The sequence below is a fragment of the Symbiobacterium turbinis genome (assembly GCF_055383075.1).
On sequence record NZ_AP042433.1, the window covers coordinates 1 to 57,671 of the forward strand.

46 protein-coding genes, 3 rRNA genes and 1 pseudogene (1 of these 50 running past the window's edge) are annotated in these 57,671 nt (G+C 67.8%); 38 read left to right on the top strand and 12 right to left on the bottom strand.

The window, feature by feature from the left end:
* Positions 1-235: 235 nt before the first annotated feature.
* The 9 genes from ACZ45O_RS00005 to ACZ45O_RS00045 all read left to right on the top strand — a co-directional run bounded on the left by ACZ45O_RS00005 (position 236) and on the right by ACZ45O_RS00045 (position 15,163).
* Positions 236-1,799, top strand: a 16S ribosomal RNA gene (locus tag ACZ45O_RS00005).
* A 466-nt stretch (positions 1,800-2,265) separates the two neighbouring features.
* Positions 2,266-5,517 (top strand): 23S ribosomal RNA (locus ACZ45O_RS00010).
* Positions 5,518-5,641: 124 nt separating this feature from the next.
* A 5S ribosomal RNA gene (gene rrf / locus ACZ45O_RS00015) occupies positions 5,642-5,749 on the top strand.
* Together the 16S, 23S and 5S rRNA genes form the textbook arrangement of a ribosomal RNA operon.
* Positions 5,750-6,096: 347 nt before the next feature.
* On the top strand, positions 6,097-10,248 hold the full coding sequence (locus ACZ45O_RS00020) for a S8 family serine peptidase (RefSeq protein ID WP_464854927.1): 4,152 nt from the start codon (positions 6,097-6,099) through the stop codon (positions 10,246-10,248).
* A 13-nt stretch (positions 10,249-10,261) separates the two neighbouring features.
* Complete coding sequence (locus tag ACZ45O_RS00025; RefSeq protein ID WP_464854928.1) at positions 10,262-10,843, top strand: hypothetical protein; 582 nt, start codon at positions 10,262-10,264, stop codon at positions 10,841-10,843.
* A gap of 242 nt (positions 10,844-11,085) precedes the next feature.
* Positions 11,086-12,417 (top strand): MATE family efflux transporter, encoded by a 1,332-nt coding sequence (locus ACZ45O_RS00030; protein WP_464854929.1) that lies wholly within the window; start codon positions 11,086-11,088, stop codon positions 12,415-12,417.
* 160 nt (positions 12,418-12,577) lie between these two features.
* Positions 12,578-13,354, top strand: coding sequence for an ABC transporter permease (locus ACZ45O_RS00035; protein WP_464854930.1), 777 nt, complete (start codon positions 12,578-12,580; stop codon positions 13,352-13,354).
* A gap of 9 nt (positions 13,355-13,363) precedes the next feature.
* Positions 13,364-14,068, top strand: a complete 705-nt coding sequence (locus ACZ45O_RS00040) for an ABC transporter ATP-binding protein (RefSeq protein ID WP_464857594.1) — start codon at positions 13,364-13,366, stop codon at positions 14,066-14,068.
* Positions 14,069-14,080: 12 nt separating this feature from the next.
* Positions 14,081-15,163, top strand: a complete 1,083-nt coding sequence (locus tag ACZ45O_RS00045; protein ID WP_464854931.1) for an ABC transporter substrate-binding protein — start codon at positions 14,081-14,083, stop codon at positions 15,161-15,163.
* A gap of 1 nt (position 15,164) precedes the next feature.
* On the opposite strand, the gene pstB is transcribed toward ACZ45O_RS00045, so the two are convergent.
* The 5 genes from pstB to ACZ45O_RS00070 all read right to left on the bottom strand — a co-directional run bounded on the left by pstB (position 15,165) and on the right by ACZ45O_RS00070 (position 19,492).
* Positions 15,165-15,953, bottom strand: coding sequence for a phosphate ABC transporter ATP-binding protein PstB (gene pstB, locus ACZ45O_RS00050; RefSeq protein WP_464854932.1), 789 nt, complete (start codon positions 15,951-15,953; stop codon positions 15,165-15,167).
* 1 nt (position 15,954) lies between these two features.
* Entirely contained in the window at positions 15,955-16,845 is an 891-nt protein-coding gene (gene pstA, locus ACZ45O_RS00055) for a phosphate ABC transporter permease PstA (protein WP_464854933.1), read from the bottom strand.
* The gene (gene pstC / locus ACZ45O_RS00060; protein WP_464854934.1) at positions 16,842-17,795 is read right to left on the bottom strand and encodes a phosphate ABC transporter permease subunit PstC; all 954 of its coding nucleotides are present in this window, start codon (positions 17,793-17,795) and stop codon (positions 16,842-16,844) included. Before pstC ends, pstA begins: the two co-directional genes overlap by 4 nt.
* A gap of 106 nt (positions 17,796-17,901) precedes the next feature.
* Complete coding sequence (locus ACZ45O_RS00065) at positions 17,902-18,879, bottom strand: PstS family phosphate ABC transporter substrate-binding protein (RefSeq protein WP_464854935.1); 978 nt, start codon at positions 18,877-18,879, stop codon at positions 17,902-17,904.
* Between the two features lie 385 nt (positions 18,880-19,264).
* A complete protein-coding gene (locus ACZ45O_RS00070; protein ID WP_464854936.1) occupies positions 19,265-19,492 on the bottom strand; it encodes an SHOCT domain-containing protein in 228 nt (75 codons plus the stop codon).
* A gap of 183 nt (positions 19,493-19,675) precedes the next feature.
* Between ACZ45O_RS00070 and ACZ45O_RS00075 the strand changes: the two genes are divergently transcribed.
* The 9 genes from ACZ45O_RS00075 to rbsB all read left to right on the top strand — a co-directional run bounded on the left by ACZ45O_RS00075 (position 19,676) and on the right by rbsB (position 29,770).
* A complete protein-coding gene (locus ACZ45O_RS00075; protein ID WP_464854937.1) occupies positions 19,676-20,200 on the top strand; it encodes a transcriptional regulator in 525 nt (174 codons plus the stop codon).
* A 20-nt stretch (positions 20,201-20,220) separates the two neighbouring features.
* Positions 20,221-21,150, top strand: a complete 930-nt coding sequence (locus ACZ45O_RS00080; protein ID WP_464854938.1) for a quinate 5-dehydrogenase — start codon at positions 20,221-20,223, stop codon at positions 21,148-21,150.
* 34 nt (positions 21,151-21,184) lie between these two features.
* A complete protein-coding gene (locus ACZ45O_RS00085) occupies positions 21,185-23,821 on the top strand; it encodes an aminotransferase class III-fold pyridoxal phosphate-dependent enzyme (protein WP_464854939.1) in 2,637 nt (878 codons plus the stop codon).
* Between the two features lie 154 nt (positions 23,822-23,975).
* A complete protein-coding gene (locus tag ACZ45O_RS00090) occupies positions 23,976-24,992 on the top strand; it encodes a LacI family DNA-binding transcriptional regulator (protein ID WP_464854940.1) in 1,017 nt (338 codons plus the stop codon).
* On the top strand, positions 24,985-25,923 hold the full coding sequence (rbsK, locus tag ACZ45O_RS00095) for a ribokinase (RefSeq protein ID WP_464854941.1): 939 nt from the start codon (positions 24,985-24,987) through the stop codon (positions 25,921-25,923). The genes ACZ45O_RS00090 and rbsK overlap by 8 nt, the downstream gene beginning before the upstream one ends.
* Positions 25,920-26,315 carry a D-ribose pyranase gene (gene rbsD, locus ACZ45O_RS00100; protein WP_464854942.1) on the top strand — a complete coding sequence of 132 codons (396 nt, stop codon included), beginning with the start codon at positions 25,920-25,922 and terminating at the stop codon, positions 26,313-26,315. The genes rbsK and rbsD overlap by 4 nt, the downstream gene beginning before the upstream one ends.
* Positions 26,315-27,823, top strand: coding sequence for a sugar ABC transporter ATP-binding protein (locus ACZ45O_RS00105; RefSeq protein ID WP_464854943.1), 1,509 nt, complete (start codon positions 26,315-26,317; stop codon positions 27,821-27,823). Before rbsD ends, ACZ45O_RS00105 begins: the two co-directional genes overlap by 1 nt.
* Positions 27,813-28,745: an ABC transporter permease gene (locus ACZ45O_RS00110; protein ID WP_464854944.1), complete on the top strand. Its 933-nt coding sequence runs from the start codon at positions 27,813-27,815 to the stop codon at positions 28,743-28,745. The genes ACZ45O_RS00105 and ACZ45O_RS00110 overlap by 11 nt, the downstream gene beginning before the upstream one ends.
* A gap of 47 nt (positions 28,746-28,792) precedes the next feature.
* On the top strand, positions 28,793-29,770 hold the full coding sequence (gene rbsB, locus ACZ45O_RS00115) for a ribose ABC transporter substrate-binding protein RbsB (protein WP_464854945.1): 978 nt from the start codon (positions 28,793-28,795) through the stop codon (positions 29,768-29,770).
* Positions 29,771-29,951: 181 nt separating this feature from the next.
* Here the strand turns inward: rbsB and ACZ45O_RS00120 are convergent, their stop codons facing one another.
* On the bottom strand, positions 29,952-31,133 hold the full coding sequence (locus ACZ45O_RS00120) for a M24 family metallopeptidase (RefSeq protein ID WP_464854946.1): 1,182 nt from the start codon (positions 31,131-31,133) through the stop codon (positions 29,952-29,954).
* A gap of 128 nt (positions 31,134-31,261) precedes the next feature.
* On the opposite strand from ACZ45O_RS00120, the gene ACZ45O_RS00125 reads away from it, so the two are divergent.
* The 7 genes from ACZ45O_RS00125 to ACZ45O_RS00155 all read left to right on the top strand — a co-directional run bounded on the left by ACZ45O_RS00125 (position 31,262) and on the right by ACZ45O_RS00155 (position 39,865).
* The gene (locus tag ACZ45O_RS00125) at positions 31,262-31,699 is read left to right on the top strand and encodes a hypothetical protein (protein WP_464854947.1); all 438 of its coding nucleotides are present in this window, start codon (positions 31,262-31,264) and stop codon (positions 31,697-31,699) included.
* A 1,617-nt stretch (positions 31,700-33,316) separates the two neighbouring features.
* Positions 33,317-34,411 carry a glucose-1-phosphate thymidylyltransferase gene (locus ACZ45O_RS00130; RefSeq protein WP_464854948.1) on the top strand — a complete coding sequence of 365 codons (1,095 nt, stop codon included), beginning with the start codon at positions 33,317-33,319 and terminating at the stop codon, positions 34,409-34,411.
* The gene (locus ACZ45O_RS00135; protein WP_464854949.1) at positions 34,408-35,769 is read left to right on the top strand and encodes a CotS family spore coat protein; all 1,362 of its coding nucleotides are present in this window, start codon (positions 34,408-34,410) and stop codon (positions 35,767-35,769) included. Before ACZ45O_RS00130 ends, ACZ45O_RS00135 begins: the two co-directional genes overlap by 4 nt.
* 8 nt (positions 35,770-35,777) lie before the next feature.
* On the top strand, positions 35,778-36,923 hold the full coding sequence (locus tag ACZ45O_RS00140) for a glycosyltransferase family 4 protein (RefSeq protein ID WP_464854950.1): 1,146 nt from the start codon (positions 35,778-35,780) through the stop codon (positions 36,921-36,923).
* Positions 36,924-36,925: 2 nt separating this feature from the next.
* Positions 36,926-38,053, top strand: a complete 1,128-nt coding sequence (locus tag ACZ45O_RS00145; RefSeq protein WP_464854951.1) for a glycosyltransferase family 4 protein — start codon at positions 36,926-36,928, stop codon at positions 38,051-38,053.
* Between the two features lie 3 nt (positions 38,054-38,056).
* The gene (locus ACZ45O_RS00150; protein ID WP_464854952.1) at positions 38,057-38,935 is read left to right on the top strand and encodes an NAD-dependent epimerase/dehydratase family protein; all 879 of its coding nucleotides are present in this window, start codon (positions 38,057-38,059) and stop codon (positions 38,933-38,935) included.
* 84 nt (positions 38,936-39,019) lie between these two features.
* The gene (locus tag ACZ45O_RS00155) at positions 39,020-39,865 is read left to right on the top strand and encodes a hypothetical protein (RefSeq protein WP_464854953.1); all 846 of its coding nucleotides are present in this window, start codon (positions 39,020-39,022) and stop codon (positions 39,863-39,865) included.
* Between the two features lie 87 nt (positions 39,866-39,952).
* Here the strand turns inward: ACZ45O_RS00155 and ACZ45O_RS00160 are convergent, their stop codons facing one another.
* Positions 39,953-41,017, bottom strand: coding sequence for a CotH kinase family protein (locus ACZ45O_RS00160; RefSeq protein WP_464854954.1), 1,065 nt, complete (start codon positions 41,015-41,017; stop codon positions 39,953-39,955).
* A 114-nt stretch (positions 41,018-41,131) separates the two neighbouring features.
* Here ACZ45O_RS00160 and ACZ45O_RS00165 point away from each other — a divergent pair, with 114 nt between their 5' ends.
* The gene (locus tag ACZ45O_RS00165; protein WP_464854955.1) at positions 41,132-41,587 is read left to right on the top strand and encodes a hypothetical protein; all 456 of its coding nucleotides are present in this window, start codon (positions 41,132-41,134) and stop codon (positions 41,585-41,587) included.
* Between the two features lie 123 nt (positions 41,588-41,710).
* Here ACZ45O_RS00165 and ACZ45O_RS00170 read toward each other — a convergent pair whose 3' ends face one another.
* Positions 41,711-43,009 carry a UDP-glucose dehydrogenase family protein gene (locus ACZ45O_RS00170; RefSeq protein WP_464854956.1) on the bottom strand — a complete coding sequence of 433 codons (1,299 nt, stop codon included), beginning with the start codon at positions 43,007-43,009 and terminating at the stop codon, positions 41,711-41,713.
* Positions 43,010-43,119: 110 nt separating this feature from the next.
* On the opposite strand from ACZ45O_RS00170, the gene ACZ45O_RS00175 reads away from it, so the two are divergent.
* The gene (locus ACZ45O_RS00175; protein ID WP_464854957.1) at positions 43,120-43,893 is read left to right on the top strand and encodes an HAD-IIA family hydrolase; all 774 of its coding nucleotides are present in this window, start codon (positions 43,120-43,122) and stop codon (positions 43,891-43,893) included.
* Positions 43,894-43,965: 72 nt separating this feature from the next.
* Here ACZ45O_RS00175 and ACZ45O_RS00180 read toward each other — a convergent pair whose 3' ends face one another.
* Positions 43,966-44,529: a hypothetical protein gene (locus tag ACZ45O_RS00180; RefSeq protein WP_464854958.1), complete on the bottom strand. Its 564-nt coding sequence runs from the start codon at positions 44,527-44,529 to the stop codon at positions 43,966-43,968.
* Positions 44,530-44,758: 229 nt separating this feature from the next.
* Here ACZ45O_RS00180 and ACZ45O_RS00185 point away from each other — a divergent pair, with 229 nt between their 5' ends.
* From ACZ45O_RS00185 to ACZ45O_RS00225, 9 genes are all read left to right on the top strand, one after another.
* On the top strand, positions 44,759-46,654 hold the full coding sequence (locus ACZ45O_RS00185) for a PrkA family serine protein kinase (RefSeq protein WP_464854959.1): 1,896 nt from the start codon (positions 44,759-44,761) through the stop codon (positions 46,652-46,654).
* A gap of 133 nt (positions 46,655-46,787) precedes the next feature.
* A complete protein-coding gene (locus tag ACZ45O_RS00190) occupies positions 46,788-47,399 on the top strand; it encodes an FAD-dependent monooxygenase (RefSeq protein WP_464854960.1) in 612 nt (203 codons plus the stop codon).
* On the top strand, positions 47,333-47,776 hold the full coding sequence (locus ACZ45O_RS00195; protein WP_464854961.1) for a hypothetical protein: 444 nt from the start codon (positions 47,333-47,335) through the stop codon (positions 47,774-47,776). Before ACZ45O_RS00190 ends, ACZ45O_RS00195 begins: the two co-directional genes overlap by 67 nt.
* Positions 47,777-47,864: 88 nt before the next feature.
* A complete protein-coding gene (locus tag ACZ45O_RS00200) occupies positions 47,865-48,797 on the top strand; it encodes a lysostaphin resistance A-like protein (protein WP_464854962.1) in 933 nt (310 codons plus the stop codon).
* 273 nt (positions 48,798-49,070) lie between these two features.
* Entirely contained in the window at positions 49,071-49,835 is a 765-nt protein-coding gene (locus tag ACZ45O_RS00205) for a DeoR/GlpR family DNA-binding transcription regulator (RefSeq protein ID WP_464854963.1), read from the top strand.
* A 17-nt stretch (positions 49,836-49,852) separates the two neighbouring features.
* Positions 49,853-50,818, top strand: a complete 966-nt coding sequence (pfkB, locus tag ACZ45O_RS00210; RefSeq protein ID WP_464854964.1) for a 1-phosphofructokinase — start codon at positions 49,853-49,855, stop codon at positions 50,816-50,818.
* Complete coding sequence (locus ACZ45O_RS00215; RefSeq protein ID WP_464854965.1) at positions 50,815-51,258, top strand: PTS sugar transporter subunit IIA; 444 nt, start codon at positions 50,815-50,817, stop codon at positions 51,256-51,258. Before pfkB ends, ACZ45O_RS00215 begins: the two co-directional genes overlap by 4 nt.
* 57 nt (positions 51,259-51,315) lie before the next feature.
* Positions 51,316-52,671 (top strand): PTS fructose transporter subunit IIC, encoded by a 1,356-nt coding sequence (locus ACZ45O_RS00220; protein ID WP_464857596.1) that lies wholly within the window; start codon positions 51,316-51,318, stop codon positions 52,669-52,671.
* A gap of 278 nt (positions 52,672-52,949) precedes the next feature.
* On the top strand, positions 52,950-53,888 hold the full coding sequence (locus ACZ45O_RS00225) for a hypothetical protein (protein ID WP_464854966.1): 939 nt from the start codon (positions 52,950-52,952) through the stop codon (positions 53,886-53,888).
* Positions 53,889-53,943: 55 nt separating this feature from the next.
* Here ACZ45O_RS00225 and ACZ45O_RS00230 read toward each other — a convergent pair whose 3' ends face one another.
* The 3 genes from ACZ45O_RS00230 to ACZ45O_RS00240 are packed head-to-tail and all read right to left on the bottom strand — an operon-like array spanning position 53,944 to position 56,558.
* On the bottom strand, positions 53,944-54,696 hold the full coding sequence (locus tag ACZ45O_RS00230) for a phosphorylase family protein (RefSeq protein ID WP_464854967.1): 753 nt from the start codon (positions 54,694-54,696) through the stop codon (positions 53,944-53,946).
* Entirely contained in the window at positions 54,689-55,507 is an 819-nt protein-coding gene (locus ACZ45O_RS00235) for an MTAP family purine nucleoside phosphorylase (protein WP_464854968.1), read from the bottom strand. The genes ACZ45O_RS00230 and ACZ45O_RS00235 overlap by 8 nt, the downstream gene beginning before the upstream one ends.
* A 1-nt stretch (position 55,508) precedes the next feature.
* The gene (locus ACZ45O_RS00240) at positions 55,509-56,558 is read right to left on the bottom strand and encodes a s-methyl-5-thioribose-1-phosphate isomerase (RefSeq protein WP_464854969.1); all 1,050 of its coding nucleotides are present in this window, start codon (positions 56,556-56,558) and stop codon (positions 55,509-55,511) included.
* A 281-nt stretch (positions 56,559-56,839) separates the two neighbouring features.
* Between ACZ45O_RS00240 and ACZ45O_RS00245 the strand changes: the two are divergent.
* A pseudogene (locus tag ACZ45O_RS00245) lies at positions 56,840-57,118 on the top strand (radical SAM protein); the annotation flags it as partial.
* Positions 57,119-57,236: 118 nt separating this feature from the next.
* A protein-coding gene (locus ACZ45O_RS00250; RefSeq protein WP_464854970.1) for a hypothetical protein crosses the window boundary here: on the top strand, positions 57,237-57,671 show its 5' portion. 321 nt of this gene lie beyond the right edge of the window; 435 of the gene's 756 nt are visible here — the first part of the coding sequence; it begins with the start codon at positions 57,237-57,239; its stop codon lies off the right edge, out of view.

The following is a 57,671-nucleotide window of genomic DNA, read 5'->3' on the forward strand; positions in this document are numbered from 1 at the left end:
AGAATGACTTCTTGCCGCCGGTTGGCGGCGGGCTCGGCCGGAGCGGCCGGGCCGGAAGCTTCCGGTGGAAACGAACGGCTGGAACGAACTGGCCGGTTGACACGAAGCCGAGAGCTTGCTAAACTGATAAAGCTGTCGCCTGACGGCAGCGGCGGTCTCGAACCTTGAAAACTAGACAGTGCAGAAGAGGAAAAGCCAAGCGAGCCGAGTACTTCAATCGAGCCAATCGAACTTTTCCACGGAGAGTTTGATCCTGGCTCAGGACGAACGCTGGCGGCGTGCCTAAGACATGCAAGTCGAGCGGGGCTTTGAGGCTTCGGCCTCAAAGCCTAGCGGCGGACGGGTGAGTAACACGTGGATAACCTGCCCTTTGCTCTGGGATAACAGGCCGAAAGGCCTGCTAATACCGGATAAGCTCACGGCCTCGCATGGGGCTGGGAGAAAAGGCGCTAGAGCGATTGGCGCTGGCAGAGGAGGGGTCCGCGGCCCATTAGCTAGTTGGTGAGGTAACGGCTCACCAAGGCGACGATGGGTAGCCGGCCTGAGAGGGCGACCGGCCACACTGGGACTGAGACACGGCCCAGACTCCTACGGGAGGCAGCAGTCGGGAATTTTGCACAATGGCCGAAAGGCTGATGCAGCAACGCCGCGTGAGCGAGGAAGGCCTTCGGGTTGTAAAGCTCTGTTGCCTGCGAAGAAGGGCCCTGTCAGGAAATGGGCAGGGTTTGACGGTAGCAGGCGAGGAAGCCCCGGCTAACTACGTGCCAGCAGCCGCGGTAATACGTAGGGGGCGAGCGTTGTCCGGAATTACTGGGCGTAAAGGGCGTGTAGGCGGCCTGTTAAGTCAGGGGTGAAACTCCGGGGCTCAACCCCGGGCGTGCCTCTGAAACTGATGGGCTTGAGTGCTCTAGAGGGCAGTGGAATTCCCGGTGTAGCAGTGAAATGCGTAGAGATCGGGAGGAACACCAGTGGCGAAGGCGGCTGCCTGGGGAGTAACTGACGCTGAGGCGCGAAAGCTAGGGGAGCAAACAGGATTAGATACCCTGGTAGTCCTAGCCGTAAACGATGAGTGCTATGTGTGAGGGGTATCGACCCCCCTCGTGCAGTAGTTAACGCAATAAGCACTCCGCCTGGGGAGTACGGCCGCAAGGCTGAAACTCAAAGGAATTGACGGGGGCCCGCACAAGCAGCGGAGCATGTGGTTTAATTCGAAGCAACGCGTAGAACCTTACCAGGGCTTGACATCCGCCGAATCCTGCAGAAATGCGGGAGTGCTCCTTCGGGAGAACGGCGAGACAGGTGGTGCATGGTTGTCGTCAGCTCGTGTCGTGAGATGTTGGGTTAAGTCCCGCAACGAGCGCAACCCCTGTCGCATGTTGCCAGCACGTAAAGGTGGGGACTCATGCGAGACTGCCGGTGACAAACCGGAGGAAGGTGGGGATGACGTCAAATCATCATGCCCCTTATGTCCTGGGCTACACACGTGCTACAATGGCCGTCACAGAGCGCCCCGAACCCGCGAGGGGGAGGCAATCGCTGAAAGGCGGTCTCAGTTCGGATCGCAGGCTGCAACTCGCCTGCGTGAAGTCGGAGTTGCTAGTAATCGCGGATCAGCATGCCGCGGTGAATGCGTTCCCGGGCCTTGTACACACCGCCCGTCACACCATGGGAGCTGGCAACACCCGAAGTCGGTGAGCTAACCCCGCAAGGGGAGGCAGCCGCCGAAGGTGGGGCTGGTGACTGGGGTGAAGTCGTAACAAGGTAGCCGTATCGGAAGGTGCGGCTGGATCACCTCCTTTCTAAGGAGCTTTCCCCCTGAGCAGGGGGAAGACTCCCAGGTCGATACTCAGCCCATCAAAACGGGATGAGGGGAACTGACGGCCGTTTGGCGGGCCGATTCTGCACTGTTTAGTTTTGAGGGTTCGAGAAGATGAGCGGTGGGCTGTGAGCTGTGGGCAGTGAGAGCTGCAGCAGATCAGGCTCGCTGATCGGTAAGCTGCTCGTTGAGCGGTGAGCAGTGGGCTGCTGGCTGAATGGCTGTGGCCCACGATTTGCAGACTCAACGGCGGCTACTTCTATGAACGCCTCAATTTCCAGGACTTGTGGGTTGTGGGTGAGCGGCGGAGCCGTTATACTCATAACTCCGGGTCTGCTGGGCAGCGAGCGGTGAGGGGTGGGCAGTGAGCAGTCACGGCCCGGCTCGGGCTCATGCTGTAGCAGCGTCGTACCTTGAAAACTGCACAGTGAACATGCGATTCTTAGCGAAATCAAGCTAGGAAGGGCACACGGTGGATGCCTTGGCGCCAGGTGCCGACGAAGGACGCGGAAAGCTGCGATAAGCCTCGGGGAGCCGCAAGCAGGCGTAGATCCGGGGATCTCCGAATGGGGCAACCCGGCTGGCGTAATGGCCAGTCACCCACAGCTGAATCCATAGGCTGTGCGGAGGGCACCGTCCGAACTGAAACATCTCAGTAGGACGAGGAAAAGAAATCAACCGAGATTCCCTCAGTAGCGGCGAGCGAACGGGGAGGAGCCTAAACCAGTGCCGAGCAATCGGCGCTGGGGTTGCGGGACGCCGAGAATGCGATGCCCGGAGTCTAGCCGAACCGGTCTGGAAAGGCCGGCCACAGAAGGTAAAAGCCCTGTAGGCGAAAGGCGAGGGGCCACAAGGCGGATCCCAAGTACCACGGGACACGAGGAATCCCGTGGGAATCCGGGGGGACCACCCTCCAAGGCTAAATACGCCTGGCGACCGATAGTGAACCAGTACCGTGAGGGAAAGGTGAAAAGCACCGCGGGAGCGGAGTGAAAGAGACCCTGAAACCGTGTGCCTACAAGCAGTACGAGCGCCATATGAGCGTGAGTGCGTGCCTTTTGCAGAATGAACCGGCGAGTTACGGTCACTGGCATGGTTAAGGGCCTCAGGCCCGGAGCCGAAGCGAAAGCGAGTCTGAAGAGGGCGTAGTCAGTGGCTGTAGACCCGAAACCCGGTGATCTATCCATGGCCAGGGTGAAGCGGGGGTAAGACCCCGTGGAGGCCCGAACCGATTAGCGTTGAAAAGCTACCGGATGAGCTGTGGATAGGGGTGAAAAGCCAAACGAACCGGGAGATAGCTGGTTCTCCCCGAAATAGCTTTAGGGCTAGCGTCGGCATGTGAGCTTGCTGGAGGTAGAGCACTGATTGGGCTAGGGGCCTACACCGGTTACCGAACTCAGTCAAACTCCGAATGCCAGCAAGTATGGCCGGCAGTCAGACGGCGAGCGCTAAGGTCCGTCGTCGAGAGGGAAAGAGCCCAGACCGCCAGCTAAGGTCCCCAAGTTCCTGCTAAGTGGTCAAGGATGTGGCGTTGTAGAGACAACCAGGATGTTGGCTTAGAAGCAGCCATCATTGAAAGAGTGCGTAATAGCTCACTGGTCGAATGACGCTGCGCCATAAATACTCGGGGCTAAGCAGGACACCGAAGCTGCGGGTGTGAGCGGTGAGAGGTGAGTGGTGAGCAGTGAGTGGGGTCCGGAGTTTTCAGGATCTGCGGGTGTACCAGCAGGGCTACGAACTGGCGCTGACGGTGCACCGGCTGACCCGTAGATTTCCGGCCCACGAACAGTTTGAGTTGGGACAGCAGTTGCGTCGAGCGGCCGTGTCCATCCCGGCGAACATCGCCGAGGGATTCGGTCGGCGCGATTCAGCCGCTGACTTCCGACACTTTTGCGGATTGCGTTGGGGTCTGCCAACGAGATTGATGCAAAGACTGCAGTGACCCACTACTCACTACTCACATCTCACTGCTCACGCGGTAGGGGAGCGTTCCATGCGGGCAGAAGCATGACCGGAAGGACATGTGGACTGCATGGAAGTGAGAATGCCGGTATGAGTAGCGAAAAGACAGGTGAGAATCCTGTCCACCGAAAGCCTAAGGATTCCTGAGCAAGGCTCGTCCGCTCAGGGTCAGTCGGGACCTAAGCCGAGGCCGAATGGCGTAGGCGATGGGAAACAGGTCGACATTCCTGTACCACCTACGGGTCGCTTGACCGATGCGGGGACGCAGGAGGCTAGGGGGACCCGGCCGTTGGTCGTGCCGGGGTAAGCGGGAAGCGTGGTCCGGCAGGGAAGTCCGTCGGACTAAACGTGAGCCGTGACGCCGACCGAATTGAAGTAGGGAAGCCCCTGACGCCACACTGCCGAGAAAAGCCGCTAGGGAGACCCGGGGTGCCCGTACCGCAAACCGACACAGGTAGGCGGGGAGAGAATCCTCAGGTGCGCGGGAGAACCCTCGCTAAGGAACTCGGCAAAATGCATCCGTAACTTCGGGAGAAGGATGGCCTTCCCTGGTGAGAGGAGAGACGCCTCAAAGCTGGGGGAGGTTGCAGAGGAGAGGCCCAAGCGACTGTTTACCACAAACACAGGTCAGTGCTAAGCCGGAAGGCGACGTATACTGGCTGACGCCTGCCCGGTGCTGGAAGGTTAAGGGGAGAGGTCAGGCCGCAAGGCCGAAGCTTTGAACCGAAGCCCCAGTAAACGGCGGCCGTAACTATAACGGTCCTAAGGTAGCGAAATTCCTTGTCGGGTAAGTTCCGACCCGCACGAATGGCGTAACGACTTGGGCGCTGTCTCAGCGAGGGACCCGGTGAAATTGAAATACCTGTGAAGATGCAGGTTACCTGCGATTGGACAGAAAGACCCCATGGAGCTTTACTGTAGCTTGGCATTGGACTTTGGTGGTGCGTGTACAGGATAGGTGGGAGCCTTGGAAACTGGGTCGCCAGATTCAGTGGAGGCGCCGTTGGGATACCACCCTCGCAGCATCGGAGTTCTAACACGGACCCCTGGATCGGGGTAGTGGACCGTGCCAGGTGGGCAGTTTGACTGGGGCGGTCGCCTCCCAAAAGGTAACGGAGGCGCCCAAAGGTCCGCTCAGGATGGTTGGAAATCATCCGGGGAGTGTAAAGGCAGAAGCGGGCTTGACTGCGAGACAGACAGGTCGAGCAGGGTCGAAAGACGGGCTTAGTGATCCGGCGGTACCGAGTGGAAGGGCCGTCGCTCAACGGATAAAAGCTACCCTGGGGATAACAGGCTGATCTCCCCCAAGAGTCCACATCGACGGGGAGGTTTGGCACCTCGATGTCGGCTCATCGCATCCTCGGGCTGAAGTCGGTCCGAAGGGTTCGGCTGTTCGCCGATTAAAGCGGTACGCGAGCTGGGTTCAGAACGTCGTGAGACAGTTCGGTCCCTATCCATCGCAGGCGCAGGAGATTTGACGGGATCTGCCCCTAGTACGAGAGGACCGGGGTGGACGGCCCGCTGGTGTACCAGTTGTCCCGCCAGGGGCACCGCTGGGTAGCCAAGGCCGGAACGGATAAGCGCTGAAAGCATCTAAGTGCGAAGCCGACCCGAAGATGAGATCTCCCATCCCGTGAAGGGAGTAAGGCCCCTGGAAGATGACCAGGTAGATAGGCCGGGAGTGGAAGCGGCGTAAGTCGTGGAGCAGACCGGTACTAATCGGCCGAGGGCTTGATTTCGCAAAGCATGTCGGCGTATACAGGGGTGCTGCTGCGCAGCACCTGCTGGCGCCGGGCGTCTTCGGGGGCTGCGCCCCCTGCAGACGCCTCACTGTACAGTTTTGAGGGTAAGACCTCAGCGTTTTTGGGTGGCGATACCGGAGGGGATCACCCGTTCCCATACCGAACACGGAAGTTAAGCCCTCCAGGGCCGAAGGTACTCCGCAAGGGGGAGAATAGGTCGCTGCCCAAACTAGTTTGGAGACCACCGCAATCACAGCGGTGGTCTTTGTCTTTATCCGAGCCCTACAGCCGGAGATCCGCGTGCGCAGCGCTGGTCTCCGGCTTTCTTCTGGTCAACGCTCAGCATTACGGTTTACTCCGTACGGGTGAACATGGCTTGTCTACTTACACCTGGACGCGTTTCGCAAAACACCCGCAAGACCTTGCCCTGTGCTGTACTCGGCTCCCGCCCCGGACCGGGCAACCTGGCACCGGCTCACCCGCATGGGTGAATTTTCCAGCGGGTGATTGAAAAGGGAGAATAAACAGTATAAACTTTCGCCGAACCCTAGTCTATCACGAACAGGGGGGTATTGAATGGGTGTAGGGAAGAGGCTGCTGTCCAGCGTGGTGACGGCCTCGATGCTGCTCTCTGTCGGCTCGGGCTTGGCGTTGGCCAATTCGCTGGATCCGCCCGAGCGGCCGGAGCTGGACGTTCCGATCGCAGAACGCTTTTCCACGAAGGCCGAGACGAAGGCAGAGCGTCAGCTGGAGAGGGGCGACCGCCTTGAGCGGCTGATCCGGCCAGAGGGCGTGCGCCAGTACTTCGTCGAACTCGAAGCGCCCTCCGGAGTCGAACTGCAGGTTCAGGCTCGCCAGCAGGGCCTGCGCGCGCAGAGCCTGACCAACGCGACCCGGGAGCACCTGAGGAGCATCGAATCCGCACAGCGGAACGTGATCCAGCAGATGCGGTCGGTGAGGGGCAGCCAGGGCAACGTCGAGGTCCTGTACCGGGTCAAGAACGTGCTGAACGGCATCGCGGTGCGCACGGATGAGGCCGGGGCGGAGCAGATTCGCCGGATCCCCGGGGTCAAGTCCGTTACGGTGATGGAACTCCACGAACGCGCCCACTTCGGCAGCGTGCCGCTTATCGGAGCGCCCGAGGTGTGGGAGAGCTACGGCGTCCTTGGTGAAGGCATTAAGGTCGCCGTGATCGACAGCGGTATTGACTATCTGCATACCAACTTTGGCGGCCCCGGTACCCCGGAGGCTTACGAACTGGACACGACGGAGCTGAACGAGTACTTCCCCAACGTGAAGGTGGCGGGGGGCTGGGACTTCGCCGGCGACGACTATGATGCCAGCTCCGACGATCCCAGAAGGAACACGCCGCGGCCGGACCCGAACCCGCTTGACTGCCCTGCGCACCTGGGCGGCGGTCACGGCACCCACGTGGCGGGAACCATCGGCGGCTACGGCGTGAATGCGGATGGCACTACTTACCAGGGGCCTTATGACGACAGCATTCCTCTGGATTCCATGCGCATCGGCCCCGGCGTGGCGCCGATGGCGGAGCTGTACGCCCTGCGGGTCTTCGGCTGCAGTGGCAGCACCGGCCTCACGGTTCAGGCGCTGGACTGGGTCGTCGACCCCAACGGCGATGGTGACTACTCCGACCGGATGGACGTGGCCAACCTCTCCCTGGGCTCGCTCTTCGGCGGTCCTGACGATCCCACTGTCCGCGCGGTCAACAACGCCGCCCTGGCCGGTGTGCTGCTTGCGGTCGCTGCGGGCAACAGCGGAGACGTCTACTACATCATGAGCAGCCCGGGTTCCGCGACCCGTGCCGTCACCGTTGCGGCCCAGGTCGATGCGATGGAAGTGGTGGACATGTTCCGGATCGATTCGCCGGACTCCATCGCGGGCCTGTATCCGGGCACGGTCGGCCAGAGCTTCGACTGGGCCGGCATGGAAGCGCCGGTCACGGCGCCGGTCGTCTATGACCCGGCCAACCCCGGCGGGTGCAGCGCGTGGCCTGCGGGGGCGCTGGAGGGCAAGATCGTCCTCGTCGACTGGGTGCCGGCCGGCTATGACACCTTCCCCTGCGGTTCGGCGGCCCGCGCCGACAACGCCGCTGCCGCCGGTGCGGTCGGCATCATCATGGCGGAGCCCACCCCCTACCTCACCGTGGCGATCGCCGGCAACGCCGCCATTCCCAGCATTCTGACCATCAGCGATGCGGCGGAAGCCATCAAGTCTGAGCTGGACAACGGGGTGGTCGCAACCCTGAGCAGCGAACTGCTCGGCGCAGGAAAGATGGAAACGCCTGAGCGGAACGACACGATCGCCGACTTCAGCTCCCGCGGTCCCGCCATCGGCAACGGGCTGAAGCCTGACATCGCAGCGCCCGGATTCACCATCTACTCGGCGCTGTCGGGCACCGGGTCGCTGGGCGCATCCTACAACGGCACCTCCATGGCCACGCCGCACATGGCGGGTGTGCTGGCCCTCCTCCGGGAGAAGAATCCCGACTGGACGGTGGAAGAGATCAAGGCCCTGGCCATGAACACCGCCGGCCATGACATCACCCACAATGAAGTCGCCGACCGGGTCGGCCAGAGCCGTGCGGGCGCCGGCCGTGTGGATGTGGCTGCGGCGATCGATCAGGAGGTCATCGCCTACAGCGCCGATGATCCCGGCGCCGTCAGCGTCTCCTTCGGCGCTGTGGAGGTGGTGGGCAGCGCCACCTTCGAGCGGCGGGTCAAGGTCGTGAACCACAGCAACCGCACGGTGACCTACCGCCCGAGCGTCGACATGTTCGCCGAGATTCCCGGACTGACCTACAGCTTCCCCGACGGTGACGTGACGGTGCCGGCAGGCGGGTCCGCCACCTTCCGGGTGCGGCTGACCGCTGACGCTTCACAGATGCGGGCCACCCACGACCCGACCGTCGCCGAGACCCAATACGGCTACGATCGCGTGTGGCTCCCGGAACACAGCGGCGTGATCCTCCTGAAGCCGATCAACAACGCCCCCGGCGCCAGGGCGACCTTGCGGGTTCCTGTCTACGTCACCGCCCGCCCGGCGGCGGACATCCGGATGGAACAGGAGAGCCTCACGTTCACCGGTGACCTCGAGTTCGACGCGCTGTACATGACCGGCACCGGCCTCGACACCGGCACATCCGTCTATGACTATACCTCCATCGTCACGCCGTTTGAGCTTCAGCACGTCGGCACCGTGGACAGCCTCGACAAGGCTGCCGGCATCGGCGCCAGCGCCATCTCGGCCGTGATCCAGTATGCCGGCGTGACCACAGACTCGCTCGCCGTTGCCTCCTGGGGACTCCCTCTGGATTTGAGTGAGCTCTACTTCGGCATCGTCGCCCATGCTGACTGGTCCACCTTTGCGCAGGAAGTCATGTACAAGGTCCAGGTGCGGCCTGAGGGCAGCAACGCGATCTACACCCTGGAGAACGACCGGGCCGCGGTCCGAGTCGGCAACTCCGTCGAAGCCACCGACATCCCGCTCGCCTGCACCGACTTTGGCTGCTACGTCGCGGCCAACGGTCTGGACCCCACAATCCAGTCGGGCATGTTCAACAACAACGTCATGATCCTGTCCGCCTGGGCGGATGAGATGGGCCTGACCAGCACGAACACCAGCTTCCAGTGGCGTGTGATTGCCGAGCACTGGCGGTACGGTGTGATCGATGAGACGCCGTGGTACCACTACGACATCGCCAACCCCGGCCTGGACTTCACCTACGCTGGTTACTACACGGGCCAGCCCACCTGGATCGCGCAGCCTGACTATGCCGTCCCGGTCCTCTACAACGCATCCGGCTACGAGGCGAACGGCTCCAAGGGCATCCTGCTGCTGCACAACCTCAACGCCAAGGGCAACCGTGCCCAGGTGGTGGGCATCAACGCCGTGCCTGCCAACACCGGCTTCGTCGAGTGGCCGGACGAGGTGACGTACGGCGATGCGCCCTTCACCGTCACCGCCGAGAACGAGCGGGCCATCATCGGCTCCCTCACGCAGGATATCTGCGAGGTCGGCGACACCGAGAACGGCACGGCCACGGTCACCCCGCTGATCGCGGGAGACTGCATCCTGCGGGCTCAGTTCACCGGTGACGAGAACTCCGCACCCTCGTTTGCGGACCTGGTCATCCCGATCAAGAAGGCTGAGCTCGTGGTCACGCCCAACTCCGTCACCCGGATGGTCGGCACCGAGAATCCGGAGCTGACCGGTACGGTCACCGGCTTCGTCGCCGGCGATGAGGAGCTGGTCGAGGTCCGGTACGCCACCGCAGCCACCGCGGCGTCGCCCGTGGGCAACTACCGGATCACGGTCCGCTTCGACGACCCCGAGGGGCGGCTGCCCAACTACAACATCACCATCCACGACGCCTTCGTCACGGTAGTGGACGAGCTGTCGGAGGTCGCCTTCGATCCGGACTTCGAGGACGTGCAGCCGGCTGAAGGGTTCGTCATCCAGTTCCAGTGGCTGGTCAACGGCGAGCCGGGCGAGAACCCCTCCGCGATGGTGCGCATCCTCGACGCGGCGACCGGGGCCGTCATCACCTCGTTCGTGCTGAATGGCGGCGGCCTCACCTTCGAGGACGGCTACTACCTGGTCGACTTCGACCCGCAGCGTTACGGCCTCAGCTCTGGCGATCAGGTGACCGTGCAGATCTACGTGAACCGGAAGCTGCAGGTGCAGAAGACGATCACGCTCGAATAGGGGGGGAGCGCGGATGAAGAGGCAGATTCTATGGCTGGCGACCGGCGTCACCATCGCGGTCTTTGGCGTGGGCGGCGCAACCTTCGCCCTGCTCTCGGATCAGTCGGCCCCGGCATCGGGAGACTTCGTGGCCGGAACGCTGAGGCTGGACGGCCGGCGCGGGGGCGGCGACACTGCCGAGGGGCCGATGTTCTACCTGGGCGGCGACCAGGGGCTGAACCCGACCGGCGAGTGGGCGCCGGGCGACTCCCAGAAGCGCTGGTTTGAGATTCAGAACGTCGGCACCCTGGCCGCCCGTATGACGAACATCTCCGCCTCGATGCCCGACGATGCCGATGCGACGCTGGTCGAACAGCTCTACGTAAGGGTCACGGACGAGTTTGGCTTCGAGGTGGCCGCCGGTCCGCTGAACGAGTTCCTGGCTCCGGGCGGCAAGCCCTTCGCCGGGCCGGCCATCGAGCTGGATCCGGGCGACATCCTCACCCTCACGTTCGAGGTCAGCCTGCCGCTCGATACGAACAACGACTTCCAGGCCACCAGCGCGGAATCCGTCACCTTCTCGGTCAGCGCTGAGCAGGTGAGGAACAACCCCTAGCGGGTGCGCGTGCCCCCGAGAGTGCGCCAGGCGCCTCTCGGGGGCTTCCCATGCGCTTGACACGCAGAGGAGCTCGTGTTATGGTAACGTAACGCTCCAGACGACAAAGGTTCGCCTGCGAGCCATGCGACTCGCCTTGCATGACCACCGTGTTTACGGTGGTCGTTTCTCTGTGCCTCCGCCATCGCGCCAAACGACCGGACAACCACTTCGAAGCACACGACGGAAAAGGAGAGAGCAACGTGCGCCAGCAGGTTCGCCGCGATCTCATCCACCTCGCGTGGCCGACGGCCATGGAGCAGCTGCTCAGCCTGGCCACGCAGATGATCGACATGGCCTTTGTCGGCCGTGTCGGCGCGTACGCCGTGGCCGCGGTGGGCGTGGTCACCCAGCCGCTCTGGCTCACGTTCGGCTTGGCGGGCGCGCTGGGCGTAGGCGTCATCGCCCTGGTGTCCCGCCTGAAGGGAGCGGGCGACGACCAGGGCGTGGAGCGGGCCGCCAGCACCGCGTCCTGGCTGGGGCTTGGCCTCGCCCTGCTGCTCGGGGCCGGGCTCTACTTCGGCGCAGCGCGGATCGTGACGGGGATGGGCGCACCGCCCGATGTGCACCCCTACGGCGTGCGTTACCTGCAGATCCTCGTGCCGGGGCTGATCGGCCACTACTGGTTCATCACCATGTCCGCGGCGCTGCGCGCTGTGGGCGAGACCCGCGTCCCGATGCGGCTGGCCCTCCTGGTCAATGTGGTAAACGTGGCGCTGGACTGGCTGCTCATCTTCGGCCACCTCGGCTTCCCCGCCCTGGGTGTGGTTGGCGCCGCGCTGGCCACCTCCATCGCCCGCTTCGTCGGTGCGCTGGGGCTCCTGGTCGTGCTTTTCCGGCGGCAGGGACCCGTCGCGCTCAGGTGGCGCACCCTCTGGCGGTTCAGTTCCAACCTGGCCGTGCGCATCGTGCGGGTGGCCAGCCCCTCGGCGGTGGAGCGGACGGCGGCCACCCTGTCGATGATCGTCTATGCCATCCTCATCAACCGGCTGGGCACCATCGCGATTGCCACCCAGCAGATCGCCTACGTCACCGAGGACCTGATCTGGCTGGTGGCCTTCGGCCTCGGCACCAGCACGGCCACGCTCATCGGCCAGTCGCTGGGGGCGCAGAACCCCGAGCGGGCGCGCCTCGCCATGCTCGAAGGCCTGCGCGTGGGCGGCATCTTCACGCTGGCGGTGGCGGCCAGCTTCCTCCTGGTCCCGGGGTTCTACATGCGCATCTTCACCACAGATGAGCAGGTGATCGCGCTGGGCACCATGGCCCTGCGGGTCGCGGCCCTGGCGGACATCCCCATGGGGCTGGTCCTCGTGCTGAACGGTGGCCTCCAGGGCGCCGGCGACACGCGCGCGGCGGCGGCCATCACCCTGCTGGGCAGCTGGGCCGTGCGGCTCAGCCTGGCCTACGTGATGATCGACATCTTCGGCTGGGGGCTCTTCGGCGCCTGGATCGCGGCCGCGTGCGACTGGGTCGTGCGGCTGGGGCTCTTCTGGATTCGGTTCACGCGCGGGCGCTGGCAGGAGATGGCCGTCTGAGGAACTCGGCTGCCCGCCCTAGTCCCGGGCGTTCCTCTGGTACATTCGCGCATCGCCCTAAGGGCTCCATTTCGGAACGGCTCTGGAGCCCTGCGCGGCGGTGCGCTACAATTTTCTTGGCGGAATGTGAAGGGGCGAACAAACGTCGGGAGGTGACCGTGTGGGGAGGCGGACAGCGGCTCTGGGGTGGGGGCTGCTCGGCATCGGCGCGAGCCTGGCCCTCTGGCACCTGATCGCGCTCCAGTACCCGCCCTGGGCGGTGCCCACGCCGGTGGACGTTGCCCGGGAGATGGTTCGCCTGTGGCGGCAGGGCGCGCTGCTCTCCGCGGTGGCCGTGACCACCGTTCGCACCCTGGCGGGCTTCGGCCTGGCCGTCCTGCTGGGCGGCGTGAGCGGCCTGATCGCGGGGCTGCTGCCGCCCCTCCGGCAGGCCCTGGCGCCGGTGGTCACCGCGATTCAGGGCGTGCCCCCGGTGGCCCTGATCATCGTGGCCCTGCTCTGGTTCGACGCCAACAGCTCGGCCCCCGTCTTCACCATTACGGTGGCCGTGCTGCCGATCATTTTCGCCGCGGCGCTGGAGGGCACCCGCGCCGTCGACCGCGGCCTGATCGAGATGGCCACCGTCTTCCGCACCCCCCGGCGGATGCTGGTGACCGACGTCTACCTGCCCCACCTGCTCTCCTATCTGTTCCCCGCGCTGGTCTCCGGGCTCGGCCTGGCCTGGAAGGTGGCGCTGCTCGCCGAGCTGATGGCCGGCAGCCGCACGGGGATGGGCGCCGGGCTCGGCGCGGCGCGCGTGGGCCTCAACGTGGCCGGCATGTTCGCCTGGATCGCCGTGGTGGTGATCCTCTTGCTGGCCATGGAGAACCTGCTGCTCCGGCCGCTGAAGCGCAGGCTGGAGCCCTGGCAGCGGGGCCGGGAAGGAGGTGGGGGCTGAGTGCTGACCATGACGGGCGTCGGCCACGCCTACGGCGGCCACCCGGTTCTGGCGGACATCGACCTCCGGCTGGGGCCGGGCCAGGTGCTCGCCATCGTGGGCCGCTCCGGCTGCGGGAAGACGACCCTCCTGCAGATCGCGTCCGGCCTCATCGCCCCGTCCCGGGGGCGGGTGGAGAACCGGTTTCGCCGCCCGGCCTACGTGTTTCAGGAGCCGCGCCTCCTGCCGTGGCGGACGGCCTGGCAGAACATCGCTTTCGGGCTGAAGGCGGCCGGCGCCTCCGCTGCCGAGCAGCGCCGGGTGGCCTCGGCGCTCATCGAGCGGCTCGGCCTCGCCGGCGCCGCGGACAAGTACCCCCACGAGCTGAGCGGCGGGATGCGCCAGCGGGTGGCCCTGGGCCGGGCCCTGGCGATCGAGCCTGACCTGCTCCTGCTGGACGAGCCCTTCGGCGCACTGGACCCCGGCCTGCGGGCGGACATGCAGCGGCTGCTGCTGGACCTGCTGGCCGAACGGCAGGTGGCCGCGCTCTTCGTCACCCACGACCTCACCGAGGCCGTCCGGATCGGCGACGAGCTGATCGCGCTCTCGCCCGCGCCGGGCCGCATCATCGCCCGGGTGCCGCTGGGGCGCACCCCGCGCACCGATGCCGACGCCTACGTCCACCGCACCGTGGCCGCGATCTGGCCGCAAGTGTCCGCAGCTTATCCCGACTAGGAGGAATGCCCTATGCGCGTCACACGATCTACCCTTCCCAGGCTGATCGCCTGTCTGCTGGCCCTCGGCCTGCTCTTCGGCTGCGCCCGGCCGGGGGCAGAAAGCCCGCCCGTCAACCAGCCGCAGACGCCGCCGGCCGCCGAGGAGACCCCGTCCGAGGGCACTGACCCCGCACCGGCCGCGGCGCCGCTTGAGCAGCTCATCCTGCAGGCGCCCGCCGCCCCGCCCTCCATCCTGCTGGCTCACCTGGCCACACAGGAGGGGCTGACCGACCTGGTCCCCGCGGTGGAGTTCCAGGCTTTCCAGAACCTGGACCAGCTGCGGGCCGACATGGTGAAGGGGGCGGTGCAGGTGGCCGTGGTGCCCACCTACGTGGCCGCCAACCTGTACCAGAAGGGGCTGCCGGTCAAGCTGCTGAACGTGGTCGTGTGGGGCCACCTTTCGGTGCTGACGGCCGACCCCGACATCAGCGGCTGGGAGGACCTGAGGGGCCGTACGGTCTACATCCCCTTCAAGGGTGACTCGCCCGACCTGATCTTCCGGACCGTCGCGCACCTGGCCGGCGTCCCGGAGGAGGAGATGGACCTGAACTACGTCTCGGCCGCCCCCGAGGCGCTGCAGATGCTGCTGGCCGGCAAGGCCGACGCCGTGGTGCTGCCCGAGCCCGTGGCGTCCGCCGCGATCCTGCAGGGCAAGCAGAAGGGGATCCCGGTGCGGGAGCTCTTCGAGCTGAGGCAGGAGTGGGGCCGGGTGACCGGTCGGGAGCCGGCCATCCCGCAGCTGGGCACCATCGCCGTGACGGACGTGATCGAGGGCCATCCCGAGGTCATCGCGGCCATCCAGGAGGGGCTGCAGGCCTCCGTCGCCTGGATACAGGAAAACCCCGCCGATGCGGCGAGGTTGGGTGAGCCTTATCTGCACGGGCTGAAGGCGCCGGTCATCGAGCGCTCGCTGGACCGCACGCCGTTCCGGTTCGTCCCGGCGGCCGAGGCCCGGGAGGACGTGGAGTTCTACTTCACGAAGCTGGCGGAGCTGAACCCCGAGATCATCGGCGGCGGCCTGCCGGACGACGGCTTCTACTACACCGGGGAGTAAATCAGCCGAAGCGGCCCGTGATATAGTCTTCCGTGCGCCTGTCGGACGGGGCGGAGAAGATCCGCTCCGTCCGATCCATTTCCACCAGGCGGCCGTCCAAGAAGAAGGCCGTGCAGTCGGAGACCCGGGCGGCCTGCTGCATGCTGTGGGTGACCAGCACGATGGTGTACTCCTGTTTCAGGCTGGTCATCAGCTCCTCGATCTTGCCGGTGGCGATGGGATCCAGGGCCGAGGTCGGCTCGTCCATCAGCAGCACTTCGGGGTTCACCGCGAGGGCACGGGCGATGCAGAGCCGCTGCTGCTGGCCCCCCGAGAGGGCCAGGGCGGGCTGCCGCAGCCGGTCCTTCACCTCGTCCCACAGCGCCGCCCGCCGGAGCGAGGCCTCCACGATGTCGTCCAGGTCGCCTTCGTACCCGTTGATGCGGGGCCCGAAGGCGACGTTCTCGTAGATGGACTTGGGGAAGGGGTTGGGCTTCTGGAAGATCATCCCGATGCGGTAGCGGATCGCCATGGGGTCGGCCCCGGGGGCGTAGAGGTCCTCGCCCCGGAAGCTGACGTGGCCCTGGATGCGGGCGTCGGGCACCAGGTCGGTCATCCGGTTGAGGCAGCGCAGGAAGGTCGACTTGCCGCAGCCGGAGGGGCCGATGATGGCGGTCACGGCTCGCTCGGGTATCGTCATGCTGATCTGATGCAGCGCCTGGTGGGCGCCGTAGAAGAGGTCGAGGTTCCGGACGACGAAGCCGCCCGCGCGAGAGTCCTGTACAGCCGGGCTTGCCAGGACGACGGCCATGCTACCACTCCGCTTTCTTCTGGTATTTGTTCCTGAGCCAGATGGCGATGCCGTTGAGGCTCAGGAGGAGCGCCAGCAGCACGAGGATGCCGGCCGAGGCGACCTCCTGGAAGGCCTTCTGCGGCATGCCGGCCCAGTAGTAGATCTGCACCGGCAGCACGGTGAAGCTGTCGAGCGGGGTCCTGGGCAGGCTGGTGACGTACACCCAGGCGCCCACCGCCAGCAGCGGGGCGGACTCGCCCAGGGCGCGGGAGACCGAGAGGATGGTGGCGGTGAGGATGCCCCCCAGCGCCGCCGGCAGGATGACCGTGAAGATCACCTGTGTCTTGCTGGCGCCCAGGGCGTACGCCCCGTGGGCCAGGGAGGGGGGCACGGCCCGGATCGCCTCCCGGGTGTTCACGATGATCACCGGCAGCACCATGAGGGCCAGGGTGAGGGCGGCGGCCAGGATCGACCGGCCTAGCTGCATCCAGCGGACGAAGAAGGCCAGGCCGAATAGGCCGTAGACGATGGAGGGCACGCCGGCCAGGTTGTCGATGTTGAGCTTCAGGAACTGCGTCAGGCTCTGGCGCAGGGGCGATGGGCGGTCGCCCTCGGCGTAGAACTCCAGGAAGACGGCGGTCGCGACGCCGACGGGCAGTGCAAAGGCCGCGGTGAGCACGATGACGTAGAAGGAGCCCACCAGCGGGGCAAGGATGCCGGTCCTGTCGGCGAAGCGGGAAGCGTGGCTGGTGAGGAAGGACCAGCTGAGCCGGGGCAGCCCCGTCGAGAGCAGGTCCCAGAGCAGGATGGCCAGCACGGCCAGGGCGACGACGATCGCCAGCAGAAAGAGCCAGTGCGAGGCGGCATCCATCCGGCGCCTGCGGCGCCTGCGGGCAGCGATGTCGTTCATGCGCGCTCTCCCTCCTGGTAGCGGCGGCCGAGGGCCCGGGCGAGCAGGTTCATCGCCAGCGTGATGAGGAAAAGGGCCATGCCGACGGCGTACATCGAGGTGTAGGCGGCCGAGCCGATCTCGAGGTCGCCCTGCGCCACCTGGGCGATGTAGCCGGTCATCGTCTGAATCGACTCCAGCGGGTTCAGGGTGAGTTTCGGGGTGGAGCCCGCGGCGAGGGCCACGATCATCGTCTCGCCGATGGCCCGGGAGACGGCCAGGATGACGGAGGAGACGACGCCGGAGAAGGCCGCCGGCAGCACCACCTTCAGGGCCACCTCCAGCCGGGTGGCCCCCAGGGCGAAACCGGCCTCCCGGAGGGACCGGGGGACGGCCAGCATGGCGTCCTCCGACATTGAGCAGATCATCGGCGTGATCATGATGCCCACCGTGATGAAGGCGGACAGGGCGTTGAAGACCTCGATGTCCGGGATGATCTTCTTCAGGAGGGGCGTCACGAAGGTAAGGGCGAAGAAGCCGTACACCACGGTGGGGATGCCGGCCAGCAGCTCCAGCAGCGGCTTCAAGGTGCGCCGCACCCGGTCGGGGGCATACTCGCTCAGGTAAATGGCGCTGCCCAGGCCCAGGGGTACGGCCACCAGCGCGGCGCCGCCGGCGATGATGAAGGTGCCCGACACGAGCGGCGCGATGCCGTAGTGGGCGAGGCTGAAGGTGGGGGTCCACAGCTTGTCGGTCAGGAACTCCCGGAGCGAGACGAGGGAGAAGAAGTGCACCGTCTCGGTGAAGAGGGTGAGGACGATGCCCACTGTGGTCACCACAGAGACCAGCCCGGCGGCCAGGAGCAGGCCCGCGATCGCACGCTCCTTTCGGATCTGACGCGCCCGGCGCCTGTCCGGGGCCAGCGCCGCCGCGGCAGAGGCCGGGGGATGCTGCGCTGTCGTAGCAGACATGATGCCACCTCCGCACGATTCGTCACGCACTTGGGAAACGGCCCGGAGGTCCCGGTGAGAAGCGGGCGCTTCCCCGGGACCTCGCGGCCACTGAAAGGGAGACCGTTTACTTCAGCTTGGCCAGGTTGTCCTGGTACATCTTCTCAGGCAGCGGCGTGTAGCCGACCTGGGCGGCGAGCTCCCCGGCATTCTCCATATAGAAGGTGACGAACGCCTTGACCTCGGGCCGCTCCAGGGCCTGCCTGGAGGGGTAGATATAGATCAGACGGGAGAAGGGGTAGGAGCCGGCGGCGATGGTTTCGTCGGTCGGCTCGACGCAGCCGTCGCCGGCGTCGATGGCCAGGGCCTTCATGGTGTCCTTGTTCTCGGCGTAGTAGGCGTAGCCGAAGTAGCCCATCGCGTACTTGTCGCCCGCCACGCCCTGCACGAGCACGTTGTCGTCCTCTGAGGCGGTGAAGTCGGACCGGGACGCGTCGCCCTTGCCGTTGACCATCTCGTTGAAGTACTCGAAGGTGCCGGAAGCGGTGCCGGGGCCGTAGAGCTTGATGGGCGCATCGGGCCAGCTCGGGTCCACCTCGTTCCACCGGGTCACGGTAGACTCAGGCCCCCAGATCTTGTGGAGCTGCTCGGTGGTGATGCAGGTCAGGAAGTCGTTCTCCTTGTTGACCACGACCGACAGGCCGTCGTAGGCCACCGGAAGCTCGATGGGGTCGAGCCCGTTGTTCCTGGCCTCTTCGAGCTCCTTCTCCTTGATCGGCCGGGAAGCGTTGGCGATGTCGACCTCGCGCTTCACAAACTTGCCCAGGCCGGCGGAGGAGCCGGAGATGCCCACCGGGACGTCGACCCTGGGATGCACCTTGCGGAACTCCTCCGCGACGGCGATGGAGATGGGCCCCACGGTGGAGGAGCCGTCGAGCGTGACGGTGCCCGAGAGCTCGGTGCTGGTGGATCCGCCGCTGCTGGACGGCGCCTGGTTGCTGGTGCCCTGGTTGGACGGGGCCGGATTGTTCGACTGGCCTCCGCAGGCGGTCAGCATGGCGAGCAGGGCCGCAGCGGCAGCGGTGGTCATCAGAGTCCGCTTCATGGCTGTGTCGATCCCCTTTCTCTGCTGGCTCTTGGCCGAGTACTTCCGTAGCTCGATACCGATGCTATCACCCGGGTGTTGTGCGGGGGTTTTGGTCTGGTTAGCCTTTGGTTAACGACCAGTTAAAACCGCACGCACAACGCAAAGCTCTGCCCGGGCTTGCCTAGCAAACAGCCGCGACGGTGTATAGAACCTGCCCCAGCGGGAAAACATGGGGAGGAGACCCCGCAGCCGAGCCGGGGTCATGGCCCTACGCCCCTCCACCCCCAGGGGGAGGCGCACCCGAAGAGGCGCCGCGCTTTGGCGGCGCCTCCGGCGCGCAAACGAAAGCGACCCCGCTCCCGGCATTCGCCGGGGCGGGGTCGCGCTGCGCCCCTGTATGTCTTTAGGAGATCTTGCGCTTCAGCTGTTCGTACTCCGCGCGGTCGATCTCGCCGGCCCGGAAGGCCGCCTCCAGCTCGTCGCGGTTGCGGTAGGGCACCGGCGGCGCAAAGTACTTCGTGTGAAGGTCATTCACGCGCTTCAGCAGCACGAAATTCATCACCAGGCTGACCAGGACGGCAATGAGAATCACCCACACCGCCCAGTTGGGCCACGTAAACAGCTCCTTCATCCGGTATCCGTCCTTTCCTCCCCGTGACAGTCAGGGACTTCTTCAGTTAGATCATTCCCCTCTATTCGATAAGATGCCCGGTCATCCCTTCCGCTTATGCCCAGGAATCGCTTGCGGGCCTGTGCACAAGAATGTACAATAGGCGCTAGCACAATCTTGTGCACAACGGGGAGGTGGCGGGCCGTGCAGCTCATCCGGATCGGCGACAAGGTCATCAATCCCGAACGCATCTACCGGATGGTCGACCGCATGCTCGAGCTGCGGGTGCAGGGCCACTCGCAGCAGGAGGTCGCGGAGATCCTCGGCGTGGACCGCACGCTCATCTCCCGCCTGGAGTCGGTGGGCGAGATGCGCAAGGGCAAGAAAATCGCCCTGGTCGGCTTTCCCGTCATGAACGGCCCGGAGCTGACCGAGCTGGCCACCGCCGAAGGCGTGGACTTCATCCTGCTCATGTCCGACGAGGAGCGGCTCGACTTTGCCCGCAGCCAGAACGGCGTGGAGCTGCTGAACCAGGTGATGGCCCTCATCGCCCGGGCCCGGGCGTGCGACGCCGTCATCTTCATCGGGTCGGACGAACGGCTGAAGATGGTGGAGGCCCTGGTCGGCCCCCACGTGATCGGCATCGAGATCGGGCGCTCACCCATGACGGAAGACGTGTACGTCAGCCCCGAGAAGATCCGGAACCTCATTCGCAGCCTGAAGGGCTGAGTGCGAGGGAGGCATGTCCCGTGAAGCGCATCGTCAGCGTGAGCCTGGGCTCGTCCCGGCGGAACTCCGCCGCGACCGTCACCGTGCTGGGCGAGGAGGTGACGGTGGAGCGCATCGGCACCGACGGATCCATTGAGAGGGCCATCGCCCTCATCCGGGAACTGGACGGCAAGGTGGACGCCTTCGGCATGGGCGGCATCGACCTGTACGTGCACGCCGCCGGGCGGCGGTATGCCTTCCGGGACGCACGGCGCATCGCGGCCGCAGCCGTGCGCTCGCCCATCGTGGACGGCTCCGGGCTGAAAAACACCCTCGAACGCAGGGCCGTGCACTGGGTGGACCAGAACGTGATGCCCCTGCGCGGCAAGCGGGTGCTGATGACCGCCTCGGTGGACCGCTTCGGCATGGCCGAGGCCCTGGACGAGCTGGGGGCTGACATCGTCTTCGGCGATTTGATGTTCGCGCTGGGCCTCTCGGTTCCCATCCGCAGCTTCCGCACCATCCACGTGCTGGCCCGCGTCCTGCTGCCCATCATCACCCAGCTGCCCTTCACCTGGCTCTACCCCACCGGGTCGAAGCAGGAGAGCTACCAGCCCAAGTTTGCCGAGTACTACCAGTGGGCGGACCTCATCGCCGGCGACTGGCTCTACATCCGGCGCCACGCGCCGGACCGGCTGGAGGGGAAGACCATCCTCACCAACACCGTCACCCCTGCGGACATCGAGTGGATGAAGCAGGTGGGGGTCTCCACCCTGGTCACCACCACGCCGAACCTGGGGGGCCGCTCATTCGGCACCAACCTGATGGAAGGGCTGATTGTGGCTGCCGCCGGCACGGGCCCGGATGAGATGAGCCCGGCCGATTATGAAGACTGGCTGGACCGCATCGGCTTCACCCCGCGGGTGGAGCGGTTCACGGCGGCCAGGAGCGGCAACTCGGCCGCGGACTGAACCGGATTCAGAAACCAACACTAGGAGGATTCCCGTGCACCTGTTTACGGAATATGTGAACCCCCACCTGGGGCGGCTGCTGGAAGCGATCAACATGGATAAGCGCTTCGTGCGGGGGGAGGGGTGCTACCTCTACGACGATGAAGGCCGCCGCTACCTGGACTTCGTGGCGGCGTACGGCGCCCTGCCCTTCGGCTTCAACCCGCCTGACATCTGGGCGGCGCTTCATGAGGTGGAGGCCAGCGGGGAGCCCTCGTTCGTGCAGCCGTCGGCCCTTCAGGCGGCGGGGCAGCTGGCGGAGCGGCTGATTCAGCTCACGCCGGAAGGGCTGCGCTACGTCACGTTCGCGAACTCGGGGGCCGAGGCGGTGGAGGCGGCCATCAAGGCCGCGCGGGCCGCCACCGGGCGCATGGGCATCATCTCCTGCGAGAACTCCTTCCATGGGAAGACCCTGGGCGCGCTCTCCGCCACGAACCGCACGGCCTACCAGGACGCCTTCGGCGCGCCCGTGCCGGGCTTCGCGAAGATTCCCTACGGCGACCTGGAGGCCCTGGAGCGGCTGCTGGCCGAGCGGGGGGAGGAGTTCGCCGCGTTCATCCTGGAGCCGATTCAGGGGGAGGGTGGCATCGTGGAGCCGCCGCCCGGCTTCCTGCGCGCGGCGAAGGAAGCGTGCCGCCGGCACGGCGTCCTCTTCATCCTCGACGAGATCCAGACCGGGCTGGGCCGCACCGGCCGGCTCTTCGCCTGCGAGGCCGAGGGCGTGACGCCGGACATCATGGTCCTGGCGAAGGCCCTGGGCGGCGGCCTCTTGCCCATCGGCGCGATGCTCGCCACGGAAGAGGCGTACAGCGAGGAGTTCGCCATGAAGCACTCCTCCACGTTTGCGGGAAACACCCTGGCCGCGCGTGTGGGCCTGCGCACGCTCGAACTGCTCACCCGCGGCGACCAGGCCCTGGTCCGCCAGGTGGCCGAGAATGGCGCCTTCCTGAAGGCGGGGCTGGAGCGGCTGCAGGAGCGGTACCCGCACGTGCTGCGGCGGGTGCGCGGGCGCGGCTTCATGCTCGGGATGGAGATCGGCGTCGACCGCTCGACCTACGGCCGCACCTGCCTGCTGGGGGTGCTGGCGGAGCAGGAGAACCTGACGCCGGTGGTCTCCTCCTACCTGCTGAACGTCTGCGGCCTCAGGGTGGCGCCCACCCTGAACGGGTCGGCCGTCATCCGCATCGAGCCGCCCCTCATCGCCACGCGGGAGCAGTGCCAGGCGGCCATCGACGCCGTGGAGCGCATGCTGGTCCCGCTGGCCGAGGGCAACACCGCCGAACTGGTCTCCCACCTGCTGGGGGTCGAGTCCCGGCCGCAGACGCTGCCCGCACCGGAACCGAAGCCGCTGCCCGAGCCCGGCGGCGACCCCGGCGAGGGCCGGGTGGCCTTCCTGGTCCACCCGGTGGACTGGCGCAACTACCCGGAGATGGACGAGTCGTTCAAGGTCTTCAGCACGGCCGAGATCGCGGAGATGTCCGACCGGTTCAATGACCTGCTGGAGCCCTTCGTGGCTGGCTCGTGCCGGGTCACCGCGGCCAACGGCCGCCGGGTGTTCGTCGACTTCGTGGTGGTGCCCCGCACCGCCGACCAGCTCATGGCCATGCCCCACAGCCAGGCCATCGCCGAGGTGCGCGCCGCGCTGGAGATCGCAAAAGCGCGCGGCGCACAGCTGGTGGGGCTGGGTGCGTACACCTCGGTGGTCACCCGCGGCGGCCTGCACCTGCGGAACCCGGGCGTGCCCCTCACCACCGGCAACTCGTACACCGTCGTCTCGGCGGTGGAGGCAATGTACCTGGCGGTGGAGCGGCTGGGCACCCGGCTCGCCGACGCGGCCTTCGCCGTGGTCGGCGCCACGGGCGCGATCGGCCGCGCCACGTCCATCCTGCTGGCCGAGGCCGTGGGCCGGCTGGTGCTCATCGGCAACCCGGCGCGGCCCGAGGCCAGCCGCAGGCGGCTCCTGAAGGTGGCCGGCGACATCGTGGCCCACCTGGCGGACCTCATCCGGGAGGGGCACCAGTTCGCTCCGGGCACCATCGGCGACCGGCTGCAGGCCATGGGGCCGCTGCCGGACGCGGCGGACGCCGCAGCGGGTCCAGGAGCCTTCGAGCCCCTCGTCCTGGCGCTGGAGGAGGCCGGCGCCCTGCGGATCACGACGGACATCGACGCGGCGCTCCCCGAGGCCGACCTGGTGCTCACCGCCACCTCCAGCGCGGAGGACCTGGTGACGCCGGAGAACCTGAAGTTCGGCGCCGCCGTTTGCGACATCTCCCGCCCGCCCAACGTGTCGCGGGCCGTGAGGGAGGCCCGGCCCGACGTGCTGGTGATCGACGGCGGGGTGGTGGAGGTGCCCGGCCGGCCCGACCTGGGCTGGAACTTCGGCTTTGAGCAGGGGCTCGCCTACGCCTGCATGGCCGAGACGATGATCCTGGGCCTGATGCACCACTTCCGCGACACCTCCATCGGCACCGACCTCAACCTGCCCATGATCCGGCAGATCCGCCAGTGGGCAGAGGAGCTGGGCTTCCGGCTGGCGCAGCTGCGCTCCTTCGACCGGCCGCTCACGGAGGCGGAGTGGGCGGAGCTCATGGCTGCCCGCAGCCGTGCCCTGACCGCCGCCGGAGATGATTAGAAAGTGTCATAGCCAAAAACTCCTGCGTCAGCAGGAGTTTTTCTGTTGGCGGCGAATCCCCGAGAATGGAAACGATTCCATATCATATTTCACCGCACTCCTGTAGCCTTTTGACACAGTAAAGTGGAAACGGTTCCCGAGGGAGTCAGGAGATGTGAAGGTTACGATTCGCGACGTGGCGCGGCGGGCCGGCGTGGGCGTGGCCACCGTGTCACGGGTCCTCAACGGCTCAGGCTACGTGAAGGCCGAGACGCGGGAGCGGGTCCTCGCTGCTGCGGCCGAGCTGGGCTATGTGCCCAGCCAGCTGGCCAGGGGGCTCGTCGGCGGCCTGAGCGGGACCGTCGGCCTGGTGATTCCGGACATCACGAACCCGTTCTTCCCGCTCATCACCCGCGGCGTGGAGGATGCAGCCAGCGAGGCGGGCTACACGGTCTTCCTCTGCAACACCGACAACGACCCCGGGCTGGAGGCCCACGACGTGCAGAAGCTGCGGGAGCGGCGCGTGGACGGGGTCATCTTCGTGGGCACCACGGAGCGGCGTGAGTCGGTGGACCGGCTGCTGGCCGACGGCATCCCCGTGGTGGTGATGGACCGGCAGTTGAACCACGCCGACGTCGACACGGTCCTGGTCGACAACCTGGCCGGCGCCCGGGCGGCCTGCCGCCACCTGATCGGGCTGGGTCACCGGCGCATCGCCCACGCGGCCGGACACCGGTCCACCCGCACCGGCCAGGATCGCTGCCAGGGTTACCGGGAGGCGCTGGAAGAGGCGGGCATCGCGTTCGACCCCGCGTGCGTGGCCTGGGGCGACTTCACCTACGAGTCGGGCTACCGGGTCTGCCAGGTCCTGCTGGGGCTCACCCCCCGGCCCACGGCGATCTTCGCGGGCAACGACCTGATCGCGCTGGGGGCCATACGGGCCGCGGAGGACGCGGGCCTCGCCGTGCCCGACGATCTTTCCGTGGTCGGCTTCGACGACATTCAGATGGCCGCGCTGGTGCGGCCGGGCCTCACCACGGTGCGCCAGCCGGCCCGGGAGATGGGCCGCATGGCGATGACGATGCTGCTGCAGCGCATCCGCGGGGAGGCCGCCGGACCCGGGCGGCGCCACGTGTACCAGCCGGAACTCATCGTCCGCGGGACGACCCGAAGGAGGGAACCGCATGCGTAAGCCTGTGGTGGTGGTCGGCAGTTTGAACCTGGACCTGGTGGTGAACCCCGAGCGGGCGCCCGCGGCCGGCGAGACCGTCTTCGCCTCCCGGCTGGACCAGTTCCCGGGCGGAAAGGGGGCCAACCAGGCGGTGGCCGCAGCCCGCCTGAGCGCACCCGTGGCGATGGTGGGCCGGGTGGGGCAGGACGGCTTCGGCGACAGGCTGCTGGAGAGCCTGAGGGCCGACGGCGTGGCGACGGAGGGGGTTTCCCGTTCCGCCACCGCCGGCACGGGCACGGCGGTGATCACCGTCGACGCGACGGGGCAGAACCGGATCGTCGTCGTGGCCGGTGCCAACGCCGAGGTGACGCCCGAGCTGGTAGAGGCCCACGGGCCGCTTATCGCCTCGGCCTCGGCGCTGCTCCTGCAGCTGGAGGTGCCGGTGGCGGCCTGCGTGCGGGCGGCCGAGCTGGCCGCGGCCGCGGGGGTGCCGGTCATCCTCGACCCGGCGCCGGCGCCGGCCGAGCCCCTGCCTGTACAGCTGCGGAAGAACACGTGGCTCATCACCCCCAACGAAACCGAGGCCGCGACCCTCACCGGCCTGCCGGTGGAGGGGCGGCGCGGGGCGGAGGAAGCCGCCCGGACCCTGGCAGAGCAGGGCTGGCGGCAGGTGCTGATCAAGCTGGGCGGCAACGGCGCCTACCTGTACCGGGGCGGCGAGGGCCGCTGGTACGACGCCTTTGAGGTGCCGGTGGTGGATACGACCGCTGCGGGCGACGCCTTTGCCGGCGGGCTGGCCGCAGCCCTGCACCGGGGAATGGCGCTTGAAGAGGCGGTGCGCTGGGGCATGGCCGCCGGGGCCCTGGCGGTGACCCGACCCGGGGCGCAGCCGGCGATGGGCACCCTGGCGGAGCTCACGACCTTGCTGCGGACAGGGAGGTTGGAAGGATGAAGAAGACGACGCTCTTGAACCAGGCGCTCTCTGAGGTCGTGGCGGGCATGGGCCACGGCGACCTGCTGGTGATCGGCGACTACGGGCTGCCCTGCCCGCAGGGGGTCAGGCGCATCGACCTGGCTCTGCGCCCGGGGATCCCGGCCTTTCTCGACGTGGTCGAGACCATCCTGACCGAGCTTCAGGTGGAGGCCGCCGTGGTGGCCCACGAGACCGCCGACCGGAATCCGGAGGTGGAGGCTGGCCTGGCGAAGCTGCTCGGGGAGACCCCGGTGGAGCGGGTCAGCCATGAGGAGCTGAAGCAGATCTCCGCGCGGGCCGTTGCCCTGGTGCGGACCGGCGAGTGCAGCCCGTACGCCAACGTGATCCTGAGGGCGGGGGTGACCTTCTGATGCCGGCCGCGCCGGTCGTGGAGATGCGGACGATCGAAAAAAGCTTTCCCGGGGTGCAGGCCCTGAAGGGCGTGGACTTCGAGCTGCGGGCCGGTGAGGTCCACGCGCTGGTCGGGGAGAACGGCGCCGGGAAGTCGACCCTCATGAAGATCCTTGGCGGGCTCTACCTGCCCGACGCCGGCGAGGTGCTGATCGACGGCAAGCCGGTCGCCATCGACTCGCCGGCCAAGGCCACGGAGCTGGGCATCGCCTTCATCCATCAGGAGCTGAACCAGGCCTTGCACCTCTCGGTGGCCGAGAACATCTACCTGGGCCGCCCGCCCGTGACCGGTCCCTTTCGCCGGGTGGACTGGCGGGCCATGCAGCAGGGGGCCGCGGCGGTCCTGGAGCGGCTCGGGGCGGAGGTTGACCCGCGGGCCCGACTTGGCAGCCTGGGCGTAGGCGCCAGGCAGATGGTCGAGATCGGCCGGGCCCTGTCGCTGGACGCCCGGGTGCTGATCATGGACGAGCCCACCGCGGCCCTCACCGGGGCTGAGGTGGAGCGGCTGTTCGAAGTGGTGCGGAGCCTCGCCCGCGCCGGCGTGGCCATCGTCTACATCTCGCACCGGATGGAGGAGATCTTCAGCCTGTGCGACCGGGTGACGGTGCTGCGGGACGGCCAGAAGGTGGGCGCTTGGCCCATCGACCAGGTGACGCCGGATGACGTCATCACGCACATGGTCGGCCGCCAGCTCACCGAGCGCTTCCCGAAGGTGGAGGTGACGCCGGGCGACACGCTCCTGGAGGTGCGGGACCTGACCCTGCGGGGCTCGCCCCACTCCGTCTCGTTCACCGTCCGCCGGGGCGAGATCCTGGGGGTGGCCGGCCTGATGGGCGCCGGCCGCACCGAACTGATGCTGGCCGTGGCGGGCATCGACCGCCCGGCCCGCGGCACGGTGCTGCTGGAGGGGCAGCCCCTGCCCACCGGCGATGCCGCAGCCGTCATCCGCCGGGGCCTGGTGCTGGTGCCGGAAGACCGGCGCCACCAGGGGCTGCTCACCGGCCGGTCGGTGCGGGAGAACCTGAGCCTCGCACGCCTCCGCAGCCTCACCCGGGCCGGGCTGATTCGGTCCGGCGCGGAGCGGGAGCTGGTGGACCGGTACATCGACGAACTCGGCATCCGCACGCCGCACCGGGAGCAGTCGGTCACGAACCTGAGCGGCGGCAACCAGCAGAAGGTCATTCTGGGGCGCTGGCTGGCCACTTCACCCAAGCTGCTGATTCTGGACGAGCCGACCCGCGGCATCGACGTCGGCGCCAAGGCCGAGATCTACCGGCTGATGGGCGAACTGGTGCAGCGGGGAATGGGGATCATCCTGGTCTCCTCCGAGCTCCCCGAGGTGATGGGGCTCAGCGACCGCATCCTGGTGATGCACGAAGGGCGCCTCGCCGCGGAGTTCAGCCGGGCCGAGTTCGATCAGGAGAAGATCATGCAGGCTGCCACCGGGAGGAAGCGCAATGCAGGGTAACGTGCAGATAAAGGACCGTGTGCGGCAGCTGGGTCCGGGCCTCGCGGCGATCGTCCTGGGGCTCGCCCTCGCACTGCTGAGCGATCAGTTTCTCACGGCGTCCAACATCCTTAATTTGCTGCGGCAGATCTCCATCAATGCCATCATCGCCTGCGGCATGACCCTGGTGATCCTGACTGGCGGCATCGACCTGTCCGTCGGTTCCGTGCTGGCGCTCTCGGGCGCCGTGCTGGCCGGCCTGGCCAGCGGGGGCACCCCGTGGCCGCTGGCCCTGCTGGCGTGCCTGGCACTGGGCGCGGCCGTGGGCCTCTTCAACGGCGTCGTGATCACCCGCGGCAGGGTCGCCCCGTTCGTCGCCACGCTCGCGACCATGGCCATCGCCAGGGGCCTGACCCTGGTCTACACGGGCGGCCGGCCGATCACGGGGCTGCCGTCGGCCCTGCGCTCGCTGGGCACCGGCTACGTGCTGGGCATTCCGGTCCCGATCATCATCATGGCCGTGGTCTTCTTACTCGCCTACATCATGCTCGTCCACATGCCCGTCGGCCGCTTCATCTACGCCGTGGGCTCCAACGAAGAGTCGGCCCGCTTTGCCGGCATTCCCGTCGCGCGGGTGACCACGCTCACCTACGTGCTGACGGGGCTGGCCGCCGCCCTGGCCGGCGCCATCCTCACGGGGCGCCTGAACTCGGCGCAGCCTACAGCCGGGTCCGGGTTCGAACTCGACGCCATCGCAGCGGTGGTCGTCGGCGGCACGAGCCTGGCCGGCGGTCGGGGCAGCGTGCTGGGCACGGTGGTGGGCGCCTTGATCATCGGCATGCTCGATAACGGTCTCAACCTTCTGGGTGTCTCTTCGTTCTATCAACAGGTGGCTCAGGGCGTGGTCATCCTGCTGGCGGTCCTGATGGACCGGCGCAAGTGATGGCCGGGCCCATAACATACAGCCAACTCCACAGGAGGGAAGGTCACATGAAGCGAATTGCACGGTTCCTGGTTGCAGTGCTCGCAGTCGCCATGCTCGCCGCCTGCTCGTCCGGCGGCAGCGGCTCCCAGACGCCCCCGAGCTCCGAGCCCCCGGCCCAGACCGGCGGTGAAACCGGTGGCGAGCAGACGCCGTCCGGGGAGGAGACCATCACGCTGGGTCTCGCCGTCTCTACCCTGAACAACCCGTTCTTCGTTGACCTGCGCGACGGCGCCCAGGCCGCGGCCGATGCTGCCGGCGTCAAGCTCGTCGTGATGGACGCCCAGGACGACCCCGCCAAGCAGATCAGCCAGGTTGAGGACCTGATCACGCAGAAGGTCGACGTGCTGCTCATCAACCCCACCGACTCTGACGCCGTCGTCACCGCCGTGGAGGCGGCCAACGAGGCCGGCATCCCGGTGATCACCGTCGACCGGGGCGCCAACGGCGGCGAGGTCCTGGCGCACGTGGCTTCTGACAACGTGGCCGGCGGTCGCATGGCCGGCGAGCTCATCGTCGAGCTGATCGGCGGCCAGGGCCAGATCGCCGAGCTCGAGGGCATCCCCGGCGCCTCCGCCGCCCGTGACCGGGGCGAGGGCTTTCACCAGGCCGTTGACGGCGTGGAGGGCATCGAGGTTGTCGCCAGCCAGCCCGCCGACTTCGATCGGGCCAAGGGCCTGACCGTCATGGAGAACATCCTGCAGGCGCACCCTGACATCGTCGCCGTGTTCGCGCACAACGACGAGATGGCCCTTGGCGCGCTGGAGGCCATCGAGGCCGCCGGCAAGTCCGACCAGATCCTGGTCGTCGGCTTCGACGCCACCGCCGACGCCGTGAAGGCCGTCGAGGAGGGCCGCATGGCCGCCACCGTCGCCCAGAAGCCGCAGGAGATGGGCCGCCTGGGCGTGGAGACCGCTCTGAAGCACCTGAACGGCGAGTCGGTCGACGAGTATATCCCCGTTCCGCTGGAGCTGGTGACGCAGTAGGGCGCAGCGGTCTGATCAACAAAGGGAGGCCCCCGGAAAGCGGGGCCTCCTTTCCCATTGCCGGGCAACGGGTGTTGAACTGGGGGTGAAATCGCCATCGCCGCGAAGGTGCTGAAGGGGGGAGGCGCTGCTGCTGACCGAAGCGGCGGCGGACGCCTGACGGAGTAGCCCGGTACCGGCCTCAGGCGGGCTTGACGCCAAGTTCCTCGCTGGTGAGCGAGAGCCGCTCTGCGCCGCCGGGCTTCACCACGAACGTCGACTCCAGCCCCACCGCGCCCTGGCCGGGGAAGAAGAACTTGGGCTCCACGGCGATGACGTTCCCGGCCTCCAGCGGCGTGCGCTGCTTCGGGGCGAGAATCGGCCATTCGTCCAGCTCCAGCCCGACGCCGTGGCCGACGAAGCGCACCCGGCTGTCGCCCCAGCCCATGAAGTGCTCTTCCAGCCCCGCCTGCCGGGCAATGGCGACGCTCCGTTCCCAGAGCTGCTCGCCGGTGGCGCCGGGCCGCGCCTCCCGGGCGATCATGTCCAGGATCTCCCGGCAGACCTCGTGGGCCCGCACCAGCTTCGGGTCCAGCCGCCCGATGACCATGGTGCGGGTCTGATCGTGCACGTAGCCGTCCACCACCGTCGGGTAGTCCACGCAAACCGGCTCGTCTCGCCGGATGGCGCGCCGGCTCGCGCCGTAGGGGGCGGCGGGGGTGAGCCCGACGCCGCCGAAGGGGGTGTCGGCGAACGAGAACGCGAGGGCCGACTCGCCGGCCAGCACCATCATCGCGGGCGATTCGAAGGCGTTGTGCGCGTGCCAGCGGATCATGCCCTGGGCGCCGGCCAGCCGCTGGGCGCTCTCGCCCGCCACCGACAGCTCCAGCTCTGTCATCCCCTCCCGCAGGGCTTCGAAGAGCGCCCGGTAGGTCTCGTCGGCGGCCCTCGCCGCCGCCCGGATGCGCTCCACCTCCCACGGCGACTTCACGGAGCGAATCTGGCGGAGGGCCGGGCCCACATCCACCGCCTCGGCCCCGGGCAGGTAGCGGCGGTACAGCTCGAACTGTGCGACGGGCAGCCGGTCCAGCTCCATGCCGATGCGCCGCGCCCCGCCCAGGTGCTCCGGCAGCGCGCGCAGGCTGGTGAGCAGCTCGACATGCTCCAGGGCCGACTCGTGCCGGGCTCTGTCCAGCACCCGGCGCACCAGGAGGCGCGGCTCACCGGCGGCCGGCACCCAGAGGTGGCTCTGCTGGGCGGTGCCCGCGAAGTAGAGCAGCGACGTGGTGTTGTGCAGGAGGGCGCCTTCCAGGTGCTGCTCGCGCAGGCTGGCCTGCAGTTGGCGGATGCGGCGCTCCAGTTCAGGGCGGGGCGTCAGCAGCATGGGAATTCCTCTCCTTTGCCAGGTTTTCTGTGAATTTGGACGACTGACGCGGCCATGGGGCGACGGGCGGCCCGGGTGCATAGGCTGGACCAGACGCAGCCGTGTTCCGCGCGAAGAGGAGGTGGCCCATGCTTCTGGAGATCATCAGCGAGGCGGTCGTCGGTCGGGCAGAGCACACCCTCACCTGGACCCACACCATGGCAGCCGACGGAGCGGTCCAGGTTCTGGGGGTGCGGTCCGGCCAGGTGTCGTGCAGGCTGCGACTGGAAGGCGATGCACCGCAGGCTGAGCTGACGGTTGATGTGGACCTGTGGTTCCTGGGCCCGGAAGGCACCCGGGTGGCCCGCGCCCGGTGCCATACCGTGCAGCCGACGCCGGTGGCCCTGCGGGGGAATCTGCTCAGCGATCCTTCCTATGAAATGCGGCTTGTCGGGAATCCGCGCACCACGGATGTGCGCGTGGAGGACGACGTCATTCACCTGGATCTGGCCGTCACGGTGGAGGTGGAGGCCAGGGCCCTCACCCGCTACTGGGTGCGGGCGGAGGATCAGGTGCCCTCACGCTGACCACATACCTGCGTTCAGCCCGCGGCCCCGCGCCGCGGGCTTCGCCTGCATGCGTGCCGAGACCGCGGCGCCGTCGGAGCCGGCGGTTTTTCGCTTTGGCCCAGACGCGGAAGCGAAAAAGTTACGGTTCCCACGTTGACCACGGCCGAGCAACCGGCTGAGCCTCGTCGCCGAACGTCGTTATGTCAACCAGACGCCCATTTTATGTCACCTGAGCCGCCGCAGAGGGCGTCGAACGCGCACCACACCTGGCGAGGTCACCCGCTGAAGTCACCGCCGGCATTTGGGAACCCTCGGTTTTACGCTTTGGCCCAGACGCTGAAGCGAAAAACTTACGGTTCCCAAGTTGGCCACGGCCGAGCATCCGGCTGAGCCACGTCGCCGGACGCCGTTATGTCAATCGGACTCCGATCTTATGTCACCTGAACCTCCGCAGAGGGCGTCGAACGCGCACCACACCTGGCGAGGTCACCCGCTGAAGTCACCGCCGGCATCTGGGAACCGGCGGTTTTACGCTTTGGCCCCGACGCCGAAGCGGAAAACTTGCGGTTCCCACGTTGGCCACGGCCGAGCAACTGGCTGAGCCTCGTCGCCGGACGCCGTTATGTCAATCAGACGCCCATCTTATGTCACCTGAACCTCCGCAGAGGGCGTCGAACGCGCACCACACCTGGCGAGGTCACCCGCTGAAGTCACCGCCGGCATCTGGGAACCGGCGGTTTTACGCTTTGGCCCCGACGCCGAAGCGGAAAACTTGCGGTTCCCACGTTGGCCACGGCCGAGCAACTGGCTGAGCCTCGTCGCCGGACGCCGTTATGTCAATCAGACGCCCATCTTATGTCACCTGAACCTCCGCAGAGGGCGTCGAACGCGCACCACACCTGGCGAGGTCACCCGCTGAAGTCACCGCCGGCATCTGGGAACCGGCGGTTTTACGCTTTGGCCCAGACGCTGAAGCGGAAAACTTGCGGTTCCCACGTCGGCCACGGCCGAGCAACCGGCTGAGCCACGTCGCCGGACGCCGTTATGTCAATCGGACTCCGATCTTATGTCACCTGAACCTCCGCAGAGGGCGTCGAACGCGCACCACACCTGGCGAGGTCACCCGCTGAAGTCACCGCCGGCATCTGGGAACCGGCGGTTTTACGCTTTGGCCCCGACGCCGAAGCGGAAAACTTGCGGTTCCCACGTTGGCCACGGCCGAGCAACCGGCTGAGCCTCGTCGCCGGACGCCGTTATGTCAATCAGACGCCCATCTTATGTCACCTGAACCTCCGCAGAGGGCGTCGAACTCGGGCCACACCGGGATAGGTCACCCACTGAAGTCACCGCAGGCATCTGGGAACCGACGGTTTTGCGCTTTGGCCCCGACGCCGAAGCGAAAAACTTGCGGTTCCCACGTTGGCCACGGCCGAACAGCCCGCCGGGGTTGGGCCGGTGCGCCTGCTGTATGCAACTGTGCGGCCGTACAGGGCGCCATCTACTGCAGGCTGGGGGCGGACTCAACGCCACATAAAGGCACCGGGCCCGCGGCCTCAGGCCGCGGGCCCCACGCCCCACGCTGTTACGTAAACCTCGCCCGGCTCTGCTGCATACGGTGGAAGGAGAAAGGCAGGGATGGATGTGAAGGCCCTGGTTCTCTGCGCTGGCCGCGGCACACGGTTGCGGCCCCTGACCCACACCTGGGCGAAGGCATCACTTCCCGTTGCCGGGCGTCCCATCTGGCAGCACATCTTCGCCTACCTGGAAAGGCACGGATTCGATGAGATCGGGGTGGTCGTCGGCCCCGGCCAGCAGGAGCTGGCCGAGAGCGTGCGGCGGTGGTCTCCGCAGCGGGTCAACGTCATCCTGCAGGCCGAGCCCGGAGGCATCGCCCATGCGGTGGCGGCGGCGCGCCCCTTTCTGGCAGATGAGCCCTTTCTCCTCTACCTGGGCGACAACCTGACCAGCGACGACCTGAGCCCTGCCCTACGCCTGTTCCAAACAGAGGCCCCCGCGGCCCTGCTCACCCTGCGGAAAGTGGCCGACCCGCGGGCGTTCGGCGTGGCGGTGCTGAAGGGACGCCGGGTGACCGCGGTGGTGGAGAAGCCGGCGGACCCGCCGTCTGACCTGGCCATCGCGGGCATCTATCTCTTCACCCCTTCGGTTCATGACGCGATCGCGGACCTCGCCCCTTCGGCCCGCGGCGAGCTGGAGATTACGGACGCGATCGCGCGGCTGGTTGCGGACGGCCGCCCTGTGCTCGGCCACGAGCTGACCGGGTGGTGGGTGGACGCCGGAAGCGCATCCGGGCTGCTCGAGGCCAACGCCCGTCTCCTGGACGCGCTGAACCCCGGCGTGGACCCGACCGCTGTGCTGGAGGACGTGGACATCGCCGGGAGCGTCGCGGTCGGCCCGCGCACGGTGCTGCGCCGGGTCCGGCTGCGGGGACCGCTGGTCATCGGCGCCGATTGCCGGCTGACCGACAGCGAGGTCGGCCCGTCCACCAGCGTGGGGGAGGGCGCTAACCTCGAAGGCGTGCGAGTGTGGAACTCCGTTCTGCTCCCCGGCTCCCGGCTGAAGGGGCCGGGTCTCTGCCTGGCCGATTCGGTGGTGGGCGCCGGCGCGTCCGTATCGTCGCGGGCGGCGGACCACGCGACGCTGGTGGTGGGCGATGACGCCCATCTGGCGATTCCGCCGCGACCGCGGAGAGTCTGGGAGGTGACCCGGTGAAGAACAGCCCCGTGATCATCTACGTTCCTGCGGGCGCCGGCGTCTACGTGCCTGCCTCGGGCAGTGTGCAGATCATCGGCTCCGGCGGAAGCGACGAGCCCCTGGAAGACGTGCTTCATGCAGAACGCCCCGCCGCCCGCGGCCGCAGCGCGGCACCCAGCCGCAGCGCGGCAGTGCGCGGTAGCGCTGCAGCCAGCCGCAGCCCGGTAGCGCGCGGCAGCGCGGCAGCCCGCCGCAGTGCGGAAGAGTGGCAGGGTGCGTTTCTCCGCCGCTGGGCTCCCGCGATTGAGGAGGAGGAGGCGGAGTCCTACCCCGACCTCACGGTGCCCCCCGAGATTATGGCCCTCGCCGAGAAGGCGGCCGAGGCCTGGGACATGAAGGTGACCGGCTGGACCCTGGCCGCCACAAAGCCGGAGAAGGGCTGGGGCGCCATCTGGCGGATCGAGACCAACCGGGGCCCCCGTGCCCTGAAGCTGCTGCACCGGCCCTTCGAACGGAACCTCTTCTCCATCGGCGCGCAGGAGTATCTCGTCAAGCGGAAGGCCCGGGTTGCGCCCCTGGTGCCCGCCCGCGACGGGCTGCTCTACACCGTGGTGGGAGGCCGCATGTTCATCGTCGCGGAGTGGATTGAGGGGCTGCACCAGGCGCCGAAGGACACGCCGGACGGCGCCGCCATGCTCTGCGGCGGCCTGGCCGAGTTCCACCGGCGGTCGCTGGGTTACGAGCCGCCGCCGGGCGCGGTCAATGCCAGCCGGCTGCACCGCTGGCCCCGGGTCTACCAGAAGCTGCGCACCAAGCTGGACTGGTTCGAACACCTGGCCCGGGCCTATCACGACCTGCCTGCCAGCCCGGTGCTGTTGGAGGTGCTGCCCCGGTTCAAGGAGCAGGCCGACGAGGCGATCCGGATGCTGGAGGCATCGGCCTACCGGCAGTTCATCGCCCGGGGAGACCAGGCCTGGGGACTTGCCCACCAGGACTACGGCTGGTCCAACGGACAGGTGGGGCCCGACGGCCGCATCTGGGTGATCGACCTGGACGGGGTAGCCTTCGACCTGGCCTTCCGCGACCTCAGGAAGCTGATCACCGGCACTATGGACGACCGGGGCGACTGGGACATCACCTGGATGAAGGCGATGATCGACGCCTACCACGAGGTGCATCCCATCGAGCCCGAGGCCATGCAGGTGATGCTGATCGACATGTATCTGCCCAACGAGTTCTACAAGCTGGTCAAGGACGTGCTCTACGACCCCAACATGCTGGACGGCGCCATGGTGGCCGCCCTGGAGCGGCTGCTCATCACCGATGAACGCAAGCAGCAGGCCCTGCGGGAGCTGGGCCTCAGGCGGAGGAGGTGACCGGTGCCGTGCGCAGCCTGATGATCTGCACCGAGAAGCTGCCCGTGCCGCCGGTGCGGGGCGGGGCCATTCAGACCTATATCCACGCCGTGGCGCCGCGCCTTGCGCGCGACCACCAGGTGACGGTGCTGGGCGTGACCGACCCCGAACTGCCCGAGAGGGAGGTCCGGGGCGGCGTGGAGTACTGGCGCGTGCCGGGCGGTCCCTTCCCGCAGTACCTGGAGCGGGTGGTGAACCTGCTGCGCCGGACGGGGCGGAGCTTCGACCTCGTCCACCTTTTCAACCGGCCGCGGCTGGTCCTGCCGGTGAAGCGCGCCCTCCCCGGGAGCCGGCTCATCCTCAGCCTCCACAATGAGATGTTCCGGGAAGACAAGATCGCCCCCGAGGAGGCCCGGGAGGCCATGGCTGCGGTCGAGGGCATCGTCACCGTCAGCGACTTCATCGGCCGGGGGGTGGAGGCCCTGTACCCCGAGGCGCGGGGCAAGTGGCGCACCGTGTACTCCGGGGTGGACCTGGACCGGTTCCTGCCCATCTGGACGCCGGAGGCCCGGCAGATCCGGCAGCGGCTCCGGGCGGAGCACGGCCTCGGGCGCGGCCCGGTGCTGCTCTATGTGGGGCGGCTCTCGCCGAAGAAGGGCGCCGACGTGCTGGTGCGGGCGATGGGGCCCATCGCCCGGCGGTACCCGGAGGCCAGCCTGGTGCTGGTGGGCAGCAAGTGGTACGGCGAGGACCGCATCAGCGACTACGTGGCGTACGTGCGGGCTCTGGCGGCCCGGGCGCCGATCAACGTGCACACCACCGGGTACGTGCCGGCCGACCGGGTGCACGAGTGGTTCGCCGCCGGCGACCTCTTCATCTGCGCCTCCCAGTGGGAGGAGCCGCTGGCCCGGGTGCACTACGAGGCCATGGCCGCAGGGCTGCCCATCATCACCACAGCCCGGGGCGGGAACCCCGAGGTGGTGCGGGGGCAGGGCAACGGTCTGGTGGTGGAGGAGCCGGAGAAGCCCGGGGCCTTCGCCGGGGCGATCCTCCGGGTGCTGGGGGACGCCGAGTTGCGGGGCCGGATGAGCCGGCGGGGCCGGGCCCTGGCCGAGGCCCACTTCGGCTGGGACCGTGTGGCGGCCGAGATCCGCGCCCTGTGGGAGCGGCAGTGAGCATGCGCATCGCCCTGGTCTGCACGGAGAAGCTGCCGGTTCCCCCGGTCCGGGGCGGGGCGATTCAGACCTATATCGACGGCGTGCTGCCCTTCCTGGCGGCCCGGCACGCCGTCACGGTCGTAGGCCGGTCCGACCCGGCGCTGCCCCCCGAGGAAGAGGCGGGCGGCGTGCGCTTCGTGCGGGTGGCGGCAGAGGGCGGCCCTGATGCCTACGCGGAACGGGCGGCGGCCTTCCTGGCGGCGGAGCGGTGGGACGTGGTGGAGGTCTTCAACCGCCCCGCCTTCGTGGAGCGCATCGCGCGGGCCGCCCCCGGCGCCAGGCTGTTCCTTTCACTGCACAACGCCATGCTCGCCCCGCACCGGCTCCACCCGGGGCGGGCCCGGCGCATCCTGGGCCTGCTGGAGGGCGTGCTGACGATCAGCGACTTCATCCGGCGCACCGCGGTTGCGTATTACCCCGAGTTCGCCGACAAGTTCCGCACCATCTACTCCGGCGTCGACCTGGAGCGCTTCCGCCCGGGGCCGGGCCCCCGTTCCGAGGCGCTCCGGGCGGCGCTCGGCATTCTGGGACGGCCGGTCATCCTCTCGGTGAGCCGGCTCTCGCCCAAGAAGGGCGTCCACGTCCTCCTGGAGGCGATGGCGCAGGTGGCGCGGACCCACCCCGAGGCGGTGCTGGTGCAGGTGGGATCCCGCTGGTACGGGCGGAACGATGCGGACGACTACGTGGAGGCGGTGGCGGAGCAGGCCGCCGAGCTGGGGGACGCCGTGCGGATGGTGGGCTACGTGCCCTACGCGGAGGTGGACGCGTTCTTCCGGATGGCGGACATCTTCGTCTGCGCATCGCAGTGGGAGGAGCCGCTGGCCCGGGTGCACTACGAGGCGATGGCCTGCGGGCTGCCCATCGTGACCACCGACCGGGGCGGCAACGCCGAGGTGGTGGCGGAGGGGCGGAACGGGCTGCTGGTGCGGCAGCACCACCGGCCTGAGGCGTTCGCGGCCGCCATCCGGACGCTGCTGGACGATCCGCAGCTGCGGCGGCAGATGGGCGAGGAGAACCGCCGGGTGGCGGAGGCCCGGTTCGGCTGGGCCCGGGTGGCGGCCGAGCTCCTGGCGGCACTGGAGGGGTGAGCTGTGGCGCGCTTTCTCGTGACCGGCGCGGCGGGGTTCATCGGATCGCACCTAGTGGAGTCGCTCCGTGCCGCCGGACATGACGTGGTGGGGGTGGACCGCCGTCCGGGGGCCGATGTGCAGGGAGACCTTCTGAAGATGGACCTGGCCCCGCTCCTGGACGGCGTCGAGTACGTGGTGCACCTGGCGGGGCAGCCCGGCGTGCGGGAGAGCTGGAGCCAGTTTCCCGCGTACCTGAAGGGCAACCTGCAGACGACCCAGCGGCTCCTGGAGGCCCTGCGGGAGCGGCCCCTGAAGAAGTTCGTCCTGGCGTCCACCTCGTCGGTGTACGGCGACGCGCCGATGCCGGCGCGGGAGGACGGGCCTACCCTGCCGGTCTCGCCCTACGGGCTCACGAAGCTGGCGGCCGAGCAGCTCTGCGAGCTGTACGGCCGCACGGCGGGCATCCCCTGGGTGGCCCTGCGCTACTTCACCGTCTACGGTCCCCGCCAGCGCCCGGACATGGCCTTCAGCCGCTGGCTGACCGCCGCGCTCACCGGCGCGCCGATTCAGATCTACGGCGACGGCAGCCAGCTCCGGGACTTCACCTACGTGGGCGACGCGGTGATGGCGACCCAGCGGGCCGCCCTCAACCCCGTGGTCGGCGTGCCCATCAACGTGGGCGGCGGCAGCGCGGTCACCATTCGGAAGGCCATCCGGCTGATCGCCGCCATCACCGGCCGGCCGGTCCGGATCCAGCACCTGCCGCCGGCGCCGGGCGACATGCGGGAGACCCGGGCCGACACCGAGCGGCTGTGGCAGGAGGTGGGCTTTCTGCCCTCCACCCCGCTGGAGGATGGGCTCTGGGAGCAGTACAAGTGGCTCCTCACGCGGCGGGCGTGACGTCGGCGCGCCCGCCCGCGGGGAGCAGATCGCCGGCGGCCTGCATAGCCTGATACGAGAATTCAGCCCTGAGGAGGATGGCCCTTGTCCAGCATTCGGCTGCAGGAGATCATAACCCGTGCCGTCGTGGGCCGGTGCGACCGCCGGGTCGTCTGGACGCACACGGCGCCCGCCGACGGCGCGGAGTGTGTGCTCGGGGTCCATGTGAGCAGTCCGCAGCTGACCGTGGAAGGAGGCCCCGGCGGGCCGCAGGTGCGCCTGGTGGCCGTCTGCGAGGTCTGGTGCGCCGCGGGCGACGAGACCCGGGTAGAGCGAATCACCTGTACACACACGGAACCTGCCGACGTGCCCCTGGTGGCTCAGGTCGTCGGCGAGACCCAGACCGCCGGCCGGCTGCTCCGGGGCGCCCGCTGTCTGGAGGCGGAGGTGCGCGACGGGCTCTTCCACCTGACGGTGGAGACGCACATCGCCCTGGAGGCGGTGGGCATGGCCCGGCTCTGGGTGAAGGCCTTCGACCTCCGGGAGGACGGGGCGGAGTTCGACTCGTTCAGTTCGGAGACCAGCGACTCTTCCCTCAGCCTGGAGGAGCTGAACGCCGACTGGGAGCCGGTGGCCGATCTGGAGCCGGAGCCCGCGGCGGCGGAGCTGGGCGCGGAAACGGAGACGGATGTGGGCGTGGAGGCGGATGTAGGCGTGGAGGCGGAAGCGGCGCCGGAGCCGGAAATGGGCACGGAAGCCGAAGTGGACGGGGACGCGGAGATGGAGGTGGAGCCGGCCCGGCAACTGGCCCGGGAGGAGGAACTGGAGGAGGAGGACGAGGCGCAGACCGAGATCGCCGCGCTGGCCGGCATCCCGGACCGCGACTCTCGCCGCAGGAGCGCCGCCGTCTCCCGCTTCAGGGGGCCCGCCCGCGTCACGATCGTGCAATAGCCGGCGTAAGGGGCTATCCCAGTCATTTTGGGTGACGCTGTCATCCCAGAATGACGGAGGGGCAGCCCCTTTGCTGTGGGCGGCCCCTCACAGCGGTGCCAGCTCCCGCAGGAGCAGGGCCCGCCGGTCCACGGCCCAGCGTCGGAGCCGGTCGACCTCCCGGGCGAAGTCGGCCTTCCTGAGGTAGGGGTCCCGGTCCCGCCACGGCTCCACCTGGCGGCTCAGCCGGTCGATGAGCGGGAGCACGGCGCCGGGCGCGAGGGGGCCGTCCAGCGCCCGGAGGAAGGCCTGGCGGAAGCGGCGCCGCCCTTCGGGGTGGGCGAAGAGCCGGTGCGAGAGCTTGTTCCAGCCGGTCACGGGCACCCGGTCCAGCCGGGCGGGCCGCCCGTGGATGTCGATGCCCCACGTGGCGTCGTAATCCCACGGGATGATGCGGAACCGCTGCTCGTCGGGTTCCAGGTAGAGGGCGTAGTTGTGCACGAAGCCGTCGCGGTTTCCCACGAAGACGGCGCCGATCACCCAGTGCAGGTAGCGGTCCAGGTCGAACCACCGTTCGACCACCTGCATGAGCGACGCCTCGTCCGCCAGGTTGAGCGCCAGCAGCATCTGCCGGATGGGTTCCGGGTCTGCCTTCTCCACCGGGAGGTAGCCCCTCTCCAGCGGCTCCTTCAAAGTCTTGGTGAAGGGGCTGATCAGCCCGAAGTTGGCGTTGCGGTTGGTCGCGTAAAAGATGGGGCCGGGCGTCCAGCCCCGCCGGCGGCAGAAGTCGCGGTCCACCGACTCCAGCGCGATATAGAGCCCGGCTGGCTCGCCGCTCACCGTCGGGAGGACGTGCCGCCACCGGGGCGCGTCCACGCCCAGCATCGGGAAGAGGGTGTACGAGAGCGCCGAGCGCAGCAGGGTCGGGTCAACGAAGTCGGCGTTCAGATGGATACGGCGCACGGTGTGGCCGGCCGGGGGTTCGTCGGGCAGGGGGGCGCCGCGCAGGGTCACCTGCAGGGACCGCTTGGGAAACTTGCGGGAGTGTGCGCCGCGGATGCGCACGGACACCGGCAGCTCGGGCCCCCCATTCCAGCGAAGTGTGCCGGTCAGGCTGCCCTCCGCAAGCCGGGGCCAGGGGTCAGGCCCCAGCTCGAGATCGCAGAAGTCCATGGGTTCACACCCTTCGCAGTACTCCGGGCGAGGTGACGGAATGTGCCGGGCGGGCATAGGATGGAGCGTCAGGTCGCTGCAGAGACCGTATGACCACGGTGGAGGGATGCGGGCATGGCTGAGTCCGGGAACCTGGTGGAACGTCTGCTGAACCTGGTCGAGGAAGAGAAGCGGGATATGGAATCACTCTATGCGGAAAGTCCGGTTCGGGCGCACCTCCTGCAGGCGACCGGCGGTGACGACGACGGCACCGGATCCGGCTCCGGGGACGAGTCGGGCACGGGTTCGGGCGACGGCACCGGCTCCGGCGATGACGCCGATGCTGACGAGGACGACGGCGGTTCGGGCGATGACGCCGACGCTGATGGCGACGACGACGGTTCGGGCGATGACGCCGACGCTGATGGCGACGACGGCGGTTCGGGCGATGACGCCGATGCTGATGGCGACGACGGAGGCTCCGGCGACGATTCCGACGTGGCCGGCGATGACGGCGACATGGACGGTGACGACGACGTGACCGAAGGCGATGCCGACGGCGGTGATGATACGACCGGCGGCGATGCCTAATCCTGTGAAATATTAAGGGGGCTGTCCTGCAGGTCATCTGCGATGACCTCAGGACGGCCCCATTCTCGTGGCTTCGTTGCCAGCGCCGGGCCTGCGCGGGCCCGTGCGGGCCCCGCGGGGATCTCAGCGCCCGCGGCCCCGCCCCACGCCGATGTGGCGCAGCCCTGCGGCCGCCATGGCATCGGGGTCGAACAGGTTCCGGGCATCGACGACCAGGTCGCCGGCCAGGGCGGTCCGAATCTCGGCCGGTGAGGCGGCCGCGTAGGCCGGCCACTCGGTCAGCACCAGCAGCGCGTCTGCCCCGTGGGCCGCGGACCAGGGGTCGTCGGCCAGCTCCAGCCCGGCGGGCAGGCCGTCAGGCCCGGCTGCCGCCAGGGCCGCCGCGAAAGTGTGGCGGGCCTCGGGGTCGTGGGCCGCCACCCGGGCCCCCTCTGCCAGCAGGGCGGGGATGATGGCCAGGGCAGGCGACTCCCGCACGTCGTCGGTGCCGGCCTTGAAGGCCAGGCCCCAGACGGCGATGCGGCGGCCCGCCACGGGCCCCAGCTTCGCCAGCACCCGCCGCCGCTGCCGCTCGTTGGCGCGGCGGGCCGCGGGGAGCAGGTCCAGCCGGACCCGCCTCCGCCGGGCGGTCCAGAGCAGGCCGGCCAGGTCTTTGGGCAGGCAGGAGCCCCCGTACCCGGGGCCGGGGTTCAGGAAGTGGCCGCCGATGCGGCGGTCCAGCCCCACGCCCTTCAGCACGGCCAGCACGTCGGCGCCCAGCCCGTCGGCCAGGGCGGCCACCTCGTTGGCGAAGGAGAGCTTCACCGCCAGGAAGGCGTTGCTGGCGTACTTGATCAGCTCGGCCTCCTCCCAGCCGGTGCTGATCACCGGCGCGTCGATGCCGCGGTAGAGGTCGGCGACCTGCCGGGCGGCGGCCGGCGACGCGGCGCCGACCACGATGCGGTCGGGGTGGAAGAAGTCGTGGATGGCGGTACCCTCCCGCAGGAACTCGGGGTTGGAGACCACAGTAAAGCCCGGGCCCAACCGGCTCTGCGCCCGGCGGTTGGTGCCCGGCGGAACGGTCGACTTGAGCACGACGGTCAGGGGGCCGGCCGGGCGGCGCTTGTGCAGGTCGCCGAGCAGCTTCCAGAGCGCACGCAGGTCCGGTGCGCCCGAGGCGGACTGCGGGGTGCCGACGCAGACGATCAGCACCTCCGCACGGCGGAGGGCCTGGTCCATGTCCGTCGTTACCCTCAGGGAGCGGTCCAGGTGGCGCCGCAGCAGGTCGTCGATTCCGGGTTCGTAGAAGGGGCATTCGCCCCGCTGCAGTCGGGCCACGCGTTCACCGTCAATCTCCAGGAGCGCGACTTCGTGTCCCAGCTCGCAGAGGCAGGCCGCTGTGGTGAGCCCCACATAGCCTGCTCCGGCTACGGCGATGGGCAAGGAGCTTCCCCCCGGTGCAGGTGATGTTTCATCTTATGGCGCAGGACTTCAACCGGCCTTAGCGAACCTGTGCTCTTGTTGAGCCTGCAGCACACAGGGGGTTAGATTCGTTGAAACAGTTCAAGGGATACATCTTTGACCTGGACGGCACCCTCTACCTGGGCGACCACGCGATCCCCGGGGCTCCCGAGACCCTGGCCGAACTGCGCCGGCGGGGCGCGAAGATCGCCTTCCTCTCCAACAAGCCCATCGAGCCCGCCGCGAGCTACGCGGCAAAGCTGAACCGCCTGGGCATTCAGGCGGCGGTGGAGGAAGTGCTCAACTCGTCGATCATCATGGCCCGCTACCTGAGCCGGACGGCGCCCGGGGCACGGGTCTACCTGATCGGCGAGGAGCCGCTGGCGGAGGAGCTCCGGAAGCGGGGGATCCAGCTGGTCACCGACCCACTGGCCTGCGAGTACGTGGTGGTGTCGTGGGACCGGCAGTTCACCTACCGGAAGCTGAACGACGCCCTCCAGGCCATCCGCAACGGCGCGCGCTTCATCGCCACGCACCCCGACCGCACCTGCCCGGTGCCCGGCGGCGAGGTGGCCGACGTGGGCGGGATGATCGGCGCGGTGGAGGGGGTCACGGGGAAGAAAGTGGAGCTGATCACCGGCAAGCCCTCGCCCATCACGGTGCAGGAGGCGATGGAGCTGCTGGGGCTGACCCCGGACCAGTGCATCATGGTCGGCGACCGGCTGGAGACGGACATGCGCATGGGCCGGGAGGCCGGCATGACCACGGCCCTGGTGCTGACGGGCGTCACCCGCCGTGAGCAGGTGGAGAGCTCGCCCTGGAAGCCGGACTACGTGCTGGAGAGCGTGGCCGGGTTGCTGGGATGACGGCGACGAAGGGAACAGGACAGGAAACCCCGCGGGGGCCGGTACGGCCGCACGCGGGGCTTTTTTCTCCGGTTACGGCGCCGCGTCCTCGACCACTTCCACCGTCCACAGCTCGGCGGGGAAGGTGAACAGCACGTCGCCGCCGTCCCACACGATCCGCACCCGGGTGTCGCCGTTGAACGCGGCGATGATCTCGTCCCGCTGGCTGAAGTCCGCGAAGTCGAACTCGGTGAGCAGCCCCATCGCGGGTTGCTCGGGCGTCAGGTCGACGTCCCACATCCCGGGGTCCAGGTTGGTGCCCAGCAGGGCCCTGGGGGTGATGCGGAAGACCTCCTCCGGCAGCCACACCGCGGCGTGGACGTTCTCCAGCGTCTCGTCGGCGAGGGAGGTTACCATGATCTTCACGGCGGCGATCCCTGCCGTCGGCGTCCCGGGGTTGCGCAGGATCCGGAGGGCCGGCTCCACCGCGAAGGGCACCTCGTCCAGCGTCTGCGGCTCCATTCCCGGGGGGATGTCCGCGGGGATCAGCCGCGTCACTTCCACGGGCTCCGCGGCCGGCGCGCCGGCGCACCCGGCCAGCAGGGCGGCCGCCAGCATGATGGCGGGCAGAGCCGCCTCTGGCCACCGTCGGTTCATCGGGGACCCTCCTCGTTCCGGAGTGCTGAGAACAGTCTGACGGAAGGCGGTCCCTGCGGTCAACCAGGCGATCCCTCCTGGCGTTCCCGGGTCCCTGTGCCCGCCGCAGCCCACCGCACCCCGCAGAAGCTTGACCCATCGCTTTTTCGTGGCACGGGAGCAGACCTCCCTCATATACTTTATCCCAACCGTTGACAGGAGGCGGGCGTGAGGAGAGAGGAGGGTACCCGTGGATCTGAAGGAGCGGCTGGAGCAGCACAGGGCGGAGGAGCAGCGCCTGGCCTGGGAAGGCACCTTCCTGGAGTACTTCGAGATCGTCAAGCGCAACCCCGCAGTGGCCGACCTGGCGCACGCGCGGGTTTACAACATGATCATGTCGGCTGGCGTCGAGAAGAACGCGGGCGGCCAGAAAACCTACAAGTTCTTCAGCGACGAGATCTTCGGGCTGGAGAAGCCGCTGGAGCAGCTGGTGGAGTATTTCCGCTCGGCGGCCAAGCGGCTGGAGGTGCGCAAGCGCATCCTGCTGCTGATGGGGCCGGTGGGCGGCGGCAAGTCGACCATCGTCTCGCTGCTGAAGCGGGGCCTGGAGCGCTGGTCCCGCACCGAGGAGGGCGCCATCTACGCGATCAAGGGCTGCCCGATGCACGAGGAGCCGCTGCACCTGATCCCGCACGAGCTCCGGGACGAGATCCGCAAGGAGTATGGCATCTACATCGAGGGCGACCTCTGCCCGGCGTGCCGGCAGATGGTGCAGGACAAGTACGACGGACGGGTAGAGGACGTGATCGTGCAGCGCATCGCCTTTTCCGAGAAGAACCGGGTGGGCATCGGCACGTTCACGCCGTCCGATCCGAAGAGCCAGGACATATCTGAGCTGACCGGTTCCGTCGACCTCTCGACCATCGGGCAGTACGGCACCGAGTCCGACCCCCGGGCCTACCGGTTCGACGGCGAGCTGAACGTGGCCAACCGGGGGCTGATGGAGTTCATCGAGATGCTGAAGTGCGACGAGAAGTTCCTCTACGGCCTGCTAACCCTCAGCCAGGAGCAGTCCATCAAGACCGGCCGGTTCGCCATGATCTACGCCGACGAGGTGATCGTCAGTCACACAAACGAGAACGAATTTAACGCCTTTGTAAACAATAAGAAGAACGAAGCGCTAAAGGACCGCATGATCTTGGTGCGGGTGCCGTACAACCTGAAGATCGACGACGAGGTGAAGATCTACGAGAAGCTCATCAACGACTCCGGCCTGAAGGGCATCCACATCGCGCCGCACACCCTGCGCATCGCGTCGCTGTTCGCCATCCTGACGCGGCTGGAGCCCTCCAAGAAGGCCGGCCTCAGCCTGATGAAGAAGGTGAAGCTCTACAATGGCGAGTCGGTGGAGGGCTTCACCCAGAAGGACATTCGGGAGCTGCAGGAGGAGGCGTCGCGGGAGGGCATGGTGGGCATCTCGCCCCGTTACATCATCAACCGGCTCTCCAGCGCGCTGGTGCGGGAGGGCGTGACCTGCATCAACCCGCTGGATGCGCTCCGGGCCCTGAAGGACGGCTTCGAGCAGCACACCGGCATCACCCGCGAGGACAAGGAGAACTACCTGAACTTCATCTACGAGGCCCGCAAGGAGTACGACGAGCTGGCCCGCAACGAGATCCAGCGAGCCTTCATCTACGCCTTCGAGGAGACGGCCCGGTCGGTGTTCAACAACTACCTGGACAACGTTGAGGCCTACGTGAACAAGCAGAAGCTGATCGACCCGATCACCGAGGAGGAGGTCGACCCGGACGAGAAGCTGATGCGCTCGATCGAGGAGCAGATCGGCGTGACCGAGAACGCCAAGAAGGCGTTCCGGGAGGAGATCATGATCCGCATCTCCACGCTGGCGCGCAAGGGGCTCACCTTCGAGTACACGAGCCACGAGCGGCTGAAGGAGGCCATCGAGAAGAAGCTGTTCGCGGACATGAAGAACGTGGTGAAGATTACCACGTCGACCCGCACGCCTGACCCGGAGCAGCAGAAGCGCATCAGCGAGGTGGTGCAGCGGCTGATCGACGACCACGGCTACTGCGAGGTCTGCGCGAACGAGCTCATTCGGTACGTGGGCACGCTGCTGAGCAGGTGACGCACCTGGCCGCCTCCGGAAAGGGGGGCGGTCAAGTGCGTTCCGGCCCCACCTGCGCGCCATACCTCTGTTGTTGACCCGCCGGACCAAAGGAGAGAGACAGGCGGGTCCGGCCAAAGAGGAGGCCACGATCATGGGCACAGCCTTGGTCATCGGTGCGGGGATTGGCGGACTGGCGGCGGCCGTGGCGCTGCAGCGCGCGGGCCTGTCCGTCAAGGTGTTCGAGCGGTCGCCGGCTGTGCGGGAGGCGGGCGCCGGTCTTTCGCTATGGCCGAACGCACTGCGCGCACTCGCCGAACTGGGTCTCGGTGACGCCCTGAACGCGATTGCCCTGCGCGGGGGCGGCGAGATCCGCACCGCCCGGGAGGAGGTGCTCTCCCGCTTTGCCGAGTCGGATCTGGTCGACCGGTACGGCGATGCCGTCGCCTACGTCCACAGGGCTGAACTGCTGGCCCTGCTTTACGAGGCAGCAGGGGGAGCCGCGGTCGTGCAGACCGGACGCAAGTGCATCGGGGTCGAGCAGGATGGCGGAGGTGTGGTGGCCCGGTTCAAGTCCGGAAGCGCCGAGCGGGGTTGGGCGAATAGTGAACCAACGTCCGTAAGGGCCGGGCCATCGGTCGGCACAAGGGGGCAGGAAAGATGGCCGGGATGGTTCAGGGCCGCATCGGCGGCTTTCTTGTGGGCAACGACATTCGTGTTTCCTATGAAAACGGCACGCTCACCGGGCGATTCGGCGGCGCCCTGATCGGCAAGGACGTCGCGCTCTCCTTTGACGGCACCACGCTGAGCGGGCGCTGGGGCGGCGTGCTGGACGGCAAGGATCTTCATTTCGTCATCCGCGGGAACGAGGGCAGTGGGCGGATGGGCGGCGACGTCGTCGGCTGGGACATCGCGCTCTCGCAGCAGCACGACCAGATCACCGGCCGGATCGGCGGGAGCGTCTCCGGCGCCGACCTGCGCCTGACGGCCAGGGATGGGCTGCTCACCGGGCGGATCGGCGGCGATGTCGTCGGCAAGGACTGCTACCTGCAGGTCGCCGGCGTGCCCTACCTGGCCGCGGCCGCGCTGGCGGCGATGGTCTATTATCAGATGCACCTGGATCGGTCAAGATCCTCCTCGTGATGGTGAAGGCGCTTCCTGGAAGAACCCCTGGTAATTTCGTGAACCCCAGGGTGCGGAGAAGCAGTCCTCCCCTTGAGGAGGTTCGCACATGCCCGCACCTGAGAATCCAACGCCTTCGGCACCGCGATCGTCCGCCTGGTCCCAGGTCCGGGCGGCCGTCACCCATCCCGCCGGAGTCGCTTTCCTGGTGGCGTGGCTGGCGGCCGCGGCGACGCTCGTGGTCCGGGGCCACGCGCTGGTTTTCCTGCAGGTTGCTGTCACGCTCGGATTGCTGTTCGTTTTCGCCACGGCCCTGCTGCTCTGGCTGGCCCCTCACCCGCCCCAGGCCGACGCGCCCCGTCACCGCCGGAGCGCCCTCTGGGCCCAGGTGGCCTTCCTGCTCCTCATCATCGTGTTGACCGGTCTGAGGGGCATGAGCTTCCATGGGGTCGCCCCTGCGGGCTGGGAGCACATTCCGCTCTGGACGCCCTTCGTGGACGCGCTGGATCGCGCGGGAGGCCGGCTCTTCGGAAACGACAACTGGGTGGCCAATCCGGTCCTGTACATGGTGCTGCCCGGGGCCGTGCTGCTGCTCTGCAGGGTCAGACCTGTGGAACTGGGGCTGAGGCAGGGGTACCGCTCCTGGGCGGTCGCAGCGCCCTACCTGCTGTCCCTGGGGGTGCTGGCGCTCGTGGTGAGCGCCATGGGCGACGCCCGGGCCGCACTCCTGCTCCCTCTGGCGGCGCTGGACAACTTTCTGCAGAACGGTTTCATGGAGGAGTTTCTCTTCCGCGGGGCGGTGCAGACCCGGCTGGCGCCGCTGATCGGCGAGGGGTGGAGCCTGGTTCTCAGCTCCCTGGCCTTCGGCGCCTGGCACCTGGGCGCGACGACGGCGATGCTGGGCGGTGACTGCGTGGCGGGCCTGGCCCTCTCCATCGTGAGCCAGGGGGCGCTCGGCCTCCTGCTCGGGCTGCTCTTCATGCGGACCCGGAGCCTCATCGCGCCCGCTGTGGCCCACATCACCATCAACCTGTGGGGCTGATCCTGCGCATGAGTACGCCTGCCGCCGGCGGGCCAGGGCGAGACCCTCCGTGCGGGCAGAGGCGCGGCGCCTCGAACCGGTCAAACAGCGGAATCGCAAGCAAGAGCACCTTCCCGACGCGGGAAGGTGCTCGCTTTATGCGTGCGTTTCAACCGGGGCGGCGCTCCCCGATCGCCGACTTTCCGTATTGACCGAGCGCATCCGATCTCCTATACTCATAAATGAGCACAAACGATCATAAACGGCCAGCAATACATGACTGGATGTGATCACATGTTCCCGGAAGAGCGAAAGCGTCGCATCATCGAGCGCGTGCGCAGCGGTCAATCCGTGACGGTGCAGGATCTCAGCCAGGCCTTCGGCGTGTCCGAGTCCACGATCCGCCGGGACCTGCGGGAGCTGGAGCGCGAGGGGCTGCTGGAGCGGACCCACGGGGGCGCCGTGCCGGCCGACCCCACGCTCGCAGAGCCCAGCTATGCCGAGAAGTCGGACCAGAACCGGGCCGAGAAGATGGCCATCGCCCGGGTGGCGGCGGGAATGGTACATGATGGGGCCTCCATCATCCTGGACGCCGGCACCACAACCCTGGAGATCGCCCGGCTGCTGAAAGACCGCCGGAACCTGACGGTGGTGACCAACGCCTATCCGATTGCCGCAGAGCTGGCGGATGCCCCCGGCGTCGAGGTGATCGTGACCGGCGGGTCGGTCAGGGGCCGAACCCTGGCGCTGGTGGGGCCGCTGGCCGAGCAGGCCCTGGAGCAGGTGAACGCCGATGTGGTCTTCCTGGGCACGAACGGCATCCACCTGGACCGCGGGCTGACCACGCCGACCACGGCCGAGGCGTCTGTCAAGCGGCGGATGATCGCTGCCGCCCGCAAGGTGGTGGTGGTGGCCGACAGCACCAAAGCGGGGCGTGTGGCCTTTGCCGCCGTCGCTCCCGTGGTCAGCATGCACATGCTGATCAGTGACCGGGGCCTGGAACAGCGGTTCGCCGCAGAGCTGGTCGCACGTGGCATTCAGGTTCTCACCGCTGAGTAAAGGGGATGCATTTGACGTTGAAGATCATCACGACCGTCGCCCTCAACCCCGCCATCGACCGCACCCTGGTGGTCCCCGGGTTTACCGCCGGCGCCACCAACCGGGTGGCCGCAGTCCGGGTTGACCCCGGGGGCAAGGGGATCAACGTGGCCCGGGCCGCGCAGGCCCTGGGCGCCCGGGTGCAGGTCCTGGGGTTCCTGGGCGAGCAGAACGCTGATCTGATTCTGAAAAACCTCGCACAAGTTCATGTAGCCCACGACTTCCTGATGGTGCCGGGAGAGACCCGGGTCAACATGAAAATTGTCGAGCCGAGCACCGGGCAGCTGACGGAGCTGAACGAGAGCGGCTTTGCGGTGGCCGAGCGCCAGGTGGCTGAGCTCATCCGCCTTGTGGAGCAGCGGCTCCCGGAGACGGCGGTGCTGGTGCTGGCGGGCAGCCTGCCGGCAGGTGTTCCCGACACCATCTACCGGGATCTGATCGCCCTCGCGCGTGAGGCCGGGGTCCCGACGATTCTGGACAGCGACGGCGAGCCGATGCGCATCGCGCTGGCGGCCCGCCCGACCCTCATCAAGCCGAACCGGAACGAGACCGAGCGGTTGCTCGGCCGCCGGCTGGAAGGCCCGGACGCCGTGGTAAGGGGTGCCCGCCAGCTCCTGGCGGAGGGGCCCGAGGTGGTGGTGGTATCCAGCGGCGCAGACGGCGCGGCGCTGGTGACCGCCCGGCAGTCCTGGTGGGCGACGCCGCCCGATATTCAGCTGGGCAGCACCGTGGGGGCGGGCGATTCGATGGTGGCCGGCTTTGCCGTGGCGCTCAGCCGGGGCCTGTCCCTCTCGGATGCCCTCCGGCTGGCCACCGCCGCAGGCACCGCAACGGCCGGCCTCGACGGCACACAGGTATGCAGCGGCGACGCGGTGGAGGCAGTACTGCCCCAGGTGCGCATTGCCGAAGTCAGCATTCTCGGAGAAGGAGGTGACGCCAGGTGAGTATCCGCGAACTGATCACGCCGGAAACGGTAACCCTTGACCTGAAAGCGGAAAGACCCGAGGAGGCGATGGCCGAGCTGGGCGCCCTGCTCGTAAGAAGCGGCGCGGTGTCAGATCTGGACGCCTATTTGGAGGCGGTGAAGGCGCGCGAGGCCCAGGGCACCACGGCGGTGGGCTTCGGCGTGGCGATTCCCCACGGGAAGAGCAGCGCCGTGAGCCGGGCTGCGGTCGCCTTCGGCCGGAGCAGGAGCAGCCTCGAATGGGAGAGCCTGGACGGCGAGCCCGTAAAGATGGTCTTCCTGATCGCCGCACCGGACGGCGCACACGACCTGCACCTGAAAGCTCTGTCGCAGCTGGCCCGGCTGCTCATGCACGAGGATGTCCGCGGGAAGCTGCTCTCTGCAGCGACTCCCGCTGATATCGTCAACGCCCTGATGTAACCCGCAGACCCTGGTATTCGCACCACGCTTCCATGGGAGGTGCCCTACGTGGCGAAGATGCTGGTTGCCGTTACCTCTTGCCCTACCGGAATTGCTCACACCTACATGGCCGCAGAGGCATTGCAGAAAGCCGCAGCAGCGAAGCAGGTGACCATCAAGGTCGAGACCCGGGGCTCCGTCGGGGCAGAGAACGTGCTGACAGATGACGACATCCGCCAGGCCGATGCTGTGATCATCGCGGCGGATGCCAAGGTGGACAAGGCCCGGTTTGCCGGCAAGCCGCTGGTGGAGGTCGGTGTCGGCGAGGCGATCAAGGACGCAGCGGGGCTGATCGACAGGGCGCTGGCGGCGAAGGCGCCAGATCTGGTGGAACAGGTGGAGGAGATCAAGCAGGAGCGGAAGGCCCAGGCCACGGGCTGGTACAAGCACCTGATGACGGGCGTTTCGTACATGATCCCCTTCACGGTGGCCGGCGGCATCCTGATCGCCATCTCGTTCATGTTCGGCATTGAGGCCGCTGCGACGGAGGGTACGTTCGCCCACGTCCTCAACGTCATCGGCGGCCAGGCGGGCTTCGGCTTCATGATCCCGATTCTGGCGGGCTTCATCGCCTACTCCATCGCCGACCGTCCGGGCATCGCCCCCGGTATGGCGGCGGGCTTCCTGGCCAACTCGGTGGGCGCGGGCTTCCTCGGGGCCATCGTGGGCGGCTTCCTGGCCGGCTACCTGGTCTATTACCTGAACAAGTGGATCCGGCTGCCCCGCACGCTGGAGGGCATCAAGCCGGTGCTGATCCTGCCCCTCCTGGGCGTTGGCATCACGGGCCTCATCATGGTGTATGTGCTGAACACGCCCATGGCGGCGATCATGACCGGGCTGCAGAACTGGCTCACGAGCCTGAGCGGAGGCTCCGCCGTGGTGCTGGGCTTCATCCTCGGCGCCATGATGGCCTTCGACATGGGCGGCCCGGTCAACAAGGCCGCGTACGCTTTCGGCACGGGCCTGCTGGCCTCGCAGGTGTACGAGCCCATGGCCGCCGTGATGGCTGCAGGTATGACCCCGCCGCTGGGGCTGTTCCTGGCCACGCTGCTGGCTCCCAAGAAGTACACCACCGAGGAGCGCGCGGCGGGCAAGGCGGCCGGTGTGCTGGGCATCAGCTTCATCACGGAAGGCGCGATTCCGTTCGCGGCGGCAGACCCGTTCCGGGTCATCCCCGCCATCATGGCCGGCTCGGCCGTCACCGGCGCCCTCTCCATGGCGTTCGGCGTGAAGCTGATGGTGCCCCACGGCGGCATCTGGGTGCTGCCCATGGGCAACGTGGTGACCAACCTGGCGATGTACGCTCTGGCCATCGTCGTCGGTACCGTGATCACCGCGCTGGTCGTAAATCTGCTGAAGACGAATAAGGAGTAAGGATAGGGGTTGAAATATGAGGCTCCCACCCGGTCGCAGGTGGGAGCCGCTTGCTGTTGACTATACACTCATATTGCTCCTATCATATCTTAGGCTAATGTCTCCACATTAAGTTGCATAAATACAGGATAATCAGGCTAAATCTATGCCCCAATCAGGCTCCGGAGTCGCACAGCCGCGCATGGAAAGTGAATGGGGATACGGAGTCTGCGGAACTTATCGCATGCAATGTCATGCGATATACTCGCAATACACTACACATCTAGGGCGGGATAACGTTGATTCGCACCTACATAGCGGAGGCTCTGATCCCGGGACTGCGTATGAATGGCGTTCCTGATCGTCAGGCTACCATGGTTGCCAGCGACGTGGAGATCCGCCTCCGGGCAATCCTAAGCCGGTGGAACGACGTGAGTTTTCGGCGTACCCTTCTGACACTCGGGCATGAGGAGGCGGCGAACCACAAGCCGGCCAACGTTGACCTTGACATCCGCTCTCTAGTCGTGGTCGCCATACGCAACAGTGCGCTCGAAGAGATCTGCTCAACTCAGGAAGCGGCCGAGGCATATGGGCTGCCTCACCCGATTCCGCTGGATGCCCACATGCTTAAGATCACCCGGGCGGCAAGCAGATACTTTGCGCGGTTTGATCTTCAGAAGGAAGCGAGAAAGGTGGATCCTCCTCATAACGATGAGGATCCGTTCGCAGCGCTGCCGATCAAGTACCCTGCAACTTGGGCTGCGTTCGAGGCGTTAGCGAGCAACCCTGGCATCGAAACCAGGTATCCTGCGAGACCCACTGGGTCTGTCTTGTCAATCTCCGACGTTGACAGCCCTGAGGCGCCTCCTACTCATGCAAAGAGTTCGGACATCATGAGCGGCATGGACCCAAGACTTGGGCAGTCACTCAGAGAAGCTCTCAGGGACCACGTCATCAACCAGGCTCCAGAGTTTTACACTCCGTCATTCAAGCACCTAACACGACATCCCGGCAAACTCATGGGTGTGTTGGAGTTCCTGTTTCATCATGGCATCGCATTCGTCACCAACAACTACTATCTGTCGAACGGCCATGTGATCCAGAGAAACCCCTTGCTTCGCCCGATTCACAAGCAGTCCGAGTTAGCGGGGGCGATTGCAGAGGCGGTCACGAACGCTGTCGGCGTACACCGGGAATCGCTCCTGCGGTCCATGCGAAGGATGATGATGATATTGTAGACATCTGCGCGGCGAGCGTGATGGACAGGAAGAGGTTCAGCTGCATCCGTATATGTCACCCCACCCACTCCCGCCAGTCCTCACCGATCAGCCCCTGCACCCGGGCCCCGGCCATCGCCCGGCGGCATCCGCACTCCCGGCCGTGCGGCACCATCGCCGCCGCCCGCGCCAGCGCCGGCAGCACGTCCACCTGCGCCTCGCCCACCATCGTCACCCCGGCGTAGCAGAGTTCCAGCTCCCGCGCGAGAAACGACTCCGGCACCAGCCCGGCCCCGGCCACGTCCGCGCCCCAGGTACGGTACATGCGCCGCTCGGCCGGCGTCGTCTCCCGCGACCCGTCCAGCCCCACGTACGTGGCCCCCCGGAACGCACGGGGGGTCTTCTCGCGCGCCGCCGCAAACAAGGCAGCCGCCAGCACCGGGCAGAACGGCGGGTCGAGCCGGATGAACCCGTAGCCCTTCTCCACGAAAAAGGTGGGGGGGAGGAGGCGGGTGAGGTCGATGACGTCGCCCGGCACCACCAGGTCGCCGGGCTCCAGCAGTGGGCTGACGGCCTCGGCACGGGCGACCGCCAGCACAGCGGTGGCGCCGGCCTGCTTGGCCGCGTAGATCAGGGCCCGGGGATCGGTTTCGGCCGTGCGGAGGAGCGCGAGCCCCCGCTGTGTCACCTTTCCGTACGGCGTCTCGTGCAGGACTGCACCGGAGGCAGCTCCCGGCGGGCGGGCACCGCCGGCGTCTGCAGCGAGCGCGGTTTCGGCGCAGCCGCCTGGAATCATGTCTTCCGGTACGATGAACAGCGTCTCACCCACCCTCGCTCGCCTCCTCCTCCAGCAGCCGCACCATGATCCGGAACATCAACTGCCCCACCTCCGGCCCGAAGAGCCGCTGCTCGGGGCCGTCGAAGGGCACGCCGGTGGCGTAGTTGGAGACCCAGCAGAGCGACCCGTAGGCCATCCCGAGCTCCCGGGACAGGAAGACCTCCGGCGCCAAGGTCATCCCCACCAGCTCGGCCCCCGCCTGGGCCAGCAGGGAGATCTCCGCCCGGGTCTCCAGCCGGGCGCCCTCGGTGGCGGCGTAGACGGCCCCGGGCGCGGCCCGGTGGCCGCAGGCGGCGGCCGCCTGCACCAGCCTGGCCCGCAGATCCGGGTCGAACAACTCCTTCGCCCGGCGCAGACCCAGCGCCCTCGCGGGCGCAGCCGGGTGCAGGGGAGGTCCGACCGGGCGCTGCTCGGGCGGAGCTGAGCCCACCCCCCTGAGCGCCGCAGCGCCGAAGCTATCCGGCCTCCGCCGCGTCCAGTCGATCAGGTCCGACACCACCGCCAGGCTCCCCGGGGCCAGGGAGCGCACCAGCGAGCCGGCGCTGTTCCAGCTCAGCACCCGCCGGGCGCCCAGGGCGCGGGCCGCCCACACGTTGGCCCGGTAGTTCACGAAGGGCGGCGTCACCCCCAGCCGCCCGTCGCCCCCGTGCCGGCTGAGGAAAGCCACGGGCCGTCCCGCCACCGCGAAGAGGCGGAACGGGCCGGCGGGGCCGTAAGGCGTGTCCACTGTCCGCGCTTCCCAGGGGAAGTCGAACTCCAGGTGATAGGCAGCCGTCCCGCCGATGATCACGGTGTCGACCATCTTACTCCTCCGGCTCCGGCGCGTCGCAGTAGTCCCGCACGTTCCAGGGAGAGAACAGCCCCCGGTCCGTGGCGATCACGCTCACGTACTGCGGCGGCGTGATGTCGAAAGCCGGGTAGTAGCCCCCGATCCCCTCCGCCGCGGTGCGCACGCCGCGGCAGTAGAAGACCTCCTCCGGGTCCCGCTCCTCGATGGGGATGTCGGCCGCGGTGGCCCGGTCGGGGTCGGGGCCGTCGTAGCCCAGCACGATGAAGGGCACGCCGAAGTGGTGGGCCAGCACCGCGTACTGGAAGGTGCCGATCTTGTTGGAGATGTGGCCATCCAGGGTGATCGAGTCGGCGGCCGTCACGTACTTGGTGATCATCCCCCGGTAGAAGAGGTAGCCCGGCATGTTGTCGGTCACCAGCGTCACCGGCACGCCGATCTCCCGTGCCTGCGCCGCCGTGAGCCGGGCTCCCTGCAGGTAGGGGCGGGTCTCGGTCGCGTAGAGCTCGATCCGCTTGCCCGCCTGCAGGGCGAAATAGAGCATGTAGTTCAGGGCGGCGCCGGCGAAGCAGTGGGTGAGGATGCGGTCGCCGTCCGCCAGCAGGCCGGCCGCGTGGTAGCCGCTCAGCCGGGCGGCCCGGTCGCCGGCCTGGATCTGCGCGCCCACAAAGTGGACCACCGTCGCCTCCGGGTCGTCCCCGACGGCCATGGCCGTCAGCGCCCGGGCCAGGGCCCGGTCCAGCAGCGGGAAGATGTCCGCCCCCGTCGGCCGGGTGGCCCGCAGCTCCCGGTGCGCCTGCTCCAGGGCTCGCCGGTATTCGTCGGCGGGCAGGTTTCGGAACTGGCGGGCGGCCAGGGCCAGGCCGTAGCCGGCGGCGTAGGCCAGGGGCGGGGCCCCCTGAATCACCATGTCCACGATAGCCCGGGCCACCTCCCGGTAGTCCCGGCAGTCCACGAACACGATCTCCTCTGGCAGCCGCCGCCGGTCAAGGATCCGCACAACCCCGTCCTCATACTTCAGCGTGTCGGCCCGGTTGGTGAGAATGGGCAGTTTGGGTCCGTTCACCGCGCTTCCTCCCCGGTTTCTGTCTCCTCCCATCATGCCGCAGCCCCCGGCGCAAGACCGGCCGATAAGTGTCACAAAACGGACAATGGCGTGAAATCGGCCCCGCCGGTCTGCCGGTCCCGCTACAGTAGAGGCAGCATCCCAGATGACTCTCGTGCGGAAGGAGCGGAGACATGGGCGGCAGCAGCCTGCTGGAACGGACCCTCGACGCCCGCCTGGCCGCCATCCACCGCAAGGTGGTGGCCGGCGAGCGGCTCTCCTTCGACGACGGCGTAACCCTGATGACTCACCCGAACCTCTTCGCCGTCGGGCAGCTGGCCAACCTGGCCAGGCGGCTGCGCGTGGGCGACCGGGTTTACTTTAACAACAACGCCCACATCAACTACTCCAACGTCTGCGCCATCCACTGCAAGTTCTGCGCCTTCGGCCAGAGCCGGCGCAGCCCGCAGGCCTTCACCCTCTCCATTGAGGAGATCGTCGCCAAGGCCCGGGCGGCGGTGGCGCAGGGAGCCACCGAGCTGCACATGGTGGGCGGCCTGCACCCCGACCTGCCCTGGGACTGGTATCCGGAGATGCTTCGGGCGGTGAAGGCGGCCTGTCCCGGCGTGCACCTGAAGTGCTTCACGGCGATCGAGCTGCATCCACTTCACGCGCATCTCGGGCCTTTCGCTGGAGCAGGTGCTGCTGACCCTGAAGGAGGCGGGCCTGGGCTCCCTGCCCGGCGGCGGCGCGGAGATCTTCGCGCTCCGGGTGCGGGAGGCGATCTGCAAGCCGAAGGAGACGGCGGAGGAGTGGCTCCACGTCCACGACACGGCTCACCGGCTGGGGCTCCGGTCCAACGCCACCATGCTCTACGGCACCGTGGAGACCCCCGAGGAGCGGGTGGATCACCTGGTGCGCCTCAGGGAGCAGCAGGACCGCAGCGGCGGCTTCCAGGCCTTCATCCCCCTCAGGTTCCACCCGGAGAACACCAACCTGGCCCACCTGCCCGGCCCCACCGGGTACGACGATCTGCGGGCGATCGCGGTCGGCCGGCTGATGCTGGACAACTTTCCCCACATCAAGAGCTACTGGATCTCCAGCTCCCCGGCCATCGCGCAGGTGGCGCTCCAC

Bases quoted from the DNA above. Each gene is read 5' to 3' on its own strand.
- ACZ45O_RS00120 (WP_464854946.1), bottom strand. From the start codon at position 31,133: ATGCTGCTGACGCCCCGCCCTGAACTGGAGCGCCGCATCCGCCAACTG.
- ACZ45O_RS00040 (WP_464857594.1), top strand. From the start codon at position 13,364: ATGACGGGCGTCGGCCACGCCTACGGCGGCCACCCGGTTCTGGCGGAC.
- ACZ45O_RS00045 (WP_464854931.1), top strand. From the start codon at position 14,081: ATGCGCGTCACACGATCTACCCTTCCCAGGCTGATCGCCTGTCTGCTG.
- pstB (WP_464854932.1), bottom strand. From the start codon at position 15,953: ATGGCCGTCGTCCTGGCAAGCCCGGCTGTACAGGACTCTCGCGCGGGC.
- ACZ45O_RS00070 (WP_464854936.1), bottom strand. From the start codon at position 19,492: ATGAAGGAGCTGTTTACGTGGCCCAACTGGGCGGTGTGGGTGATTCTC.
- ACZ45O_RS00130 (WP_464854948.1), top strand. From the start codon at position 33,317: ATGGATGTGAAGGCCCTGGTTCTCTGCGCTGGCCGCGGCACACGGTTG.
- ACZ45O_RS00105 (WP_464854943.1), top strand. From the start codon at position 26,315: ATGCCGGCCGCGCCGGTCGTGGAGATGCGGACGATCGAAAAAAGCTTT.
- rbsK (WP_464854941.1), top strand. From the start codon at position 24,985: ATGCGTAAGCCTGTGGTGGTGGTCGGCAGTTTGAACCTGGACCTGGTG.
- ACZ45O_RS00145 (WP_464854951.1), top strand. From the start codon at position 36,926: ATGCGCATCGCCCTGGTCTGCACGGAGAAGCTGCCGGTTCCCCCGGTC.
- ACZ45O_RS00200 (WP_464854962.1), top strand. From the start codon at position 47,865: ATGCCCGCACCTGAGAATCCAACGCCTTCGGCACCGCGATCGTCCGCC.
- ACZ45O_RS00125 (WP_464854947.1), top strand. From the start codon at position 31,262: ATGCTTCTGGAGATCATCAGCGAGGCGGTCGTCGGTCGGGCAGAGCAC.
- rbsB (WP_464854945.1), top strand. From the start codon at position 28,793: ATGAAGCGAATTGCACGGTTCCTGGTTGCAGTGCTCGCAGTCGCCATG.
- rbsD (WP_464854942.1), top strand. From the start codon at position 25,920: ATGAAGAAGACGACGCTCTTGAACCAGGCGCTCTCTGAGGTCGTGGCG.
- ACZ45O_RS00065 (WP_464854935.1), bottom strand. From the start codon at position 18,879: ATGAAGCGGACTCTGATGACCACCGCTGCCGCTGCGGCCCTGCTCGCC.
- pstA (WP_464854933.1), bottom strand. From the start codon at position 16,845: ATGAACGACATCGCTGCCCGCAGGCGCCGCAGGCGCCGGATGGATGCC.
- pstC (WP_464854934.1), bottom strand. From the start codon at position 17,795: ATGTCTGCTACGACAGCGCAGCATCCCCCGGCCTCTGCCGCGGCGGCG.
- ACZ45O_RS00205 (WP_464854963.1), top strand. From the start codon at position 49,071: ATGTTCCCGGAAGAGCGAAAGCGTCGCATCATCGAGCGCGTGCGCAGC.
- ACZ45O_RS00190 (WP_464854960.1), top strand. From the start codon at position 46,788: ATGGGCACAGCCTTGGTCATCGGTGCGGGGATTGGCGGACTGGCGGCG.
- ACZ45O_RS00025 (WP_464854928.1), top strand. From the start codon at position 10,262: ATGAAGAGGCAGATTCTATGGCTGGCGACCGGCGTCACCATCGCGGTC.
- ACZ45O_RS00235 (WP_464854968.1), bottom strand. From the start codon at position 55,507: ATGGTCGACACCGTGATCATCGGCGGGACGGCTGCCTATCACCTGGAG.
- ACZ45O_RS00220 (WP_464857596.1), top strand. From the start codon at position 51,316: ATGCTGGTTGCCGTTACCTCTTGCCCTACCGGAATTGCTCACACCTAC.
- ACZ45O_RS00180 (WP_464854958.1), bottom strand. From the start codon at position 44,529: ATGAACCGACGGTGGCCAGAGGCGGCTCTGCCCGCCATCATGCTGGCG.
- ACZ45O_RS00020 (WP_464854927.1), top strand. From the start codon at position 6,097: ATGGGTGTAGGGAAGAGGCTGCTGTCCAGCGTGGTGACGGCCTCGATG.
- ACZ45O_RS00160 (WP_464854954.1), bottom strand. From the start codon at position 41,017: ATGGACTTCTGCGATCTCGAGCTGGGGCCTGACCCCTGGCCCCGGCTT.
- ACZ45O_RS00165 (WP_464854955.1), top strand. From the start codon at position 41,132: ATGGCTGAGTCCGGGAACCTGGTGGAACGTCTGCTGAACCTGGTCGAG.
- ACZ45O_RS00110 (WP_464854944.1), top strand. From the start codon at position 27,813: ATGCAGGGTAACGTGCAGATAAAGGACCGTGTGCGGCAGCTGGGTCCG.